The 57,138-nt window shown below is 61.0% G+C and carries 55 protein-coding genes (1 of these 55 only partly in view); 24 read left to right on the forward strand and 31 right to left on the reverse strand.

The genetic code is table 11. The features are described from left to right. Positions 1-563, reverse strand: a 563-nt coding sequence (locus GQ59_RS26485) for a flagellin N-terminal helical domain-containing protein (RefSeq protein ID WP_037087066.1), incomplete at its 3' end; no start/stop codon positions are given. A gap of 329 nt (positions 564-892) precedes the next feature. Between GQ59_RS26485 and GQ59_RS26490 the strand changes: the two genes are divergently transcribed. After that, positions 893-2,833 (forward strand): O-linked N-acetylglucosamine transferase, SPINDLY family protein, encoded by a 1,941-nt coding sequence (locus GQ59_RS26490; RefSeq protein ID WP_162183324.1) that lies wholly within the window; start codon positions 893-895, stop codon positions 2,831-2,833. A 60-nt stretch (positions 2,834-2,893) separates the two neighbouring features. Here GQ59_RS26490 and fliP read toward each other — a convergent pair whose 3' ends face one another. Beyond that, complete coding sequence (gene fliP / locus GQ59_RS26495) at positions 2,894-3,631, reverse strand: flagellar type III secretion system pore protein FliP (protein WP_037087067.1); 738 nt, start codon at positions 3,629-3,631, stop codon at positions 2,894-2,896. Between the two features lie 330 nt (positions 3,632-3,961). Between fliP and GQ59_RS26500 the strand changes: the two genes are divergently transcribed. The 8 genes from GQ59_RS26500 to GQ59_RS26535 all read left to right on the forward strand — a co-directional run bounded on the left by GQ59_RS26500 (position 3,962) and on the right by GQ59_RS26535 (position 11,584). Further along, on the forward strand, positions 3,962-5,209 hold the full coding sequence (locus GQ59_RS26500) for a glycosyltransferase family 2 protein (RefSeq protein ID WP_037087068.1): 1,248 nt from the start codon (positions 3,962-3,964) through the stop codon (positions 5,207-5,209). 101 nt (positions 5,210-5,310) lie between these two features. Then, entirely contained in the window at positions 5,311-6,084 is a 774-nt protein-coding gene (gene rfbF / locus GQ59_RS26505; RefSeq protein WP_037087070.1) for a glucose-1-phosphate cytidylyltransferase, read from the forward strand. After that, positions 6,066-7,148 carry a CDP-glucose 4,6-dehydratase gene (gene rfbG / locus GQ59_RS26510; protein ID WP_051904224.1) on the forward strand — a complete coding sequence of 361 codons (1,083 nt, stop codon included), beginning with the start codon at positions 6,066-6,068 and terminating at the stop codon, positions 7,146-7,148. Before rfbF ends, rfbG begins: the two co-directional genes overlap by 19 nt. After that, positions 7,145-7,705 (forward strand): dTDP-4-dehydrorhamnose 3,5-epimerase family protein, encoded by a 561-nt coding sequence (locus GQ59_RS26515; protein WP_037087072.1) that lies wholly within the window; start codon positions 7,145-7,147, stop codon positions 7,703-7,705. The genes rfbG and GQ59_RS26515 overlap by 4 nt, the downstream gene beginning before the upstream one ends. After that, a complete protein-coding gene (locus GQ59_RS26520; protein ID WP_152564468.1) occupies positions 7,702-8,925 on the forward strand; it encodes a class I SAM-dependent methyltransferase in 1,224 nt (407 codons plus the stop codon). The genes GQ59_RS26515 and GQ59_RS26520 overlap by 4 nt, the downstream gene beginning before the upstream one ends. Next, a complete protein-coding gene (locus tag GQ59_RS26525; RefSeq protein WP_037087073.1) occupies positions 8,922-9,755 on the forward strand; it encodes an NAD-dependent epimerase/dehydratase family protein in 834 nt (277 codons plus the stop codon). Before GQ59_RS26520 ends, GQ59_RS26525 begins: the two co-directional genes overlap by 4 nt. Positions 9,756-9,759: 4 nt before the next feature. Beyond that, on the forward strand, positions 9,760-10,821 hold the full coding sequence (locus GQ59_RS26530) for a class I SAM-dependent methyltransferase (RefSeq protein ID WP_037087075.1): 1,062 nt from the start codon (positions 9,760-9,762) through the stop codon (positions 10,819-10,821). After that, complete coding sequence (locus GQ59_RS26535; RefSeq protein ID WP_037087076.1) at positions 10,814-11,584, forward strand: cephalosporin hydroxylase family protein; 771 nt, start codon at positions 10,814-10,816, stop codon at positions 11,582-11,584. Before GQ59_RS26530 ends, GQ59_RS26535 begins: the two co-directional genes overlap by 8 nt. A 119-nt stretch (positions 11,585-11,703) precedes the next feature. On the opposite strand, the gene GQ59_RS26540 is transcribed toward GQ59_RS26535, so the two are convergent. From GQ59_RS26540 to GQ59_RS26600, 13 genes are read right to left on the reverse strand one after another with little or no spacing between them, the layout of a single operon-like run. After that, complete coding sequence (locus GQ59_RS26540) at positions 11,704-12,225, reverse strand: flagellar basal body-associated FliL family protein (RefSeq protein ID WP_037087077.1); 522 nt, start codon at positions 12,223-12,225, stop codon at positions 11,704-11,706. Between the two features lie 42 nt (positions 12,226-12,267). After that, a complete protein-coding gene (gene flgH, locus GQ59_RS26545; protein WP_037087079.1) occupies positions 12,268-12,987 on the reverse strand; it encodes a flagellar basal body L-ring protein FlgH in 720 nt (239 codons plus the stop codon). Continuing rightward, positions 12,984-13,544, reverse strand: coding sequence for a MotE family protein (locus tag GQ59_RS26550; protein ID WP_037087080.1), 561 nt, complete (start codon positions 13,542-13,544; stop codon positions 12,984-12,986). Before GQ59_RS26550 ends, flgH begins: the two co-directional genes overlap by 4 nt. Further along, entirely contained in the window at positions 13,541-14,671 is a 1,131-nt protein-coding gene (locus GQ59_RS26555) for a flagellar basal body P-ring protein FlgI (RefSeq protein WP_037087081.1), read from the reverse strand. Before GQ59_RS26555 ends, GQ59_RS26550 begins: the two co-directional genes overlap by 4 nt. Then, positions 14,668-15,150: a flagellar basal body P-ring formation chaperone FlgA gene (flgA, locus tag GQ59_RS26560; RefSeq protein WP_152564469.1), complete on the reverse strand. Its 483-nt coding sequence runs from the start codon at positions 15,148-15,150 to the stop codon at positions 14,668-14,670. Before flgA ends, GQ59_RS26555 begins: the two co-directional genes overlap by 4 nt. Before the next feature lie 20 nt (positions 15,151-15,170). Beyond that, the gene (gene flgG, locus GQ59_RS26565) at positions 15,171-15,959 is read right to left on the reverse strand and encodes a flagellar basal-body rod protein FlgG (protein WP_037087082.1); all 789 of its coding nucleotides are present in this window, start codon (positions 15,957-15,959) and stop codon (positions 15,171-15,173) included. Between the two features lie 17 nt (positions 15,960-15,976). Continuing rightward, positions 15,977-16,315: a flagellar hook-basal body complex protein FliE gene (fliE, locus tag GQ59_RS26570; protein ID WP_037087084.1), complete on the reverse strand. Its 339-nt coding sequence runs from the start codon at positions 16,313-16,315 to the stop codon at positions 15,977-15,979. Then, positions 16,312-16,731, reverse strand: coding sequence for a flagellar basal body rod protein FlgC (flgC, locus tag GQ59_RS26575; RefSeq protein ID WP_037087085.1), 420 nt, complete (start codon positions 16,729-16,731; stop codon positions 16,312-16,314). The genes fliE and flgC overlap by 4 nt, the downstream gene beginning before the upstream one ends. Before the next feature lie 4 nt (positions 16,732-16,735). Next, on the reverse strand, positions 16,736-17,122 hold the full coding sequence (flgB, locus tag GQ59_RS26580) for a flagellar basal body rod protein FlgB (RefSeq protein ID WP_037087087.1): 387 nt from the start codon (positions 17,120-17,122) through the stop codon (positions 16,736-16,738). Positions 17,123-17,175: 53 nt separating this feature from the next. Continuing rightward, positions 17,176-17,742 carry a hypothetical protein gene (locus tag GQ59_RS26585; RefSeq protein WP_037087088.1) on the reverse strand — a complete coding sequence of 189 codons (567 nt, stop codon included), beginning with the start codon at positions 17,740-17,742 and terminating at the stop codon, positions 17,176-17,178. A gap of 7 nt (positions 17,743-17,749) precedes the next feature. After that, positions 17,750-19,147, reverse strand: a complete 1,398-nt coding sequence (gene fliI, locus GQ59_RS26590) for a flagellar protein export ATPase FliI (protein WP_046628183.1) — start codon at positions 19,145-19,147, stop codon at positions 17,750-17,752. Positions 19,148-19,169: 22 nt separating this feature from the next. Then, entirely contained in the window at positions 19,170-19,907 is a 738-nt protein-coding gene (flgF, locus tag GQ59_RS26595; protein WP_037087090.1) for a flagellar basal-body rod protein FlgF, read from the reverse strand. Between the two features lies 1 nt (position 19,908). Next, positions 19,909-20,688, reverse strand: coding sequence for a DUF1217 domain-containing protein (locus GQ59_RS26600; protein WP_037087091.1), 780 nt, complete (start codon positions 20,686-20,688; stop codon positions 19,909-19,911). A 200-nt stretch (positions 20,689-20,888) separates the two neighbouring features. Between GQ59_RS26600 and motA the strand changes: the two genes are divergently transcribed. From motA to GQ59_RS26630, 6 genes are all read left to right on the forward strand, one after another. After that, the gene (gene motA, locus GQ59_RS26605) at positions 20,889-21,758 is read left to right on the forward strand and encodes a flagellar motor stator protein MotA (protein ID WP_037087092.1); all 870 of its coding nucleotides are present in this window, start codon (positions 20,889-20,891) and stop codon (positions 21,756-21,758) included. Further along, on the forward strand, positions 21,758-22,711 hold the full coding sequence (locus tag GQ59_RS26610) for a FliM/FliN family flagellar motor switch protein (protein WP_037087181.1): 954 nt from the start codon (positions 21,758-21,760) through the stop codon (positions 22,709-22,711). The genes motA and GQ59_RS26610 overlap by 1 nt, the downstream gene beginning before the upstream one ends. A gap of 73 nt (positions 22,712-22,784) precedes the next feature. Beyond that, positions 22,785-23,381 carry a flagellar motor switch protein FliN gene (gene fliN / locus GQ59_RS26615; RefSeq protein ID WP_037087094.1) on the forward strand — a complete coding sequence of 199 codons (597 nt, stop codon included), beginning with the start codon at positions 22,785-22,787 and terminating at the stop codon, positions 23,379-23,381. Between the two features lie 28 nt (positions 23,382-23,409). Next, positions 23,410-24,462 carry a flagellar motor switch protein FliG gene (gene fliG / locus GQ59_RS26620; protein ID WP_037087096.1) on the forward strand — a complete coding sequence of 351 codons (1,053 nt, stop codon included), beginning with the start codon at positions 23,410-23,412 and terminating at the stop codon, positions 24,460-24,462. A 211-nt stretch (positions 24,463-24,673) separates the two neighbouring features. Beyond that, on the forward strand, positions 24,674-25,753 hold the full coding sequence (flhB, locus tag GQ59_RS26625; RefSeq protein ID WP_037087098.1) for a flagellar biosynthesis protein FlhB: 1,080 nt from the start codon (positions 24,674-24,676) through the stop codon (positions 25,751-25,753). Positions 25,754-25,758: 5 nt separating this feature from the next. Then, the gene (locus tag GQ59_RS26630; RefSeq protein ID WP_037087099.1) at positions 25,759-26,193 is read left to right on the forward strand and encodes a BspJ family T4SS effector nucleomodulin; all 435 of its coding nucleotides are present in this window, start codon (positions 25,759-25,761) and stop codon (positions 26,191-26,193) included. Between the two features lie 53 nt (positions 26,194-26,246). On the opposite strand, the gene visR is transcribed toward GQ59_RS26630, so the two are convergent. The 14 genes from visR to GQ59_RS26700 all read right to left on the reverse strand — a co-directional run bounded on the left by visR (position 26,247) and on the right by GQ59_RS26700 (position 40,977). Next, a complete protein-coding gene (visR, locus tag GQ59_RS26635) occupies positions 26,247-26,993 on the reverse strand; it encodes a transcriptional regulator VisR (RefSeq protein ID WP_037087100.1) in 747 nt (248 codons plus the stop codon). A gap of 13 nt (positions 26,994-27,006) precedes the next feature. Beyond that, positions 27,007-27,723: a transcriptional regulator VisN gene (visN, locus tag GQ59_RS26640; RefSeq protein ID WP_244448078.1), complete on the reverse strand. Its 717-nt coding sequence runs from the start codon at positions 27,721-27,723 to the stop codon at positions 27,007-27,009. A gap of 410 nt (positions 27,724-28,133) precedes the next feature. Then, complete coding sequence (gene fliF, locus GQ59_RS26645) at positions 28,134-29,804, reverse strand: flagellar basal-body MS-ring/collar protein FliF (RefSeq protein WP_037087104.1); 1,671 nt, start codon at positions 29,802-29,804, stop codon at positions 28,134-28,136. Positions 29,805-29,976: 172 nt separating this feature from the next. Further along, positions 29,977-30,366 (reverse strand): chemotaxis protein CheT, encoded by a 390-nt coding sequence (gene cheT / locus GQ59_RS26650; protein ID WP_037087105.1) that lies wholly within the window; start codon positions 30,364-30,366, stop codon positions 29,977-29,979. Between the two features lie 29 nt (positions 30,367-30,395). Then, positions 30,396-30,953, reverse strand: a complete 558-nt coding sequence (gene cheD, locus GQ59_RS26655; protein WP_037087107.1) for a chemoreceptor glutamine deamidase CheD — start codon at positions 30,951-30,953, stop codon at positions 30,396-30,398. Next, a complete protein-coding gene (locus GQ59_RS26660; RefSeq protein ID WP_037087108.1) occupies positions 30,950-31,339 on the reverse strand; it encodes a response regulator in 390 nt (129 codons plus the stop codon). Before GQ59_RS26660 ends, cheD begins: the two co-directional genes overlap by 4 nt. Then, positions 31,340-32,380: a protein-glutamate O-methylesterase CheB gene (gene cheB / locus GQ59_RS26665; protein WP_037087109.1), complete on the reverse strand. Its 1,041-nt coding sequence runs from the start codon at positions 32,378-32,380 to the stop codon at positions 31,340-31,342. Then, positions 32,377-33,285, reverse strand: coding sequence for a protein-glutamate O-methyltransferase CheR (cheR, locus tag GQ59_RS26670; protein ID WP_037087110.1), 909 nt, complete (start codon positions 33,283-33,285; stop codon positions 32,377-32,379). The genes cheB and cheR overlap by 4 nt, the downstream gene beginning before the upstream one ends. Further along, positions 33,282-33,749, reverse strand: coding sequence for a chemotaxis protein CheW (locus GQ59_RS26675; RefSeq protein WP_037087112.1), 468 nt, complete (start codon positions 33,747-33,749; stop codon positions 33,282-33,284). The genes cheR and GQ59_RS26675 overlap by 4 nt, the downstream gene beginning before the upstream one ends. A gap of 6 nt (positions 33,750-33,755) precedes the next feature. Then, positions 33,756-36,023, reverse strand: coding sequence for a chemotaxis protein CheA (locus GQ59_RS26680; RefSeq protein WP_037087113.1), 2,268 nt, complete (start codon positions 36,021-36,023; stop codon positions 33,756-33,758). A gap of 16 nt (positions 36,024-36,039) precedes the next feature. Next, positions 36,040-36,405, reverse strand: a complete 366-nt coding sequence (gene cheY1 / locus GQ59_RS26685; RefSeq protein ID WP_037087114.1) for a chemotaxis response regulator CheY1 — start codon at positions 36,403-36,405, stop codon at positions 36,040-36,042. A gap of 2 nt (positions 36,406-36,407) precedes the next feature. Then, complete coding sequence (locus GQ59_RS26690; RefSeq protein ID WP_037087115.1) at positions 36,408-36,701, reverse strand: STAS domain-containing protein; 294 nt, start codon at positions 36,699-36,701, stop codon at positions 36,408-36,410. Continuing rightward, positions 36,701-38,308, reverse strand: a complete 1,608-nt coding sequence (locus GQ59_RS26695) for a globin-coupled sensor protein (protein WP_152564471.1) — start codon at positions 38,306-38,308, stop codon at positions 36,701-36,703. Before GQ59_RS26695 ends, GQ59_RS26690 begins: the two co-directional genes overlap by 1 nt. 380 nt (positions 38,309-38,688) lie before the next feature. Further along, positions 38,689-40,977 (reverse strand): hypothetical protein, encoded by a 2,289-nt coding sequence (locus tag GQ59_RS26700; RefSeq protein WP_037087117.1) that lies wholly within the window; start codon positions 40,975-40,977, stop codon positions 38,689-38,691. A 235-nt stretch (positions 40,978-41,212) separates the two neighbouring features. Here GQ59_RS26700 and bcsN point away from each other — a divergent pair, with 235 nt between their 5' ends. Genes bcsN through GQ59_RS26715 form a run of 3 tightly spaced genes read left to right on the forward strand, consistent with a single transcriptional unit; the run spans position 41,213 to position 46,994 of the window. Beyond that, positions 41,213-42,274, forward strand: a complete 1,062-nt coding sequence (gene bcsN, locus GQ59_RS26705; protein WP_051904225.1) for a cellulose biosynthesis protein BcsN — start codon at positions 41,213-41,215, stop codon at positions 42,272-42,274. 58 nt (positions 42,275-42,332) lie between these two features. After that, positions 42,333-44,507 (forward strand): UDP-forming cellulose synthase catalytic subunit, encoded by a 2,175-nt coding sequence (gene bcsA, locus GQ59_RS26710; protein ID WP_037087118.1) that lies wholly within the window; start codon positions 42,333-42,335, stop codon positions 44,505-44,507. Positions 44,508-44,516: 9 nt separating this feature from the next. After that, entirely contained in the window at positions 44,517-46,994 is a 2,478-nt protein-coding gene (locus GQ59_RS26715) for a cellulose biosynthesis cyclic di-GMP-binding regulatory protein BcsB (protein WP_037087119.1), read from the forward strand. Between the two features lie 9 nt (positions 46,995-47,003). Here GQ59_RS26715 and GQ59_RS26720 read toward each other — a convergent pair whose 3' ends face one another. Beyond that, complete coding sequence (locus GQ59_RS26720; RefSeq protein WP_152564472.1) at positions 47,004-47,570, reverse strand: DNA-3-methyladenine glycosylase; 567 nt, start codon at positions 47,568-47,570, stop codon at positions 47,004-47,006. Between the two features lie 307 nt (positions 47,571-47,877). On the opposite strand from GQ59_RS26720, the gene GQ59_RS26725 reads away from it, so the two are divergent. The 6 genes from GQ59_RS26725 to GQ59_RS30755 all read left to right on the forward strand — a co-directional run bounded on the left by GQ59_RS26725 (position 47,878) and on the right by GQ59_RS30755 (position 56,384). Next, entirely contained in the window at positions 47,878-49,821 is a 1,944-nt protein-coding gene (locus tag GQ59_RS26725) for a PrkA family serine protein kinase (protein ID WP_037087120.1), read from the forward strand. Between the two features lie 186 nt (positions 49,822-50,007). Then, a complete protein-coding gene (locus tag GQ59_RS26730; RefSeq protein ID WP_037087121.1) occupies positions 50,008-51,285 on the forward strand; it encodes a YeaH/YhbH family protein in 1,278 nt (425 codons plus the stop codon). Continuing rightward, the gene (locus tag GQ59_RS26735) at positions 51,282-52,850 is read left to right on the forward strand and encodes a SpoVR family protein (protein ID WP_037087123.1); all 1,569 of its coding nucleotides are present in this window, start codon (positions 51,282-51,284) and stop codon (positions 52,848-52,850) included. Before GQ59_RS26730 ends, GQ59_RS26735 begins: the two co-directional genes overlap by 4 nt. A 203-nt stretch (positions 52,851-53,053) precedes the next feature. Beyond that, entirely contained in the window at positions 53,054-53,491 is a 438-nt protein-coding gene (locus GQ59_RS26740; RefSeq protein ID WP_037087125.1) for a hypothetical protein, read from the forward strand. A gap of 353 nt (positions 53,492-53,844) precedes the next feature. Then, positions 53,845-54,534 (forward strand): hypothetical protein, encoded by a 690-nt coding sequence (locus GQ59_RS26745; RefSeq protein WP_244448074.1) that lies wholly within the window; start codon positions 53,845-53,847, stop codon positions 54,532-54,534. Between the two features lie 227 nt (positions 54,535-54,761). Next, the gene (locus GQ59_RS30755) at positions 54,762-56,384 is read left to right on the forward strand and encodes a sensor histidine kinase (protein WP_051904226.1); all 1,623 of its coding nucleotides are present in this window, start codon (positions 54,762-54,764) and stop codon (positions 56,382-56,384) included. Between the two features lie 24 nt (positions 56,385-56,408). On the opposite strand, the gene GQ59_RS26755 is transcribed toward GQ59_RS30755, so the two are convergent. Then, positions 56,409-57,138, reverse strand: partial view of a putative bifunctional diguanylate cyclase/phosphodiesterase gene (locus tag GQ59_RS26755; protein ID WP_244448075.1) — the final stretch only. Its footprint extends 1,064 nt past the window's final position; only the last 730 of its 1,794 coding nucleotides appear in the window; its start codon lies off the right edge, out of view; the stop codon is at positions 56,409-56,411.

The following is a 57,138-nucleotide window of genomic DNA, read 5'->3' on the forward strand; positions in this document are numbered from 1 at the left end:
TCGAACAGGACGTTGGTTTCGTCCAGAACGACGTTGACGGACTTGACCGAGACGTTGCCGTCGCTGTCACGAACAAACGAGCCGATGAGCTGCTTGGTGATCTCGGTGCCGGCCTGCATGATGCCGGTGGTGGCGTTCTGAGTACCGCCGATTTCGGCCTGGAGCCAGTTTTCGCCGGAGAACGAAGCGGAAGAAGCGATGCTCTTCAGCTGGCTCTGCAGCTGGGTGATTTCTTCCTGGACCTTGGACTTGTCGACGCCCGGTTCGGAAGCGGCAACCAGCTTGTTCTTGATTTCGGTGACGACGTCGATAGCCGATTCCATGGCGGAATAGGCGGTGTCGACCTTGGCGGCGCCGAGGCCGAGAGCGTCCTGAACCGTCGAGAGCGAACCCTTGTCGGAACGCATGGTGGTCGCGATCGACCAATAGGCAGCGTTGTCGGAAGCAGAGCCGACGCGCAGACCGGAAGAAACGCGGCTCTGCGTGGATTCCATGTCGTTGCTGATGCCGCGCAGCGTCTGGAGCGCGGCCATCGCCGACACGTTGGTGAGAATGCTAGCCATAGTTGATTGTCCCTTTGAACGAAATACATGGAGGGGGACATACCGGACTGTATATATTACCGGCACTTCGGTCCGGCATCATGCCAACTCGGTCTCTTCAATCTGAAGGAACACCAAACCCGTCGTGTGAGCCAAATCTCGCAGCAAATCCTTGCTAAGTTCTTTAAACAGCATGGCGACCTGAAAACCCTTCCGCCAGCATCATTAACGAAAGGTGTACGAAGCGCCCGACCTGCGGGAGGTCGGCTTCATGCAAGCTTGGCTTGCCACGATGCGCAGTGAAGCCGATTTGCCGGGACGCCGGCACAACTTTACTGGAGCGGGAAGCCTTGAAACCCCTGAAGATACAACGGCAATACGTCGCAGCACAAAATCACTTCGACAAAAAAGAATATCACGATGTATTGGGCATCCTGAACAAGCTGCTGGATGTGCACAAGGATCCGAGGCACTACGCACTCCTGGGCGCCACCCTGTTGAAGCTCAAGATGAAGACCGAGGCCGCCCAGGCTTTCCAAATTGCCGGCGAGATGGAATCTCCGCATAAGCTCAAGTACACGCGCGAAGCCATGCGCCTTCATTTCTCCAATAACGACGACATCAACGTCCTGCGCCTCGGCGCGCGCAACCTCAAAGAGGCGATTGCCGACCCGGACATGGCCGTCCTGATGTCCGGCGCTCTGATGCGCCAGGAACTGGAAGGCGCCGAAGCTTTCCGCAATACGCTGGCAAGAAGCGACGAGCCGACACACCGCCAGCTCGCTGCCCGCTCGATCCGGCTCCAGGATCGCAGCGATGAAGAAAACAAGTGCATCCTGGAGATCTTCGAGAAAGATCCCGAGGATCGGATCGTGCGCAATTTCTATCTCTCAGCCATGAGAGACGCCCTCGATTACGATATCATCCGCAAATACGAGCCTATCCAGTTCGAGGAAATCGCCAGGGGCGAATTCGAAGCGATCGCCGACGAGGTGTCGCTCTTCAATCTACGCTGGTGCGACGACGAAAAGACGAACGCCATCGCCGGCTCCAGAATGGGCGAGAGAAAGCCCAAAAATGCCGCCTCGAAAAGGCATAACATGCCGCATCGCTGGGGTCATAAATTGCGCGTCGGCTATCTCTCAGCCGACCTTTGGACGGAACACGCCGTCATGAAGGCGCTTCGCGGCATATTGGAATCGCACGACAAGAGCCGTTTCGACATCACCCTCTTCTGCAACGCTCCTGCCGAACGGCTGCGCAACGACAACAACGCCATACGCGAGGAATGGGGCAGGGTAGTCCGGATCCGGGGCATGACGGATGACGAGGCGGCCGAAGCCATCAAGGCCGAGAATATCGACATCCTCGTCGACCTGCAGGGGCATACTGCGGAAAACCGGGTATTCGTGATGAACCGGCAGACCGCGCCCGTGCACGTGACCTGGCTCGGCTATCCGGGCACCGTGGTCAACGTCGATATCGACTACCTCATCGCCGACAGCACGGTGGTTCCGGAAAGCTCCTTCCCGCATTATTACGAGAAGATCTGCTGGATGCCCGAGACGTTCTTCCCGAACGAAGCGGTCCACCGCCCGATGCCGCAGCCGATCGATCGGGCGCTCTGCGACATGCCTCAGGACGCCTTCATCTTCTCGTGCTTCCACAGCCACTGGAAATTCACGCCTGCAACCATCGACCTCTGGGTTCGCGTCCTCAAGGAAACGCCGGAGAGCTATCTGTTCCTGATCTGCCGCGAACGGTTCGGTGCTCGAAAGAACCTGATCAAGGCCTTTGCGGAAGCGGGAATCCCCGAGAGCCGTCTGATGTTCGGCGATCGCGTCAACAACTACGCGGCCTATATCAACCGTATCGGCCTGACCGATCTCGGTCTCGATACCTATCCTTACAACGGCCATACCACGACCTCGGAAAAGCTCTGGGCCGGGCTTCCGATGCTGACGCACAAGGGCAAGAATTTTGCATCGCGCGTCAGCGAAAGCCTGCTGAATGCGCTGGGCCTTCCGGAAATGGTTGCGGAGGACAAGGATGACTTCGTTCGCCGCGCGGTCCACTACTATAACAACCGCGAGGAGCTCAAAGAGGTCCGGAAGCGGCTCGAGGCAAACCGCTTCACGCATCCGCTGTTCGACGCCGAACGGTATTGCAGGCATCTTGAAACCGCCTACACGATGATGGCCGACAAGGCCAAGGCCAAGATCAAGCCCGACCACTTCAGCGTTCCGGCCCTCCCGCCGCGGGAAGGCCCCTTCAGCTTACGCAATAGCTGATATGCGAATGGAAACGGCGGGTATCCCCCGCCGTTTCCATTTCAGCAGCTCTGCTGCCAGTTAATTGAAGGAACGAACCAGGCTTCCGACCAGCAGATTCCAGCCGTCGATCAGGACAAAGAAAAGGATCTTGAAGGGCAGCGAGATCGATGTCGGCGGCAGCATCATCATACCCATTGCCATGGTGATTGCAGCGACGATCATGTCGATGACCAGGAACGGCAGGATGATCAGGAAGCCGATTTCGAAACCGCGCCGTATTTCCGAAAGCATGAAGGCGGGGATCAGGACGCGATAGTCGACAGCCTGCGGCGTACCGACGGACTGGTTTCGCTCCCGGGCGATTTCGACGAAGAGTTCAAGATCCTTGTCGCGCGTATTGGCTGACATGAACACCCTGAATGGTTCCGCGATCCGTTGAACCGCCTCCGCCTCGGTGACCCGGTTCTGAAGAAGCGGTTGGACGCCCTCGGTCCACGCCCTGTCGAAGGTGGGTGACATGACATAGAACGTCATGAACAGCGCCATCGAGACCAATATCATGTTCGACGGCGCGGTCGAGAGGCCCATGCCCGAGCGCAGGATCGAGAAGGCGATCACGATCCTTGGAAAGCTCGTGACCATGATCAGGATGCCGGGAGCGACGGAGAGAACCGTCAACAGCCCGAAAGTCCGGATGATCCACGCGGCTGCGGAACCATCGACCGGCAGATTGAGAAGATCCGCTGGCGATTGCTGGGCGAGCGCGAGCCCGGGTGCCGCCATCAGAGCGACGAACAGGTAGATCAGCCGAATCATGCGATCACGAAGGTCCTTTGCGTCATCTTCGATAGTCACCCTGGCCAAGGCAGGTCAACACCTGTGGGGCGCGTGCGGGGACTCGTACACAGAAAGACGCCGCCGTCGCCGAACCACAATGCCTGGGCTGCCGACGCAATCTTCATTCAGCCTGGCGCAAGTCTGGTCGAATAGCCTCAATCCAGGAATAGCTAATGGACGTACAGAGCCTGGAAAAGCCCCATGCTGGCTCTCGCGTCGATCGGAAGTGCCTCGGAACTCTACCGCTGAGCGTCCCTCGCTTGCGGCGAACCCGCTGCGCTTTCGAACAAATCAGATCGAGGAAATTCGGTGTCTTCCATCAAACTCAGCATATGCATCCCGACTTACAACCGTGAGAAACACCTGCACGATTGCCTGGAACGGTGCCATCGCGATTTCCGCTTCGATTTCCCCTATGAAATCGTCATTTCCGACAACGCCTCGACGGACAATACCGGCGCGGTCGCCAAGGAATTCATCGAGCGGGGAATGCCGATCCGGTACGTCAGGGGCGCGGAGAATGTAGGGATGATCCCCAACATGAGCAGCTCCCTGCGGCTGGGACGCGGCGAATACCTCCTCTACCTCGCCGACGACGATCGCCTGATCCCGCAGGAAGTCGCCAATATCGTTGCTTACCTCGATGAGAATCCGAACATCACGGTCTGCCATGCGCCGTGGGCGATGTATGACGGCATCAACGAAGTCGAGGGCGGACTGTTCTACACGGTCAACGAAGACAAGGTTTTTCCGCAGAAAAGCTTCGCCGAAGTTTTCAACTATATGTTCCGCGGCCACATCTTCCCTGAGATCGGTATCTACCGCGCCAGCGCTTTCCGGTCCTCATGGGTTCCCAGGGATATCTGCTTCTACCCCTTCCCCATGCTTGCCCACTTCCTGGACCAGGGCGACATCGCCTTCCGCAAGACGCCTTTCTATCGTCAGGTCATCGCATCCGGCGTCGAACGCGATCGCGTTCAGGGGGGTGCTCAGATCGCGGCAACCGGATGGGACCAGTACCGCGGCGGCCTGGAATACTTCCTCTACTTCGCATCCAAACGCGGCAAGGTGGGTACCTCGCCCGACGAACGCGCGACCCAGGAGCATCTCTGCAGAAACTTCACGCTGCAGCGGATGGCCGTCTCGATGCGACTGCTCGTCGGCATGCGCGAATACGTGAAGGCGTACGAGGTCTATACCAGAATGGTCTTCGGGGGCTTCGACGAGCATCCGGAAGTGATGTCCTTCAAGGAAGGCGGACTGCTCGCAACGGCGCTGCAGACCCTTTCCTGGCAGCTGGGGGTAACTGCAGGTATCGAGAACCTCGTCATCTCCGGATACCCGGACATCGTAACCCTCAAGGAACGGCTCCAAAGGGTAAGGTTGCCTTCGCGACTGGAGATCATCGACGAGCCGGCGGAACCTACGCCCGCACAACTCGAGAACACGGCGATCCTGGTGCACCAGCCGGAAGAGCGGGCCCGTTTCGTCGAGATGGGTTATCTGCCCAACCTCGTGTTCGCCCAGGATGATCTGATCAGGACCATTTTGCTTTAGCCCACGAAGGCGTTTAGCCCGATCGCCGGAGAAGCCCCATTCGCATGGTCTGCTGACGGTCGTCGTTCAATGGATAGGCCGTCAGTTACGGAGAGACGGAATTGAAAGCTGTAATTCTCGCCGGTGGGTTGGGAACCCGCATCTCTGAGGAGACGCATCTCAAGCCCAAGCCGATGATCGAAATCGGCGGACGGCCGATCCTCTGGCACATCATGAAGCTCTACTCCGCCCATGGGGTGAACGAGTTCATCATCTGCTGCGGATACAAAGGCTACGTCATCAAGGAGTATTTCGCGAACTACTTCCTGCACATGTCGGACGTCACCTTCGACATGGCCTATAACGAGAAGCAGGTCCATCGCCGCAGCGCCGAGCCTTGGAAAGTCACGCTGATCGATACCGGCGAAGCGACGATGACCGGCGGCCGCCTGAAGCGGGTTTCCGAATATCTGCGCAACGAGGAAAGCTTCTGCTTCACCTATGGCGACGGCTTGAGCGACGTGAACATCACCGAGCTCGTCAAGTTCCATCGGTCGCATGGCAGGAATGCGACGGTTACCGCGGTGCATCCACCCGGTCGCTATGGCGCGCTCGAACGTTCCGGCAACCAGGTCACCGGCTTCGTGGAAAAGCCGCGCGGCGACGGCGGCATGATCAATGGCGGTTTCTTCGTGCTTTCGCCGAAATGCATCGACCTCATCGAGGGCGACAACATTCCGTGGGAGTCTGCGCCGATGGCGAACCTTGCCACGATGGGCGAGCTGATGGCCTACGAGCATGAAGGTTTCTGGCAGCCGATGGACACGCTGCGGGAAAAGAACCTCCTCGAAGACCTCTGGGCCTCCGGAAAAGCGCCATGGAAAATCTGGCCGTGACCGGCGGGGCTCGTCCGGACCGCAGTTTCTGGGCGGGTAAACGTGTTGTTCTGACAGGGCATACCGGCTTCAAGGGAGCGTGGCTTTCCATCTGGCTCCGACGTCTCGGCGCCGAGGTCACCGGCATCGCCCTCCCCCCCGAAACGCAGCCTAGTCTCTTTACACTTGCACGGCCTGATCTTAAGGAAAGTCATTTCCAGGATATCCGCGACGCCGCCAAGCTTGCCGAACTGGTACGTTCCGCCTCGCCCGACATCGTGATGCATCTCGGCGCCCAGGCCCTGGTGCGCCCGAGCTACCAGGATCCGCTCGGCACCTTTGCGACCAATGTGCTCGGAACGGCCAATCTGCTCGAGGCGGTCCGTTCAGTTCCGACGGCGCGCGTGATCGTCGCGATCACCACGGACAAGGTCTACCGCAACCTCGAACATGCCTTCCCCTACCGGGAGACGGACCATCTCGGCGGACATGATCCCTACAGCGCCAGCAAGGCGGCGTCCGAGATCGTCATTGCGAGTTATCGCGATTCGTTTCTGCGCGAAAAAGGTGTCGCGGTCGCCAGCGCCCGGGCCGGCAACGTGATCGGCGGTGGCGACTGGTCGGCCGACCGTCTTCTGCCGGACGCGGTCCGCGCCTGGCAGTCGGGCAATACGCTCAGCGTCCGGCGGCCGGAGGCGAAGCGCCCCTGGCAGCACGTGCTCGAACCGCTCTCTGCCTATCTCGTGCTTGCCGAACGGCTGTGGAGCGATCCCGCGATTGGGGATGCCTTCAATTTCGGCCCGATCAGCCACGAGGCAGCGCCGGTGCGCCAGGTGATCGAGATCGCCCGCACATCCTTCGGCCGAGGCGAGGTGCAATATGGCGACGGCACCGAAGGACCGCACGAAGCCGGCTGGCTTGCCTTGGAAACCGCCAAAGCGCGGCATATGCTGGGCATCGAACCGCGCTGGTCGCTGGCGGAGGCTGTCGACCGGACGATGAAATGGTACCGTGCGCAGAACGACGGCACCGACGCACGCGCCCTTTGCGAAGCCGAGATCGCCGAATATGAGGCACGCCGTTGAGCCGCTTCACCGTCACCGATCTGCCGCTTGCCGGCCTGAAACTTATCGAACGCCAGAACCTCGGTGATTCGCGGGGCTTCCTGTCGCGCATGTTCTGCGCCGACGAGTTGGCGTCCGCGGGCTGGGCAAAGCCGGTTGCCCAGATCAACCTGACGATGACGGCGCGGCAAGGCACCGTGCGCGGCATGCATTTCCAGCATCCGCCGCATGCGGAGATGAAACTGGTCAACTGCCTGCGCGGCGCGGTCTTCGACGTCGCGGTGGATCTGAGACGAGATTCCCCCACCTTCCTGAAATGGCATGCCCAGGAGCTTTCCGCCGAAAACCGCCGCTCGCTGCTGATCCCGGAAGGGTTCGCGCATGGCTTCCAGGCGCTGACAGACGACTGCGAACTCCTCTATTTCCATTCGATGCCCTATGCATCCGGTTCGGAAGGTGCGCTGAACGCGCAGGATCCGGTTCTCAACATACGCTGGCCGCTGGAGATCACCGAAATGTCGGATCGGGATCGCGGTCATTCCTTCCTGCCATCACAATTCACGGGACTGACGCCATGAACTGCCGCCACTGCGGTACCACACTCCGCTGCGATTTCCTGGACCTCGGCTTCGCGCCGCCGTCCAATGCGTATCTGACCGCCGAGGACCTGTCCAAGCCGGAAGTCTATTTTCCCTTGAGGCTGCAGGTCTGCGAGGAATGCTGGCTGGTTCAGACCGAGGACTATGCCTCGGCCGAATCGCTCTTCAGTGCCGAATATGCGTATTTCTCCAGCGCATCGACGAGCTGGCTCGCCCATGCAGCCCGCTATGTCGAAATGATCAGCTCTCGGCTCGGTCTCGGCCGGGACAGCATGGTCATCGAGGTCGCATCGAACGACGGTTATCTCCTGAAGAATTTCGTCAAGGCCGGCATACCCTGTCTCGGCGTCGAGCCGACGGCGAGCACCGCCGAAGCCGCCGAGGCGCTCGGCATTCCGGTCCGCCGGGAGTTCTTTGGAGAGGCGCTCGGCAAGCAATTGGCCGGCGAAGGCAAGGGTGCCGATCTCATCCTCGGCAACAATGTCTATGCCCATGTGCCCGATATCAACGATTTCACGCGCGGCCTGAAGGCGGCGCTGAAGGCCGGCGGTACCGTCACGCTCGAATTTCCGCATGTGATGCGGCTCATCGAACACAACCAGTTCGATACGGTCTATCACGAGCACTTCTCCTATCTTTCCCTCTTCACGGTCGGAAAGATCTTCGAAGCGGCGGGCCTGCGCATCTTCGACGTCGAGGAATTGCCGACCCATGGCGGCAGTCTTCGCGTCTATGGCTGCCATGCAGGTGATTCGCGCCAGACAACCGAAGCCGTTACCGCGCTGCTCGGCGAAGAACAGCGCCGCGGCCTTCAGGCGCCGGCGATCTATGCCGACTTCCAGGCCAAGGCCGAAAAGGTCAAGAACGATGCCCTGGCCTTCCTGCTGGACGCCAAGCGCGAAGGCAAGACGGTCGCAGCCTATGGCGCCGCTGCCAAGGGTAACACGCTTCTGAATTTTGCCGGCGTCAAGCCGGACCTGCTGCCCTATGTCTGCGATGCCGCCAGGGCCAAACAGAACAAGTTCATGCCCGGCAGCCACATTCCGATCCTGCATCCGGACGAGATCGTCGCGCGACGGCCGGACTATGTGATGATCCTGCCCTGGAACATCGCGACCGAAGTCCGTCAGCAGCTTGCTTCGCTTGCCGATCAGGGCACCAGGTTTGTAACGGCCGTGCCGGAATTGAAGATCATATGACGCCACTCGTCCTGCTCACCGGGGGAACAGGTTTTGTCGGCCGGCAGGTGCTGCGGGCGCTGACGGAATCCGGTGCGCGCGTGCGGGTGATCCTACGTGAAGGATCGGCGGAAAGCCGGCTTGGCGATCTCTCCGCTGTCGAGAGCATCGTGCGGACGCCGGACCTGTTCCGCGAGCCGGTCGAATGGTGGGCGAAGGCCCTCGACGGCGTCGATACGGTCGCGCATGTCGCCTGGTATGCGGAGCCCGGCAAATATCTGCAGTCAGCGGAAAATATCGTTTGCCTCGAAGGTACGTTGCGCATGGCGCAGGGCGCTGCTCTTGCGGGCGTCAAGCGTTTCGTCGGCGTGGGAACGTGTTTCGAATACGACGTCTCGGCCGGCATGCTCGCCACCGATACGCCGCTGCGTCCGATCAGTCCCTATGCCGGCGCGAAGGCCGCTGCATTCCTGGCCCTGTCGCAATGGCTGCCGCTGCACCGGATCAGCTTTGCCTGGTGCAGGCTCTTCTATCTGTTCGGCGAGGGCGAGGACGAGCGACGGCTGTTTCCCTATCTTCGGACGCAACTTGCCGCCGGCAGACCGGTGGATTTGACCAGCGGCAACCAGATCCGCGACTTCCTGGACGTTCGGGAAGCAGGAAGGCAGATCGCCGATATCGGACTTGGCGACAAAACGGGAGCAGCCAACATCTGTTCCGGAATTCCGGTCACCGTGCGGCAGATAGCCGAGCGGTTGGCCGACGAGTATGGTCGACGCGATCTCCTGCGATTCGGCGCCCGTCCCGACAATCTGGTGGATCCTCCCTGCGTTGTAGGATTAACGAGGTGATGACATGACGACGAAAGATACCCTGCTGCTTTACGAACAGCCGCAGTTGCCGACCTTCCAGAACCGCGTTTATCCCACGGCGGCGGAAGCTAGAAGCTGCGCCAAGGGCGACATACGCCTGGTACAGGACATGAAGACGGGCCTCATCTACAATGATGCGTTCGACCCGAAGCTGATGGACTACGACGGCAATTACAACAACGAACAGGGTGTCAGCCGGCACTTCCACCAGCATCTGGAAATGGTGGCCGGCATCGTCGAGCGGACTATGGGCCGTGAGAACCTGGTCGAGGTCGGCTGCGGCAAGGGCCTCTTCCTTGAGATGCTGCTCGAAAAGGGTTTCGACCTCACCGGTTTCGACCCCACCTATGAGGGCAGCAATCCGCGCGTGAAACGGCATTATTTCGAGGCCGGCGTCGACGTCCAGGGCGAAGGGCTGATCCTTCGCCACGTGCTGGAGCATATCCAAGACCCGTATGATTTCCTCGTCGAACTCTGCAAGGCGAACGGCGGCAAGGGCCGCATCTATATCGAAGTGCCCTGCTTCGACTGGATCATGGAACACCGCGCCTGGTTCGACGTGTTCTACGAGCACGTCAATTATTTCCGCCTGTCCGACTTTCACCGGATCTTCGGCAATGTCATCGAAAGCGGTCGCGTTTTCGGCGGGCAGTACCTCTATGTGGTGGCCGAACTGGACTCGCTGCGACCGCCGGTGCGCGAAGAAGCCGATCGCGTCGCGTTTCCCGCCGACTTCACCCGCACGCTGGGCGACCGAATCGCCGACGGCGACAGCTCGGCGATCTGGGGCGGCGCGTCGAAGGGAGTGACCTTCTCGCTGCTGAAGTCCCGCCAGGGGCAGCCGGTCGACATGGTGATCGACATCAATCCTGCCAAGCAAGGCAAATTCCTGCCGGCAACAGGCCTGATGGTGCAATCGCCGGAACACGCACTGGCGAAACTTCCCCACGGCTCGACCATCTACGTCATGAACTCCAATTATCTCGAGGAAATTCGAATGCTGTCTCACAACGCCTATACCTATGTGGGGATCGACAATGAGTGATTTCACCAAGGAAGTTGAAGCCCGCGTCGCGGCCGTCCCTGGAAACAAGGAGCTGAACGACAGCGCCGCGCAGTTCATGCGCACGTCGATCGCCTCGCAATATTCCTACAACTACTTCTGGCTCGGGCGGCCGATCATCCAGTATCCGCAGGACATGGTCGCCATGCAGGAGCTGATCTGGACGGTAAAACCCGACCTGATCATCGAGACCGGCATCGCCCATGGCGGGTCCCTCATCCTCAGCGCCTCGATGCTGGCGCTGCTGGAACTGTCCGAAGCCGCGGAAAAGGGCGAGGTCGTCGATCCGGCGAAGCCAAAGCGCAAGGTTCTCGGCATCGACATCGACATCCGCCCCCACAACAAGGCTGCGATCGAGGCCCACCCGATGGCATCCCGGATCGAAATGATCCAGGGCTCCAGCATCGCGCCCGAGATCATGGACCAGGTCCGCAAGGTCGCTGCCGGCTATTCGCGCATCCTGATCAGCCTCGACAGCAACCATACGCACGAACACGTTCTCGAGGAACTCAAGCTTTATGCCCCGCTTACCAGCGTCGGCAGCTATTGCGTCGTCTTCGACACCGTTGTCGAGGATCTGCCGAAGGAATTGGCCGGCGATCGCCCCTGGGGGCCGGGCGATAATCCGAAAACGGCCGTCTTCGAATATCTGAAGACCCATCCGGAATTCGAGATCGACAAGTCGATCGAGAACAAGCTGCTGATCACCGTCGCCCCGGACGGCTTCCTGAAGCGCCTGCGCTGAACGAACGGGCCCTCTTCCCGGAGAACCGGAAGAGGGTCCCCACCGGACAGAGACCCGAGCAAACAAAAAAGCGGCCGTTTGGGCCGCTTTTTTTCGTGCGTTGTCTTTGAAATCCGCCTCTATTCGATCACGAAGGAGCGGAACATCACCTTGGCGACCTTGCCCTGCGAGCGAAGATCGACACGTTCCTTGATGTCGTCCTTGAGATACTGGAAGCCCCGCGGACCCTCGATCTGCTGCAGCGAAACGGTGCGCATGTAAGCGAGGATATCCTGGTGGATATTTTCCGCGAGGGCCAGTTCCGGCGGCCCCTTGAACGCGAGCGCGACTTCGAGCCGGATCCAGTTTTCGGACGGATAGGCGAGATTGGTGGTGATCGGCTCGAGGAGAACGACGCCGTTGGCCTCGGTGGAAATATGGGGAAGCCCCTCTTCCTTCTTGCCGGCCTCGCCGTGTTCGCCGCCGGCTGCCGCCGTCTCGTGCTTCTGCGCCGCGTCCGGATCCTTCGGCGCGATCATGCCACCGACGACCCAGCCGCCACCGGCGCCGATCACGGTCAGGATCGCGACGCCCGCGATGACCATGATGGTGCCACTCTTCTTGTTCTTAGCGGCGTCGGCCGCCTGTGCTTCATCCGCCATGGTCTTCAAACCTTCACATCAAGAGACCTTCGCCCAGGTCCGTCAGAAGGGCGAGAACATATCGACGACCTGCTGACCGACCGGCGGCTGCTGGACTTCCGTCAGGCGACCACGGCCGCCGTAGGAGATGCGGGCTTCGGCGATCTTGTCATAGGAGATCATATTGGTGGAATCGACATCCTGCGGCCGGACGATACCGGCAACGTTCAGAATGCGGATTTCGTGGTTGACGCGGACTTCCTGTGAGCCGCTGATCAGGAGATTGCCGTTTTCGAGAATGCCGGTCACGACGGCAGCCACCAGCAGCTTCAGGCTTTCGGCACGCTTGGTCGTTCCCTTGCCCTGCGAATCCGTGCTCGAATCCGTACCGAGATCGCCGGTCGTGCCCGCCTTCGGAGTCCAGCCGAACAGGTTGCTGAGGTTGGCACCCCAGGTCAGGCTGGTCGAGTTCGTGCGGTTGCGTTCCGTCTCGTTGTCGAACGACGCCTTGTCGTTGATCTTGATATCGACCGTCAGGATGTCGCCAACGTTCAAAGCACGCGAATCCTTGAAAAGCGCAGCCTGATTGTCGCTCCAGAGCGAATAGCCGCTGGCCATCTGCCGCGGCTGTTTCGGATAGGACGACATCTGCGGCGCCTGCGCATATTGCAGGCCGCTGCCGATCGGGCTCATCGCCGGCGCATTGCCGATCTCCTTGATCGTCTGGCTAGAACAACCAGCCAGGAACAGAACGGCCATGATGGCGGGAATGCGTTTCGTCATGAGGGCACTTTCGGAACATTGGGAGCGCGTGCTTTCGACGTGTTGGGGTCGGAAGCGCTTGAGATGATCGTGGAGATCATGCCGGCCTTCTGCGGGTCCATTTCCGCGAGGAAAAGGGCCGACTGGCGGGCCGGAAGCTGCATGATGATCGCGGCTGCGACCTCCATGTTCATTTCTCCGAGCTGCGGTGCTGCCGCATCCGGTTTCATCGTCTTGAAGATGTCGACCAGGCCGGCCTGAGCCCGCGCCAGGAAGTCGTTGCGGCGTTTCAGCCAGTCCTGGTACTCGGCGGTACGATCCTGGAGGGCCTTGATGCGGTCGTCGACATCGGCCTGCAGCTTTTCAAGCTCCTGCTTCTGCAGGAGATAACGCTGATCGCGCGCGGCGTCGGCGATATTGGTGCAGAATTTCTGGATCTCGTCGCTGGTCGACGCTTCGGTGACCGGCGGCGGCTGCTGTGCTCCGACCTGCGAAACCAGCGTCAGGACAGCGGCAGCGGCAAGGACGCGGCGCGCCAGCGTCTTGGATACGGAAATGGTGAATAGCGTCTCGGTCATTGCAGGACGAGCTCCGCTTGAAGGGCGCCGGCGGACTTGATGCCTTGCAGGATGGCGATGATGCCGTCCGGCTTGACGCCGATGCTGTTGAGACCGGCGACCAAGGTCCTGAGATCCGGACCGTTGAGGAGCGCGACCTGGCCGCCGTCCTTCATCGCCATGATATCCGTCTGCGGCTGAACCGCCGTCTCGCCACGCGAGAAAGGTTCAGGCTGGATCACCTGAGGTGTCTCCGTGACCTGTACCGTCAGCGTGCCGTAGCTCACGGCAACGCGCGAGATCTTCACATCCGCGCCGATGACGATCGTGCCGGTCCGCTCATTGACCACGACCTTGGCCGGCGTATCGGTTTCGACCACGAGATTCTCGATCTCGGCCATCAGCCGCGTCAGATCGGCGGACTTCGGCTTTTGAACGATCACTTCCTGGCTGTCGCGGGGTTCTGCGATGGGACCGCCGTACCGGCGGGCGGCGAAGCTGTTGACGATATCGGAGACACGTACCGCGGTCGAGAAGTCCGGATTGCGGAGCTGCAGGACGAGGTTTACCGAGTCCTTGAACTTCGACGGCAATTCACGCTCGACGATCGCGCCGTTGGGAACGCGGGCCGCGGTCGTCACACCTTCGGTCAACGTGGCCGCCTGGCCCTGGGCCGAAAAGCCGGACACGACCAGCGCGCCTTGGGCGACGGCGTAGATCTGGCCGTCGGCGCCGGAAAGCGAGGTCATGACCAGCGTACCGCCGCGCAGAGAGGTCGCGTCGCCGAGCGAACTGACCGTGACGTCGATGCGGCTGCCGGGGCTGGCAAAGGGAGGCAGGTTGGCCGTGACCATGACGGCCGCGACGTTCTTGGCGTTGGACTGGCTGCCCTGGGTCGAAATGCCGAGGTTCTGCAGCATCGCCTTCATCGACTGGTCGGTGAAAGGAGACGAGCGCAGGCTGTCGCCCGAGCCCTGAAGACCGACGACAAGGCCGTAGCCGATCAGCTGGTTGTCGCGGCCGGCCTGCAGGGACGCGATGTCCTTGATGCGGGCGGTGACGACATAGGGACCGTCGGCGAACGCCGGCGCGCCACCGAGGAGGGAGCCGATCACGGCAAGCGTCGCAAGGAAGAGACGGGTTCTCATTTCGCCATCACCTGGATCGTCCCATCAGCCATGACGGTACCGCTCACCGTGACGCCCGAATCAATGTTGCGCACACGAATGACATCTCCGACAGCCGCGTTCTCAAGCGGTGCGCCGGAGGCCGAAATCGTCATGGCGCCGATGGTGAAAGTCAGGCGAACCGACTTGCCGCGAGTGACCGCGAAGGCTTCGCGAAGCGCCGAAACCGGGACGGTGCGGCCGGGCAGCAGCGTGCGCTTTGCCACCATGCCCACAACTTCCTCGGTCCTGCGGGCATAGTCGCCGCCGATATTCGGATTGGTGACCTGCACCTCCTCGACCCTGCCCTCGGTGATCTCTTCGCCGGGATAAATGGTCTGGACCGGCACAACGGCCGTCCCCATACCGGCGAGGACCGGCGAGCCAGTCGCGGCAAGAAGAGCTGTCAGGAGCCGCAAGGCCAGCCTGGCGCCAATCGCATTTTTCCGGCGAAACTTCATGTCTGCCCGTCTCCTGTTTATTATTTCAGGTTCTTGCTGACGATCGTAGCCATCTCATCGGCGGTGGTGATGACCTTGGAATTCATTTCGTAGGCGCGCTGCGCGGAGATCAGGTCGGTGATCTCCCGGACGGCGTCGACGTTCGAACTCTCCAGATAGCCCTGCTTCAGATAACCGAAGCCTGGATCCTCGGGGGCTGCCACGATCGGTTCGCCGGATGCGGCGGTCTGTGCAAACAGGTTGTCGCCGAGCGGCTGAAGGCCGGCCTCGTTGACGAAATTGGCGGTGGTGAGCTGGCCGATCTCGGTGAAATCCGGGGAATTGCCGATGCGGACCATGACCTGGCCGGTGCGGGTGATCTTGGTTTCGCTGACGTCTGCCGGGAAAGTGATATTCGGCACGACCGCATAACCGTCGATCGTGACCAGCTGGCCGTCGGCGTTCTTGTTGAAGGCACCGGCGCGGCTGTAGAGCGTCTGGCCATCCGGGGTCTGGATCTGATACCAGCCTCGGCCGACGATCGCCACGTCGAGATCGTTCTCGGTGTGGGTCAGTTCACCCTGGGTGTGGATGTTGCGGACAGCCGAGGTCTGCACGCCGAGACCGATGTTCGCGCCTTCCGGCACGATCGCCTGGTTGGCGCGGTTCGGCACGCCCTGGGCACGCTCGCTTTGATAGAGAAGATCGGAAAACTCGGCGCGGGCGCGCTTGTAACCGGTCGTGTTGATGTTCGCGATATTGTTCGCGATGACTTCGAGATTGGTCTGTTGGGCATCCATGCCCGTTGCTGCGACGGAAAGCGCTCTCATGTCTTCGTCCTCAAACTCTAGATCTGCATTTTCGTGACTTCGAGATAGGCGGAGACGATCTTGTCGCGCAGCGCCATGGCGGTCTGGAGCGACTGCTGCGCTTCAAGAACCGCATCGACGACTTCACGGGTATTCGCCTTGCCCTGGATGGCCTTGAACGACATCGATTCCGCGCCCTTCAGGCTGTTCATCGTGTCCGTCGCCATGTTGGCCATGATGCTGCCGAAATCCATGCCGGTATTCTGGCCGGGCGTCGTCGCGATGCCGCCGGCGAGCGTGGAACTGCTTGCGGAACCGACCTCGTCGAGGCCGTTGGTCAGCGAGAGAGAGCTAAGGTTTTGAATCTTGTCGATCATTGTCCGGCCTTCAGAAGGTCAATCGTCGCTGCGATCAGTTCGCGCGTCTGCTTGATGGTCTGGATGTTTGCGTCATAGGAACGATTGGCTTCGCGCATGTCGCCCATCTCGATCAGCATGTTGACGTTGGGCATCTTGACCATGCCCTTGGCATCGGCGGCCGGGTGGTCCGGATCATATTCCTCGATGAACTTGGAGCTGTCGTTGCCGAGCTTCTTGACCTCGACCACGTCCACGCCGCTTGCCTTGTCCAACTCGGAGCCGAAGGTGATCGTCTTGCGGCGGTAGGGGTCGGCACCGGGCGTGTCGCCGGTGGAGCGGGCGTTGGCGATGTTTTCGGAAACGATGCGCAGACGTGTCGACTGCGCCTCCATTCCCGATCCAGCGATCTTCAAGGAGGCTGAAAGCGGATCCATTTGCTTACCTCTTAACTAACGTCAGCATCATGCTGTGAAACGATTTCACTAGTCCTGTGCTCAATTCGTATTGGCGTTTGATTTCACCCGTCTTCGTCAGCTCATCGGCCAGCGAGACGGTATTTCCGGATTCCTGGACGCCGATTTCCTCGTTCAGCTCCGACGCCTTGATGTCGATCTCATCGCTGAGGTCGTTGCTGGCAAAATGGGCCGGATTGGTGCGGGCCATCGGAACATGCGTGCGGTCCAGCACCGAATCGAAAGGCGTGATGTCCTTCGCCTTGAACTTCGGCGTGTTGGCATTCGCGATGTTGCCCGCAACAACTTCCTGGCGCACCGAAAGCCATTCGGCCTGACGGGATGCCATTTCGAACAATTGAATCGGTTGCATAGGCTTGTCTCCATCTTCTGTCCGGAAACTATGCCAGTAACCTTGCGTCGGACTTACGGGCGAGCACTCCCGCCCGTATCCTGATAAACTTCTCCGCTGGAAGTAATGATCACCCACTTGCCGCCACGTTGTTCGAGCGTGGCGAGCTTGCTATTGTCCGGCAAAACCGAGCCGACGCGGACCATGTACATGCCGGATCCGTCCTCGATGAGCGCGCGGCCGTTGGCGACGTGAAGCAGCCGGAAATTGCCCCGGCCCGGAAAGGGCTGTTCTTCCTGCAGATTGGCGTCCTTGCGCGTTTCGCCGAGGGACGAGGTGGTGGCCGTGGTCAGCGCGTCCATCGGCTCGACAGGCTTCGGCCAATCGTCCTTGGAACTGTCGGTCATGGCGAGAGGCGATACGGTGACGACCGAGCGCGCGGCGCCCGGGGGCAGATCGCGCGTGCGGCCAAGCGCTTCCGTCCGGATGCCGAACTTGTCGGCGTTCAGGAAGACGTACCATGGAAAAAAGGCGGAGGCTGCGGCCAGAGTGATGCCCGTCGCGACCAGGATCTTGTCGCCCAATCGCGACCGAGCCTCTTCCGATTGAGCTGCCGCTTCCTGGTTGTTCTTTTCGCTCATCGAATAATCACCTTCTGGCTATGGCCGACTGCGGATTGCCCTGCCCTGCCGCCGCCCGCAGCGCATTGGCCAGGTCCGCGTAAGCGTCGAGCGTCGGCTTTTCTCCCGGCGTCTGCTTCAAGACTTCATAGATGACCGGCACCTGCTTGATCGCCATGTCGAGATCCGGATCGCTGCCGGCGCGATAACCGCCGATCAGACGCAGGTCGCGGGTCTCCTCGTAGCGGTGCACCAGCGATTTCAGGCGCGACACCAGCTTTTCCTGATCCTCGGTCCAGGCCTTGCGGGCAAGACGCGAAATCGAGGAGAGCGGGTTGATCGGCGGGTAGCGGCCTTCCTCGGCAAGCGAACGCTCGAGAACGATGTGACCGTCGAGAATGCCGCGGGTCGAGTCGGCGATCGGGTCGTTGTGGTTGTCGCCATCGACGAGGATCGAGATAATCGCTGTGATCGTACCCGTTCCTTCGACGCCCGGGCCGGCGCGTTCAAGCAGGCGCGGCAGCTCGGTGAAGACCGACGCCGGGTAGCCGCGGGCGATGGGCGGTTCGCCGGCTGCAACGGCGACCTCGCGAATCGCATGGGCAAAACGGGTGACGCTGTCGGCAATGAACAGGACGTTGTCGCCCTGGTCGCGGAAATGTTCGGCGATGGTGATCGCCACCAGCGGGGCCATCTTGCGCAGCATCGGGCTTTCGTCGCTGGTCGCGACGACGGCGATCGATTTCGACATGTGCTCGCCGAGTGTATCCTCGATGAATTCGCGCACTTCGCGGCCGCGCTCGCCGACCAGCGCGATCACCACCTTGTCGAAGGAGTCGGCTCTGGCGAGCATCGAGAGAAGCGTCGACTTGCCGACGCCCGAGCCGGCGAAAATACCGAGGCGCTGGCCGAGGCAGAGCGGCGAGAAGATGTCGATCGCCCGGACCCCGGTCCTGAAACCCTTTTCGACGCGGCTGCGTGTCATCGAAGGCGGAGCGGTATTGGCGATCGAACGCGGATGAAGGCCGCGCCCGACCGGGCCCTTGCCGTCGATCGGCTCTCCGAGCGAATTGATCGTACGTCCACACCAGCTATTGTCCGGCGCGACACGGAAGGCGCCCTTGCGGATCACCGTATCGCCGATACCGATCGGCTCGCCGGGTTCGATGGGGCAGACGTAGATGATGTCCGGCTCGACGCGGACCACTTCGCCGAGATGGATGCCGGTCGCGCTGCGATGGGCGACGAATTCGCCAAGCCGCACGTGTTTCGACAAGCCCGCGACGGTGTAATGGCCTGCAGCGATGGTCCTGACATGACCACCGTGGGCGACCGAGAAGGCCGGATCGGAATAACGGGCCGAAAGGCCGGCAAGCTGAGCCAGCTTGCCGCCGTTGACTGCATCGAGGATAGCCGCTTCCATCATGGTGGGCCCTCTTTCCTATCGTTTAGGCGTTGGAGCCGCCGAGTGTCTTGATCGCATCGTCCAGCGAGGTCTCGCTATCGCGCATCAGCGACGAGATGCTTTCGAAAGCGCGATTGACCTGGATCAGCTGGGTCATCTCGCGGATGCCGTTGACGTTCGCCCCTTCGAGGTAACCCTGAACAACGGAGTTCTCGATGCCCTCGAGCACCGGCTGCGGGGTATCGACGGTGATGACGCCGGAGTTGTCGTGGCGGACGAAGCCCTTTGTGACGTCAGCCGTGAACAGACCGAGGCTGGCGACCGGCTGTTCGTTCTGCCGGATGATGCCGTCGGAGCCGACAGTCGGAGGGCCGCCGTCGCGGTTGAGCTGGATCGGAGCACCACCGGCATCGAGAACCGCATAACCGCGGATCGAACGGAGCTGGCCGAGTTCATCCATCGTGAAACGGCCGTCGCGGGTCAGCACCTGGCCGGCCGGCGTATCGATCGCGAACCAGGCATTGCCCTTGATTGCGAAGTCCAGCGGGTTGCCCGTGCGCTGCATTTCACCGGTACGGGTCGACAGATAGTCGTTGCCCTGGGTGACGAACGCGACCTTCGCACCGATATCGTTCTGGGTCTTGCTCAAGACCTCGTCGAACTTGACCTCCGTGGAACGAAAGCCGACGGTGTTCATGTTGGCCATATTGTCGGCGATCGTGTTCAAGCGGCGCTCGAGCGCGATCTGGGAAGAGATGCCGACGTAAAGTCCGGATTGCATATCATTTGCCTCCGAGTTTCAGGTTATTGATCGAGATCAGAAGATCCGGGGAAATGCCGCTCGACGATGGGGAGTTGAAGACGGCGAGCGGATCGTAGCTGTCGGTGGGGTTGCTGATCTCCCACATCGCCGTAAACCGCTCGAGAAACTTGTTGACCTTGGCCGGGTCCTGGAAATCCGCGATCTTGACCGTGTCTTCGATGTATTGGGCCTGGCGGTCGAGGTCGGCGCCGATCATCTCGGCCGACATGCCAAGCGCGGTACGCATGACTTCCGAAAGTGCGTCGTCGGCAAGAACTTCCATGCCGGATTTGATCGTGGGGGCGGTGCGTTCGAAATAGAGCGCCAGCCGGACGCCCATGTTGTCGACGCCCGCATCCTCTTCCAGGGTCTGGCGCTGGAACTTGTCGACGACGCCCTTCTGGGCCCTGTCGAAGGAGGTAGCGGTGGTGCCGAAGGCGGCAAAATTCAGGGATTCGGCGAGCTGCGAATAGCGACTGTCGGAGAGCTGGTTGGCGAAATCCGCCTTGTTGTCGGTACCCTCCGTCAGGACCTTGCGGATGAATGCCTTGGCATAAGCCATGTCCTCGAGACCGTGGGCCTTCAGCGCGTAATTATAGATGCGCGTATCGGCCATGAAGTCGTCGATGGTTTTGATACTGCCGATCTTGGAGAGATAATATTCGCTCTCGCGCGCAACTTCCGGCTTTTCGGCGACGCGTTCCAGCGACTTCGACATGTCGCGGCTAATCATTGCGTAGCTGGCATAGGTCGTGATCACGATAGCTCTACCTAAGTCCGCGGAAGCGGCGGACGTCGCTGCGGAGCGGGCAATCCGGTCCGATCGTGGGCAGAACTAGGCTCGAAGACTTGTGCGAAGCTGTTCCGGAACTGCTTTCATTAGCGTCTCCACAGCCAGCCTCACGCAAGCCAGACGCCTTATCCCCAAGACAAACGAAAACGATCGGGCACAGGTACGCGATGAATATTATTATCGGCTTTGTCATCACCGTTGGCTGTATTCTCGGTGGCTTCATGGCCATGGGTGGCCACATCGACGTCCTCATCCAGCCCTATGAGCTTCTGATCATCGGCGGCGCCGGTCTCGGCGGCTTCATCATGGCCAACCCGATGAAAGTCGTGAAGGACAGCGGCAAGGCACTCGGAGAGGCCTTCAAGAACGCCGTGCCGAAAGAGCGCAACTATCTCGACGTTCTCGGTGTGCTTTATTCGCTGATGCGCGACCTTAGAACCAAGTCGCGCAACGAAATCGAGGCGCATATCGACAATCCGGAGGAATCGCCGATCTTCCAGACCGCTCCGACGGTGCTGAAAAACAAGGAATTGACCGCCTTCATCTGCGACTACGTGCGCCTCATCATCATCGGCAATGCCCGCTCCCACGAGATCGAGGCGCTGATGGATGAAGAAATCAACACCATGTTCTCCGACAAGATGAAGCCCTATCACGCGATCACCGCGATGGGAGATTCCTTTCCGGCCATCGGTATCGTCGCCGCCGTTCTCGGGGTTATCAAGGCGATGGGCAAGATCAACGAATCGCCGGAAGTTCTCGGCGGCCTCATCGGTGCGGCTCTCGTCGGCACCATGCTCGGCATCTTCCTGTCCTATTCGGTCTGCAACCCGCTGACCTCGCAGATCAAGATCGTCCGCACCAAGCAGCATCGCCTGTACATCATCGTCAAGCAGACCCTGCTTGCCTACATGAACGGCTCCGTGCCGCAGGTCGCGCTCGAATACGGACGCAAGACGATTTCCAACAAAGAACGGCCCTCGATCGACTCGGTCGAGCAGGAAATGATGAATCCTGGTGGAGAAAAGGCGGCATGATGACGTCGAACCAAACAAACCAATCACCGGCGCCGGGCATGGACCTGGCGCTCCTGGCAAAACTGACCGGAGGTCTCGGCGACAAGAAGACCGTCGAGAAGATCAGCAGCGAATTCGCGCAGCTCTATGCGGAATTCCTGCCGGACGTCTTTCACAGCGAAACCGGCATCCGGATCGGCGTCTCCTACGTGAGCTGCACATCCGGCCTGATGACCGATCTCATCACCGATCTCGGCGATGGGTTTGCCCTTTGCGACGGATCCCTGCGCAACTGGTCCCCGAACTTCGTGCTCGGTTGCGGCAACAGTTTCGTAATTGCACTCATGGAACTGATGCTGGGCTCCGCCCCCAACACGATCGAACAGCCGATCGAACGTCCGCTTTCGGATATCGAACTCGACCTCGCCGTGATGGTTTTCGAGCGGATCGCCGATGTGCTGCGCTCAGGAGTCAACGCGCAGGGGAGCTTCGAAGCAAGCCTTGAACGGCCTCATAACGCCGAAGACCGCCCAAAGCCGGACGATCTGGCGCGCCCGGAATTCGGCGTCTCCATCCGCATGGCGTTCGAGCTCGGTACGGTGACCTCCGAATTCGCTCTCGTCATCCCTCAACGTGCCTTCCTGAAGACCACGGTCACCGCGCCGAAGTCGAAAGCTCAGGCTTCCAAGGCCAAGCAGGAATGGACGGACCGCCTGAACGACCAGGTCCGCCGCTCGCATGTCACCCTGGAAGCCCGTATCCGCCTGCAGAAGCTGACGCTCGGTACGATCTCGCGGCTCGCAGCCGGCGACGTGATCGCTTTCCAGGACAAGCGCGATGTCCAGGTTCAGGTCAGTGCAAACGGCCGGGATATGTATTCGTGCGAATTCGGACGGTCCGGCGAGCGGTATACAGTCCGCGTAAAGGATAACATCAGCACGGACGACGAGATTCTCCAACACCTGATAGGCTAGACCCGCGGCCAGCCCGTTGCCGGCTTTTTCGCCAAGGCAGGCTGACGCAAGTTTCAACAGGAATAATCACCGCATGGCTACGAAGAAGACACCTCTCACCGACGACGACTCGCTGATGCCGATCGGCAATGATGCCGATCTGGATCAGGCCATCGACGATTTGCGCGGCGTCTTGAAGACGGATGCCGACGGCGGCGCGCCTGATTTCGATGCCGATTTCGGCTCGTCCGCAACCTCGGATTTTTCGGCCGACGCTCCGTCCTTCGGCGGCGGCTTCGAAGCACCGGCCGATACATTCGGCAGCAGCTTCGGTGGCGGTGCCTCGGGTCTCGGCGGCGCAAAGAGCTTCGGCGGCAACGATTTCGGCAGCTCGACATCCAGCAGCACCACCTACCAGGAACCGGGCAGCGCGCTCAACGCCAATCTCGACCTGATCATGGATATCCCGATCGACGTCGAGATCGTGCTCGGTACGAGCCGCATGCAGGTCTCGGGCCTGATGACCCTCGAGGAGGGTGCGACGATCGCACTCGACAAGAGGATCGGCGAGCCGGTTGAGATCGTGGTGAACGGACGCCGCATCGGCAAGGGTGAAATCACCGTGCTGGAAAATGACGACACGCGTTTCGGTGTGCGACTGACGGAAGTACTGAGCACGAGAAGAACCTGATCCCTGTTTGGGACAGAGAAGGAAGACCATGATGGACTTTGAGGATTTCGGTGGTAGCGCCCTCTCGACGAAACCGTTGTCCAAGGCCGAAAAGGCCGCGGCAGTGCTCTTGGCTATGGGCAAGGGCGTCGCTGGCAAGCTTCTCAAGTATTTCACCCAGGCCGAGCTGCAGAACATCATCGCCTGTGCCCAGAGCCTGCGCGCCATCCCCCCGGACGAACTCCTCGAACTCGTCAACGAGTTTGAGGACCTGTTCACCGAGGGCACCGGTCTCATGGACAATGCCGCGGCGATCGAGGGCATTCTCGAAGCGGGCCTGACGCCGGAAGAAGTCGACGGGCTGCTCGGCCGCCGCGCCGCTTTCGACGACTACCAGGCCAATATCTGGGACCGCCTGCAGGATGCCGATCCGGCATTCGTGGGCAAATTCCTGTCGCGCGAACATCCTCAGACGGTCGCCTACATTCTTTCGCAGATGCCGTCGATCTTTGGCGCCAAGGTCCTTCTCCAGCTTCCCGACAGCCGCCGCGCCGATATCATGAACCGCGCCGTCAACATGAAGGAAGTCAGCCCCAAGGCCGCGCAGATCATCGAGAACCGGGTGATGGAACTGATCGCGGCAATCGAAGCCGAACGCAACTCGAACGGCTCGAACAAGGTTGCCGAGCTGATGAACGAGCTCGAAAAGAGCCAGGTCGATACCCTGCTCAATTCGCTCGAGACGATCAGCAAGGACTCCGTCAACAAGGTCCGCCCGAAGATCTTCCTCTTCGAAGACCTGCTCTACATGCCGCAGCGCAGCCGCGTCATGCTGCTCAACGACGTCGCAGGGGACATTCTCACGATGGCGCTGCGCGGTGCGACCAACGAGATCAAGGAATGTGTTCTCGCGGCGATCAGCCCGCGCCAGCGCCGCATGATCGAAAGCGATCTGGCGGTTCAGAACATGAACCTCAATCCGCGCGAAGTGGCGATTGCCCGTCGCGCGATCGCACAGGAAGCGATCCGGCTCGCCAATTCGGGCCAGATCATGCTCAAGGAAGAAAAGAAGGAAGGCGACAAGCCGGCCGAGGCCGCCTGACCTGCCGATTGAGGCGCACGAAGGAAGCGGAGCGGGAAATTCCCGCTCCGTTTTCGTTTCGGCCAGCCTTTCGCCGATATTTTCGGGCCACCCACAGTCTTTTTCTTGACTCGATTAGCGGCTAGCAGGCGATGCGGTAACATCGCGGGCGGCGGCGGCCGATTCGTTTGAGCCACGTCCTCGCAACCGGAAGACCGATTGGTTCAAAGCCGTGTCCGACGACGATAAAGACAGCAAAACAGAAAACCCGACCGCCAAACGGATGTCGGAAGCGGCGGACAAGGGTAACGTCCCGGTCTCCCGGGAGGTACCGCTTTTCGCCTCTATGCTGGCGTTCTATGTCTTTCTCGTCTTCTTCCTGCCCTCGAACATCGCAAAAATGGCCGAGACACTGAAGGACCTTTTCGAACAGCCGGATCAGTGGCGGCTCGAAAATTCGACGGACGTCGTTTCGCTGAGCGTCCATCTCGGCTGGGCGATCGCGGCGTTTCTCGTTCCGGTGATGCTGCTCTTTATCATTTTCGGGCTTGGCTCGTCGTTCGCGCAGAACATGCCGTCAATGGTTCTCGAGCGCGTGCGGCCCCAGATTTCCCGTGTTTCGCCCACCAAGGGTTTCGGGCGGATTTACAGCGTTCCGGGTTTCGTCGAGTTCGGAAAGTCGATCTTCAAGATCCTGATCGTGGCAGTGATCATGTATTTCGCATTGCGCGGCGAATATCTGTCCTCGCTGGATGCGATGTTCTCGGATCCGCAGGTCATCCTCGTAAAACTGGATGCAATTATCCGCCAGATGGTGGTGGTTGTTGTCCTGTCGGCGGGGATACTTGCCGTCGTCGACGTCCTGTGGACGCGCTACCACTGGTACAACGAACTCAAGATGACCAAGCAGGAGGTCAAGGACGAATACAAGCAGGCGCAGGGCGACCCGATCGTCAAGCAGCGCCAGAAATCGGTTGCGCGCGATCGTGCCCGCCGGCGGATGATCAACAACGTGCCGCGCGCCACCCTGGTGATCGCCAACCCGACTCACTTTGCGGTAGCGCTGCGTTACGTGCGCGAGGAGAACGACGCGCCGGTCGTCGTCGCCAAGGGCCAGGATCTGATTGCCCTCAAGATTCGCGAAATCGCCGAGCAAAACGACATCCCCATTTTCGAGGATCCGCCCCTGGCGCGCTCCATGTTTGCGCAAGTCTCGGCGGATAGTGTCATTCCGCCAGTCTTCTACAAGGCTGTGGCAGAACTCGTGCACCGGGTCTACGCTTCCCGGTCGCAAAAAAAACGGACACGCTGAGCGTCATGAAGAAATGCACCTACTCCACCGAACGGGAAGAAATCGTTGCACAAGCAATCAGCCCGGTGGCTTCGGAACTTCGCCTGCTCGATGCCGGCGATCTCATCTCACTTCTACGTCTAGAGTGCCACGGCAGCCTTGCCGATCTCGTGTCCTCAGCAGCCGAGCTCTATTTCCATCCGGGGACCGTCAGTTTCGGCGCCGGCGGCGACTACAAGCTCGAATGGAACGGCAAGCCGGAAGTCGTTCTGGACCTCGAAATCAAGCCGCGCGGTGTTTCGGTTTATGCGCGTCTGACGCTGGCTGACCAGCTGGCAGCCCTCGAGATCGACCACATTGCGTTCCAAGCCCCCTTCGAGGATCCCCACGACAACACAGCTTTCCTGGCAAAGAGCCTCCAGGAAGCCAAGTTCGTGAAGACCAGCAACTCGCAGATGTGAGCCGGGGCGCCCCACCCCGGAGGGCGAAAAAGACGGGTTCTTCTCAGAACGGTTCAGTGGATATAACCGAGCCTTATCGCCTTGGCGATCGCCTGGATGCGGTTGACCGAATCGAGCTTGATGGTGGCCGAGCCGAGATAGGCGTTGACAGTGTGGACGGAGAGGCCAAGCTTTTCGGCAATCTCTTCGCTGATGCGACCGTCGCCGGCCAGCTGAAGGCAGGCAATCTCGCGTTCGCTCAGCGATTCCGCCGGAACGCTGCGGCGCTCGTCAAGTGCCAGGAGGTCCATGACCACCTGGCAGCTCTTGACATGCTGGTCGATGATGACATCGCTCACCAAATCCATCGATGCCCCGAAGAAAGCGACGTAGCCGTTGCCGAGGGCGCCCAGGCGGACAGGAAAGGCGATACCCGAAAAGGGAACGACGCCGGGATCCAGGCGATGCGTCAATGGCGAAAATTCGCCAGCATCGGCAAAACTGGTATTCTCCGATCCGTTCCAGATCAGCGGCAGGAGCGACGTTTCGATATGCTCCAGCAGCGCCTCGCCATATACACCGATGAGCTGGTTGCTGCTCTCGAGCGCGCCGGCTCCCCAGTTTTCGAGCTCGCATACAAGCTTACGCTTGTTGGGCAGCCCGGCGCCGGCAATCCGGAAAACCGCAAAATTCCGCGCCTTCAGGTTTTTCTGCATGGCGACGAGCTTCGGAAAGATGTCTGACCGGCTCGATGCGCGCTGGAGGCGCAGATACTGGATGCTTCCAGGTCCGTCTGCCGTGCCGCTGCGCGAATAACCCATTGAAATTATTTTCCTAAACTAAGTTGTTGCGAACCGCGTAGGCAATCGCCTCGGAGCGGGTCTTGGTTGCCGTCTTGCGCATCACGCTGGTGATGTAATTGTTGATCGTATTGCGGGATATGCCGAGGATCACGGCGATCTCGTCACTGGTCTTGCCCTCCGCAATCCAGAAGAGACATTCCAGCTCGCGTTCCGTCAGTTCGAAATCACGCTCCGTCCTGGCATCGGCATTCTCTCCAAAACTGGCGCCATAGGCAGCGAACAAGCCCACCTCCCTCAGTCGTTCCTGCGACAGGATGATGCCGTCCAGGAACAGCAGCATCAGGGAGAAACGCGTCCTGCCGACGCAAAAGGTCAGCGCGCAGTACTGCCGGCTGATGTCGTCAGGCGGCACGATGTCCTCAGGCAACAAGGCAAAGCTGGGTGTCAGAAGCGAGAGGCATTTTTCCAGTTCGGTGGAACGCGCGTAACCGCTTGCGAGCTCCGAGCCCAGGCGCCGTACGAGATCAAAGGGCCAGTTGGAGGTAACTATGAAATCGAGGCCCTGTTCCTGGATTAGGTCGTAGCGGGCCAGCAGAAAATGAGAAGCGCCGACGTAATCCGCGAGCAGGCGCATGACCGCCTGAATGTTGTTGGAGCCGGCCAAAACCGAAAGACGGCGAACCAATTGTTCACGCGAGAGTCCTCTGGAGCCGGCAGACTCCGCATAGGAGCGCCCCTCCGTCATCATTTCTACCCCCGACAACTCCATTCGGTACCTGCTCCCCACCACGTGGCGCATTCATCATGAATACCCGCATCGCGGCATGTTGTGATTCCCATACAACCCCTCCAGCGCCGAAACGATCCCGGATTAAGCAAATACATCAAGAATAATGGCGGTAGCCGCTTGCCCTCGTCGTAGACCCCGTGAGTTTCAGCAGTTCCACCCCTTTGGACCTCTGGAAGTGATTGTACGAATCAAGGCCATTGTAGGAGACGCGTTACGAATTACCATCGCCCCGACATCGGATTTCCCCAGTTGCGCCATATTCATGCTGATTCGCTGTATATATAAATTAGCCAAGTGTGCGGCGGGGCTGAAAAGAAATGGGCCGGACAATGTCCGGCCCATAGCGATCATATTTTCGTGATACCCGATCAGGCTGCCTTTTCGAGCGCCCACTTGCGAAGAATCTTGGCGGCGCGCTCTTCGGAGATTTCGACCATGCGGGCCAGGCGCTTTTCGGGACCTTCCTTGACGCGGCGGTTGAAGCCCTCGTCGTCGCCACCGCCCAGCATGTCGTTCGAGCTGTCGAAACCGAAGTCGGAGCCGAACCCGTCCATGAGAGCCGGGCTGCCGGTCGTCGGCGAGAAATCCGGAAGTTCGAGACCTGCACCGTCCGACGCTTCGCCGGCGACGCTGTTGCCGCTGACGGTGCGGATGAGCGGGCGAAGACCGAGCCAGACCACCAGGAAAGCAACCAGCACGAAGGCCAGCGAGTTGATGATGCCCGCGACGTTCCGGCTCAGCATGTCCATCAGGCCCGGGCCGCTGGAGGCTTCGCTGAGCAGCTGGTTCTCCAGGAAGTCCATAGCCGTCAACGTGACTATGTCGCCGCGGTTGGCATTGATGCCGGCTGCGGATGCCACGATCTTCTGCATCTCAGCGAGATAGGCATCGACCTTGGCCTGGTCGGCCGGCTCGCCGACCATTTTCGCGATACGACCCTTGTTGACGACGACTGCGACCGAAACCTTCTCGATCTGATAGCTGTTGCGCGTCGTGGCGACGGTCTTCTGGTTGATTTCGTAGTTGGTCTGCTCTTCCTTTTTGTCGGACTGATCAGACGATTTCGGACCGTTCGCCCCACCCGGAGGCGGAGCGGCCTGCGGCACGTTCTGCTCCACGGTCGTGGCGTTGTCGTCCTGGGTCTGCTGCGATTTCGACGCTTCCTTGGTGGTGCGGACCGAGCGTTCGACGCGGGAGTTCGGATCGAACACCGTCTCGTTGATCTGCTGGCTGTCCGTGTTAAGGGCCGCCGTGACGCTGGAACGGAAATTGTCCATGCCGAGGAAAGGCGCCAGCGCCTTGTCGATATTGTTTTCGATTTCCTGCTGAACGTTCTGGACGATGCTCAGCGACTTGTTCATTTCGCTGCCGCCGTATTCGTCGCCTGATGCGAGCAGCTGACCGGCGGAATCGAGAATGGTCACGTCGTCCACGTCGAGGCCGGGGACCGCGGAGGCGACAAGGTGGCGAATGGACGAAGCAGCCTTGCGCCCCGTTGTCGAACTGGCCCGGATCATTACCGATGCCGTCGGTTTCTGCTCACCCCTGCGGAAGTTGCCGACATCCGGCATGACGATGTGAACGCGGGCAGCGTTGACGCCGTTGATCTGCTGGATCGAGCGGCCGATCTCCCCTTCGAGGGCGCGAACGCGGGTGACTTCCTGCATGAAGGAGGTCAGCCCGAGCGAACCGACATTGTCGAAGAGTTCATAACCGGCATTGGTGCTGTTCGGTAGGCCCCGCTCGGCCAGCAGAAGCCGCGCCTTGCTTGTCGAGCCCGCAGGAACCTGAAGGCTCGAACCGTCCGTACCGACCTGGAAGGACATGTTGGCCTCGGCCAGCGCGATGCTTACCTGGTTGAGGTCGGCCGTATCAAGACCGACATAGAGCGTCTCGTAAGCCGGCTTGTTAACGAAGAGGGCCGCAGCAATGACGATCGCAATTGAAACGACGCCGACAGCGCCTAAAGCAATAAGTCGCGTCTGGCCTAAACCGGCCAGATTTTTAAAGACTTGTGAAAATTGAGCCAACAGATTCATTCTGTTCCCACATCGCCAACTAGGTATTCGAGCCTATGCTCAATCGCACCTTAGGAAGCGAAGCTTGTGCGAGCGTTTCGCGGGCACATGGTTTTGGCGATTGTGGATGGGATCGTGAGACTGGCGAGTGTCCCGGCCGTCATGGCCGAAGCATGCCTGTCGGGGCTGGCGATCAGAAGAAATCGAAATCGCCGGCTGCCTTGCTCAAAGGCTGGGAATGGCCGTGGCGCATGCCGTTGGTGAGCGCCTTCTGCATGTCGGCGAGCTTGACGAGATTGAGGGCGGTCGAGACATCGACCATCCATTCGCTGGGAATGCCGCCGGTGATCGTATCGACGAATTCCGCAAGGCCGCGCGTCTTCTGGACGGCAAGGTCGATGCCCTGCAGGACTTTCAAGCTGTCCGGCGACTGAAGGATCGTTTCGCCGCCGAGCTCCAGAAGCTGCGGCTCGACCCGTTCGATCAGGTATGCGACGTCATGAAGCTCCGAGACCAGGCGCATCAGGACTTCTGGAAGAGATTCCTCAAAGGGAGCGATTGGCGTCTTGACGGTGTCGTTCATGGCTTCTTTCGCCCCGAGAATTGACTTCTTTAAAAGAACTCGATTGAGCTCTCGACCGGCTTCGACGGCGTGCGTACCGGACGCTCCTCCATAGCCACCGTTCGTTGAGTTTCGGCACCGGTCAGCGGATACTGACGAGCCCGGCCGCTCACCGGCCAGAACTCGAGCTTGCGCCCGTGTTCCCCGCCCGTTGAGGAACCGACCACCGGAATGCCTTCGTCCTTTAGAAACTGCATTGCGAATGCGGCATTCTGTTCGCCGACATTCGAAAAGCTGGCAATCGTCTTGGCGCCGCCGAAAATCTTCGCTTCCAACCGGTCTCGCCGGGCACCCTGCTTCAAAAGTCCGTTGATCAGCAACTCCATCAGATGCACGCCATAACGCGTTGCATCGCCGCCCGAGGTCATGGAGCCGCCGGATCCCGGAAGCAGGAAGTGGTTCATGCCGCCGATACCGGCGACAGGGTCGCGAAGACAAGCAGCCACGCATGAACCCAAAATCGTCGAGAGGACGGCATTCGGGTCGTTCAGGACCTTAAATTCCCCCTGGATGATATGGACACGCCTGACTGCAGCGGCGTCATTCATTTCAATGCTCCAAACACCGCTTCGATAGCGGCCTTCATCTTTTCGATCGTAAACGGCTTGGCGAGAACGTTGTTGGCGCCGAGCTGGGCCGCTTTCTGAACCAGGGCGCGGTCACCCTGAGCGGTCAGGATAATGAACGCGGCCTTCTTGGTGTTCGGATTCGCGCGGACGGCCTGGAGAAAACCGATCCCGTCCATCTTCGGCATGTTGAAGTCCGAAATAACGAGATGGTGGGGCTGTTCCGCCATGATCTTCATGCCCTGCTCGCCATCGCCGGCCGCAGTGATCTGTTTGAAGCCGAGCTGTGTCAGGGCGTCGCTGAGCAGCAGGCGGCTGGTGACCTGATCATCAACGATCAGAACTTTGATTTTTTCAGCGATAGACATTTATTCGGTACCTTCTTTTCGGGCGGCAGTTAACTTCAACACTTCTTCTCCTATGGAGCCTAGCGGCAGTTGCTGCTCGACGGCCCCCATTTCATGGGCAACCCTCGGCATGCCGTAGACCACACACGTCTTTTCGTTTTGCCCGATCGTGCGTGCGCCCGCGCTACGCATTCTGAGCAAACCTGCAGCTCCGTCGCGGCCCATGCCCGTCAGGATAACCCCGACTGCATTGCGACCCGCCAGATCGGCGACCGAGTCGAAAAGGACGTCCACCGAGGGCCTGTGGCCGTTTACCGGCTCCTTTTCGATCAGCCGGCAACATGGCGCCGACGGATTGACCACCTGCAAGTGCCGTTCGCCACCAGGCGCGAGGTAGATCTTGCCGATCTCCAGCCGCGCGCCATCGGTGGCTTCCTGCACCACAGGAGCGCAGATACGATTAAGCCGTTCAGCAAAACTTTTGGTAAACGTGGAGGGCATATGTTGAGTAATTACGGTCGGTGGGCAGTTTTGCGGGAACTTTTGCAGCACCGCGATGAGGGCTTCAACGCCTCCGGTTGAGGACCCTATGGCCACAACCTTCCGGCCGACACGGTATTCCGCGGCGGGTGCCGCTGCGATGACCGGCGCAGGCCCGTTCCGGCGTGGACCTGACCGGGCTGCAGCCTTGACCTTTTCGGCAAGATCCATGAAAGGGCGAACGTCGCCGGGAGCCGGCTTGCCGACACAGTCAAAGGCGCCGATCTCGAGAGCGGCCAGCGTCGCATTGGCACCCTGGTGCGTCATGGCGGAAACCATGATGACCGGCATCGGGCGCAGGCGCATGATCTTTTCGAGGAATTCCAGCCCGTTCATATTTGGCATCTCGATATCGAGGGTAACGACATCGGGATTGAGCTGCTTGATTGCGACGCGCGCTTCCAGCGCGTCGCCGGCCTGGCCGACGACGTTCACCTCCGGATCGGAATTCAGGATGGCCGTGATCAGGCCGCGCATGGTCGGGGAATCGTCGACGACCAGGACCCGTGCCGGAGCGCTCATGCCTTCCTCCCTGCATTCTTACCGGTATAACGATAGGTCGTGATGCCGATGTTATCGAACAGGTTCTTCGCGTCGCCGGAGACACGTTCGGAGTGGCCGATATAAAGATGTCCGCCTTCAGGCAGCAGCGAGGCAAAGCGGGACCAGATTTTCATCTGCGTCGGCTCGTCGAAATAGATGACGACGTTGCGGCAGAAGATGACATCGAAATTGCCCTTGAAGGGCCATTGCGCCATCAGGTTCAGCTCGTTGAAGGTGATCAGCTTCTTGACGCGCTCGTCGATCTGGAACCTGCGGCGTCCGCCGGCATCGACCTCCCGGAACCACTGCTTACGCATGGCGGGCGTCATGGTCTCGAGCGCGTTGTCGTCGTAGACGCCGGCGCGGGCCGCGGCCAGGATCTTCGGATCGATATCGGTCGCCAGGATGCGGAAGTCGAGATCGGCCGCATTGGGAAGCAGCGACAGTGCGGTCAGCGCAATCGAATACGGCTCCTGCCCGTCCGAACATGCGGCCGACCAGATGCGCACGCGACCGCCGCTCTTGGCGCGGTTGATCAGACCCGGCAGAACCTCATCGCGCAGGTGCTCGAAGTGATGGTTCTCGCGGAAGAAACGGGTGAAGTTGGTCGTCAGATGCGACAGCATCTCGCGGCGGGCGGCAGCACCTTCGGGCGACGCGACCAGAACGCAATAGTCCTTGAACCCGCGCAGCCCCAAAGCCCGGATATGCTTGGAAAGGCGGGAATAGACGAGCGAGGCCTTGGAATCGTTGAGATAGATCCCGGCATCGGCGTAGATCATCGCCGAAATATCGGTGAGGTCACGACGCGTCAGCGGATATTCGCCGCTTGCGAGGACTTCATCCGGTGACTGTCGGCTTTCGATGGCGCCCAGGGGCTTCATGCAACTTCGCTTTCCGTGTCGGGGAAGAGGGCATCCAGCTCGATCATGCAGATCATCCGCTTATCGATGGCGAGAATCCCCCGGGCATATTGTCTCTCCAGGTCGGAAGATACTTCCGGTACTGGCTGGATATTCTCGTCGGTAATCGTAAGGATATCGGAAACGGCTTCGACGAGGAGACCGACAACTTTGGTCTTCATCTGCGCCACGATGATCACATGGCGCGCCGTCGGCTCCGCATCCTTCATGCCAAGCCGGGCCGAAAGGTCGACGATCGGCAGAACCGCGCCGCGCAGATTGATGACACCCAGGACATAGGCCGGCGCATGCGGCAGCGGCGTTGCCTGCGTCCATCCGCGAATTTCGCGGACGGACATGATGTTCACGCAAAATTCCTGATCGCTGATGCGAAAAGCGATCAGCTCCTTGCTTCCCTGGATCAGATTCTTCACGGCATACGACATATCAACTCAACCCGTGGCGGCTAACGACATTTCAGGTTTCATGGACTGGCCTCGCGACGCTGCGACGACCGCATCGACATCGAGGATGAGCGCGACGCGGCCGTCACCGAGAATGGTGGCTGCGGCGATGCCCGGGACATGGGTGTAGTTCGCTTCGAGCGACTTGATGACGACCTGGCGCTGGCCTTGGATGGCGTCGACCATCAGTGCGCGCTGTCCGCCGCCTTCCGATTCCACCAGCAGCGCGACGCCTTCGACCGGATTGGCCTGGGTGGTGCGGTAGTTGAGGACGCGACCCACGTCGACCAGCGGGCAGAACGAGTTGCGGATCGAGATCAGCCGCTGATTGGCGCCGAAGGAATGGATGGCAGAAGCTTCCGGCTGCAGCGTTTCGACGATCGCGGTGAGCGGCACGACCAGCGTCTGGCCGGCAACCGTGACCACCATGCCGTCGAGTACGGCGAGCGTCAGCGGCAGGCTCATGGTGAAGGTCGAGCCATAACCCGGCCGCGACGAGATCGAGATACGGCCGCCGAGTGCCTGGATCGACCGCTTGACCACGTCCATGCCGACGCCGCGACCGGAAATGTCGGAGATCTTGTCGGCGGTGGAGAAGCCGGCCATGAAGATCAGGTTGTCGATCTCGTCGTCCGACAGGTTGGCGTCGGCAGCGATGATGTCGTTGTCGATTGCCTTCTGGCGAACGCGCTCGCGGTTGATGCCGGCGCCGTCGTCGGCAAGCTCGATCAGGATGCGGCCCGAACGATGTTTCGCGGTCAGCTTGATCGTGCCTTCCGGGTCCTTGCCGGCGGCTTCGCGCTTTTCGGGCGATTCGATGCCGTGGTCGACGGCATTGCGGATCATGTGGGTCAGCGGTTCGGCGATCTTGTCGATGACCGTCTTGTCGACTTCGGTGTTTTCACCTTCGGTGACCAGGCGGATCGACTTGCCGACCATGTCGGCCACTTCGCGAACGATACGCGACATGCGCTGGAAGACCGGCTTCACCGGCTGCGCGCGGATCGCCATGACCGAGTCCTGGATCTCGCGGGTGAGCTGCTGCAGCTCTTCGAGGCCCATGTTGACGGCCGAAGTACCGGTCGCGTCGTTCTCGACGACGCTCTGGGAGAGCATCGCCTGGTTGATGACAAGTTCGCCGACGAGGTTGATGAGACGGTCGACGCGGTCGAGGTCGACGCGGATCGTCTGGCCCGCGCCGGCAGCGGCGGCTGCCGCATTGTTCTGGGCAGCGGCACTGGCGGCGGCCGACTCCTTCTTCTCGGCGACGCGCGCGGCCCTGGAGACGTTGCTTGCGGTCTCGGCGGCGGACAAGGCCGCGGCGACGGCTTCTTCCGAAGCGCCCCGTTCGCTGGCCGTTTCTTCTTCTCCGGCCGAGGAATCATCCAGGATCGAAAGATCGAAGGGAACCGGAACCATCGGCAGTTCCTCGTTGGAAGATGCCTCTTCGGCAAACTTCACTTCGAGGTCGCAATCCCATTCCGCGAATTCGAAGACGGCGCGGATGTCGTCTTCGCTCCGGGTGGTCCGGATCGAGATCTTCCAGCTGAAGTAGGACGCTTCCGGATCCATCCTGTCCAGCGCAGGCAAAGCATCCGTATCGCAATTGATGCTCATCTCTCCCAGACGGGACAGGTCGCGCAGCAGAAGCGCCGCCTCGTTGCCCTTGGAATAGAGCTCGCGGCGCGGCTTGAAGATGACCTCGTAGAGCGAACCTTCGACTGCCGGCTCATCGTCCTCGCCGAAACCGTCGAACGAGAAGGGGATCGGCTGGAAACCGCTGTCGTCGCTCGGCTTGGGAAGCTCCACTTTCGCGGCGGGAGCAGCCTTTGCGGCCGGTTTCGGGGCGTCATGGCCGGAGGAAGACGGTAGCTCGCCATGGGCAAGCGCCTCGAGTTCCTTGACGAGGCTGCGGCTTCTCGACTCATCGACGCCGCCGCCGTCACGCGAAGCAGTGACGAGGTCGGCGAGCACGTCGGCCGATTTCAGCATGACCTTCAAGACGTCCTGCGTCGGCTCCAGCTTGTTGGAGCGCACGCAATCGAGAGTCGTCTCGAAGACGTGGGCGAAGGAGACCAGATCGTCCAGACCGAAGGCACCGGCGCCCCCCTTGATGGAATGAACGGCACGGAAAACGGCGTTCACCGTTTCGGGGTCGCGATCCCCGTCGTTCAGCTTGAGAAGACCCGACTCCAGTTCAGCGAGCTGCTCTTCGCATTCCTGAAAGAAGATCTCTTTGATTTCGTTCATATCCATCGGGGGAATTCCTGGCTCAGGCGGTTACACGCTCGATCGCATCAATCAGTTTGGCAGGATCGAAAGGCTTGACGATCCAGCCCGTCGCGCCGGCCTGCCGGGCCCGGTTCTTCTTCTCGGCATCGCTTTCCGTCGTCAGGACGAGGATCGGGACAGCGCGAAATTTTTCGTTACGGCGAACGCCTTCGATGAAACCGAAGCCATCGAGGCGCGGCATGTTGATATCCGTGACGATGACGTCCGGATTGCAGCCCTCGAGGACTTCGAGGCCTTCAACGCCGTCTTCCGCCTGAATTGTTTCAAAACCTGCGTTATTCAGGGTCACCAGAAGCATGTTCCGGATCGTCCGTGAGTCATCCACGGTCAGTACTTTTTTCTTCATTGCTAGATCTCCTTAGCAACCAAATTCTGGTTATTGATGCCGATAAGTTGCATCGTCTTCTGAAATGCATCCGAAGCCTTCTCCACGAGGAGGGACTTCTTGTCTTCTTCCCAAGCCTTGACGCCGGCGAGCAGAACCTGGGCGCACTGGACACCAACGCGCTCGACGCCCGACGCATCGATCCTGAGATCGCTGCCGCGCATGGAGACCAGCTTGCCATGCAGGTTCGAGGCCTCGTTGAGGTCCAGCACCGCGGCCAGCTTCAAACTTGCAGGTCCAGCCTTCTTTGCTGCCATCAGCTTATTCCTTGTCGTTTCTGAAAGATGTATTCGCCTTCATCCGCACGATCGGAAGCCATCGGCGCGATCGGGACGAGAGTCGGCTGGGGTCTTGGCGCTGCCGGACGGCGCGCATCCGCATAACGGTTCTGTCGTTCGATCCGGAACTCGCGGACCGTCCGTCCGAGTTCCAGGATGACGGTATGGAGTTCGTCGGCGCCTTCGCCGGCGCGGGACGCGAGCCCCGCATTCGAGGCGACATGTTCGCTGACCGAACCGATCTCGAGGGTCAACCGGTCAAGACCGACGGCCTGCTCGCCGGTGTCGCGGGCAATGCCGGCGATCGCGTCATTGATATCGGAAACCTGGCGGACGATGCCGCCGATCGCTTCCTGGGTGCGGTGAACCATCTCGACACCCGCATCCACCTGGGACTTGGTGCCGTTGACGAGCGTCTTGATCTCGCGGGCCGCATCGGCGGAGCGCTGGGCAAGCGCGCGCACTTCCTGGGCGACGACCGCAAACCCGCGGCCCGTCTCGCCCGCGCGGGCCGCCTCGATGCCGGCGTTCAGCGCCAGCAGATTCGTCTGAAACGCGATGTCGTCGATGACGCCGATGATCTCGCCGATCTTTTCGGCCGAGGATTCGATATCCGCCATGGCGTTGATCGCCCGGCCAACGACCTCACCGCTTGCCTCGACCGAACGGCGGGTCTCGGCGGCGGCTTTTTCGGCAGCGGCCGTCTCGGCGGCACTTCCCTTGACCCTGGCCGTGACGTCGAGCAGCACGCGTGCCGCCTCCCTGAGGCGGGCCGACTGTTCTTCGGAAGCGGAGGCGAACGAGCGTGCACCTTCGGCGAGCGATTGAGTGAGCGCACCAGCCTTCTGGCCGTGTCCATCGGCGGTCTCGACCGAGGAGCGCATGCCGGCGACCGCCTGGTTGAGAAGATCGGCGAGCTCGCGATAGACATCCGGCACATCGGCCGGCAGAGAGGCCGTCAGATCGCGGTCGGCAAGTGCTGCGATGACGTCGGTAAAGGTTTCGATCGCCTGCGCATGATCTGCTTCGCGCTGTTCGGCGAGCGCGCGCTGGTGCTTCTGGCGCTGTTCGTTGAAACGGAGCGAAACGGCAATCTCGACATCCACCATCACCAGGCGGGTAATCGCGCCAACGAGGTCGAGCAGTTCCTGCTCGCGCTTGCGGCCGCCCGGCAGCAGCGATTTCGGAGCGAGATCGACGATCGCGCCGGCGATCAGATGTTCGAGCATTACGGCGTGACCAGCGACGTGCCAGCGCGGATCGAGGCCCATGCGGCTCTCGGCGTCCGAGAGAACCTTCACCCGCTCGGCGTAAAGCGCATCGAAGCGGGCATCGGTCAACACGCCCCAATGGGAAGCCTGCAGGTCGTGCAGCCGTTCGATCTGCTGCTCGCTTTCGAAATTGCGAGCGGCTTCCGGAAAGGATTGAAAGCGGTGAAAAAGGTCGCGAAGGCCGGTCTTCAGATGCCGGTCGAGCTGCGGGCGGCAGCGGCGCAGCAGATCGCGCAGTTCGCCGTCGAGGCCGGCAAATGCCAGTCTCTCGCCCAGGCTACCTGCCTGGCCACGTCGCGCCTGATCCGATGGCATTTCCTGCACCAAAGCCGTCCCCAAATTAATCAAGCCAATCCCCGGAGAGGATCGGCGGCATGCGAGCTGCTGTCGCCAGCGCCTGGATGAACGGGGATGCTCGCCAGACCGGATCAATATCCGTCGGGCATGGGCAACGCGGTCACCACGGCTTTGCTGGATTTTCATGAGCGGATACCGGATTGGACCGGTACGGCTTTGCGGCTTCATGCCTGGTGGGAGACCGCAGTCGTCCCATTTCGCCGTGGTCTCTAATATGTATGGTTAATTCCTTGCCTGAAGGTTAATGGAAGGTGCAAGGATGCCTGTTTTGCTTCAACCGGGTGCATATTACCCGCTATAGGCGCATTTGTTTCGGCACTACGCGGAGCTGCGTTTTCTCAGTTCATCGCCTGAACGTCGGCGAGCCCGCGCAAGCCCGCCTTGTCGCCCATATCGGCGAGCGCCTGGAAGATGCGAGTGGCATCGGCAAGCCGGCCGAGGTTGAGGTGCGCATAACCGCGCAACGACATGAGATCGGACTGTTCGGGCGCGATCTGCGCCCGCTGGTCGAGCGCCAGCAACGTTTCGCGATAGCGTCCGGCCTTGAAGGCGTTAACCGCGCGGTCGGAGAGAATCGCGGTCTGCAGCTCGACCGCACGCTGGTTGGTCTGGGCCGAGTCGGCCGCAGCGACAGATGCCTTGTCCGTCAAACCCGCGCGCAGATAGGCGAGGCTCTTGCCGTAAGCCGCATCGGAGCGAGCAGTAGCCGAGCTGCTCGCATAGGCGGCATCGAATGACTGTGCTGCCTCCAGGGGGCGGTTGAGATCCATCAGGCACCAGCCTCTGGCCAGCGCTGCTTCCGGCGGAATCCGGCGAGGATCGAGCGTAGTCGAGCATTGCCCGCGTCGGACAGCGGCTTGGCCGGGGACCCTCACGGTCCTGTGGATCGGCTGGGGCGCAGCCCGCGTCACGCCGGTCCGGGCGACCGGCCTAGCCTCATCCGCAGACGGTCCGGCGGCAGGCGCATTCGCTCTCGAGCCATCGCCGTTCGGCCTCGATGCGACCGCGGGCTGCCGGCGCGGCGCTTCCCGCTCGATCACCGGTTCACCCAGTCGTGTGATGCGTTCGGACCGGTCATTCCAGGCTCTCTGGATCTGGGCGACGCCCGCCTTGTCGCCGAGGTCGTTGCGCGTCAGGGCGAGGCCATAGGCGGACGATTCGTCGTCCGGCTTCCAGGCGAGCGCCGCCTGGAACCATTCGGCCGCCGTTTGCGGCTGTTGCATGGCGCGGGCGTACCAGCCGAATTGCTGGGCCGCATCCGCATTGCGGGCGGTTATCACCATCGGTGCCATGCGGCGCAGGACATCGTCCTGCAGCACCGGCGGGGGATCGAGCGCCAGCAGGTTGGCGACGGCGGCGAGATAGGCTTCCCTGGCGCCGTCGGAGGTTTCGCGCCAACGATAGAGCACGGTTTCCGCTTCCACCGGCGATTTCTGCGCGACCAGCGTCAGTGCCAGCCCTTCGGCGGCCGATGCGGTCTCCTCCTTGTTGAAGGCGCGGCGGAACCAGCGCTCGGCCCCGCCGAGATTGTCACGGCGATAGAAATACCAGCCGAGCATCAGCGCATCAGAACCCTTGCCGTCCGCTTCGGCGAGCCGCTCCAACCGGGTCAGGTATTTTTCAGGCACCACGAGCTTCGCATCGGTATTGCCAGCTGCCACCAGCCGTCGCGCAATATCGTCGCGCAGCGGCTCGAATTCCGGTTGGCCGCCCGCCGGCGTCCGCTCCTTGGCAAGCAGGTCCTCCAGCATATCGGGCGGCAACACCCCGCTCGCCTTCTGTGCGGTCGCGAAACGCTCCGAGGAATCGTCGCAGTTGTCGAGGATATATGTGTAGGCGTCGCGGGCGCGACCCTGCCTGCCGGTCACGGCGAAGGCTTCGGCCACCCGCCACAGGATATCGACTTCGCTGCAGGTGAGCAGGCCGGGATTGTCGGCCGCCACACGGATCACTGCGTCATGGTTTTCGGCGTCGGAAGCCGTGACCAGACCCACGCGCGCCTCGGCAAGCTTCAGACGGTCGAGAAGATCCGCCGGCGGCTGCCAGCCGGGTTCCGTCGCCTGGCGGTCGGCGATCGCCTTGCGGACATCCGCATAACGGGATTGGGCATAGAGTGCCCACATGTTTTCGAGCTGGCGGTCGGTGTTGATCTGGACCGCCAAAGGATCGGCCGGCGGGGTCCAGTTCGGGTAGAGCGCCCTGAGACGGGAAATCTCCGCCTGCAGGCGGGCGGTATCGCCCCTCGCCGCGAAATAGCGCAAGGCGCTTTCGTCGACCGTCGGCTGCTGGCCCGGCGGCACGGCGGCGGCTGAAATGACCTGCTGCGGGTTGGCAGGCGGGACCGGTGGGGCGGGCTGGGCTGCTGCCGGCGCCTGGGCGATGACCAGCGACGAAGAGCCGGGTCTGGCAGGCCTCGCCGTATTCTGGTTGGGATAGAGGAGTTGGGCGACGACGCGCTCGGTCTTTTCAACGGGCGGTGCCGGTGGACGTGGTCCCTTGGGCGGAGAAGGAAGCGAATTGACGGAGCTTGTCAGCAGGCCAGGATCCACCGCCGGCTGACGGCTCAAACCATACAACCCCACGGCGCCAATGCCCAAAATCGTCAATGAGATCAGCGAAAACCGCATACTCACTCCGCTATCGTCCTTACTCCCCGTCTACGCCTCATGCTGCGGGCTTCGGCTCGTCGCGCCATCTGTTTCCAAGCAATGAACCGATATGGTTAACGAACAATTTAGACTTACCTAATCAAATGGCTGAGTCGGTCCAGGCAATCGGTTCTGCTGCAGCTCGCTGCAACGAACGGTCGCCGGGGACCTCCCACGGACAATGAATGTCCGCGACTTATCGGTATTGTTTGGCATGGCGGAAAAGCATCTGGTTCGTAAACAGGAAATGAGCGACCTCGGCCATCTGGGTGCAGCGGTTCTGTTTTGCGGGCTGCCGCTTCTGGCTACCGGCTGCGCCGGCCAACCCGTCCAGATGGGTACGTTTGCCAGGAACCTGCCGGCCGAACAGGCCATGGTCCTGCCGCCGCCCGCCGGCCCCGGGATCGTCAGTGTCATCGAACGGCGCTACGACAACGCCGTCGATCAGGACATCTTTCTCTATACCTCAGCCCTGACCCCTGGGCAGAACCTGCTAAAGGCCCAGTTCTTCGGGACCGTCAGCCCTTTCAGGCTCAGCGACAACAAGCTCACCTCGACACCGGTCACGGAAGCCGGGATTGCCTCTGAGATGCGGCGAACGCTGCCCGGCGTCCGGATGGTGCGTTCGTCCTTCTTCGTCCAGAACAATTACGGCCCGTTCGGCTACGCCTTCGGGCGAGGCGCCGGCAACGACCTCTGCATGTATGGCTGGCAGCAGGTCCGTAGCCCGTCCGGGACGATCTCGCCGCTCGCGAACCACGGCTCGATCCAGATCCGCGCAAGAATCTGCGAGGCGAACGCCACGGAACAGAAGCTTCTGGCCTTCATGTACAATTACACGATCACCGGTGCGGTGGATAACGGCAGCTGGAACCCCTATGGGGAACCGCAGCCGGTCTCCCCGAGCCTCGGCGGGGTCGGTGCACCGATCTATCCGCGGCCGACTTCAGCCGAGCCGATCGTTCCGGTATTGCCGCAACGGACCAGTGCGGTCCCTACCCGTTCCGGGCCGACCCCTGCCACCCAGTCGACGCCGCCGGCTGCGGCGGCTGCGGCCGCAAGCGTGTCCTCGGCGGCGGTGCCCGTGGTTTCGGTGCCGAGGCCTGTCATGACACAGACCGCAACGGTCAGGTCGCAGATCACGGCAGAACCGTCCGTCTCGCGCGCACCGCTCGTCCCATCGCCGTCGGGCGTTGCGCAGCAAACCGGGCGGGTGAGTGTTCCATCGCCTTCCTGCACGGACGTGACCAGCGGGGCCGCCAATGCGTGCCGATAAGCCGAACAATTCCGATCGATCGATGCCCGGATCTTCCGGCTGCTGGAGATAGCCCAGGATGCGGACATTCCTTGCTGCGGTCATCTGGGCACTCGCGAGCGCATTGATCATCGCGCTCGTGACGCTGCCGATCAATACGCGCACCCAGCTCATCGCCAGCATTCTCGTGGTCAGCGTGATGGGCGTGATCCGGCTGCTCAAGGCAGGGGGAAAATGGCGTCTCGTGGCGCTCGCCTTCGGCACCGCCATGGTGATGCGCTACGTCTACTGGCGCACGACAAGCACATTGCCGCCGGTCAACCAGCTCGAGAACTTCATTCCGGGGCTGCTGGTCTATCTCGCGGAAATGTACAGCGTGCTGATGTTGGCGCTTAGCCTGTTCGTGGTTTCCATGCCCCTGCCGTCGCGCGCTCCCTATGGACGACGCGACCGGGAGCTGCCGACCGTCGACGTCTTCGTGCCGAGCTACAACGAGGACGAGGTGCTGCTTGCCAATACACTCGCCGCCGCCCGCAACATGGATTACCCGCCGGAAAAGCTGACCGTCTGGCTGCTCGACGACGGCAGCACGCTTCAGAAGCGCAAATCCGCCAATGTCGCCGATGCCCGCGCCGCAGAAAGCCGGCACAAATTGCTGCAGCAGCTTTGCGACGATCTTGGCGTGCGTTACCTCACTCGCGAGCGCAACGAGCATGCCAAGGCCGGCAACCTCAACAACGGGCTCAAGCATTCGACAGGATCGCTGATCGCGGTCTTCGACGCGGACCATGCGCCGGCCCGGGACTTCCTGCTGGAGACGGTCGGTTATTTCGACGAGGACCCGAAACTCTTTCTCGTCCAGACGCCGCATTTCTTCCTGAACCCGGACCCGGTCGAGCGTAACTTGCGCACCTTCGAAAAGATGCCGAGCGAGAACGAGATGTTCTACGGCATCATCCAGCGCGGCCTCGACAAATGGGACGCGGCCTTCTTCTGCGGATCGGCGGCAGTTCTGAACCGCAAGGCGCTCGAAGTGTCGAACGGCTTTTCGGGCGTCAGCATCACCGAGGACTGCGAGACCGCGCTCGACCTGCACAGCCGCGGCTGGCACAGCCTCTATCTCGACCGGCCCCTGATCGCCGGCCTGCAGCCTGCCACCTTCGCAAGCTTCATCGGCCAGCGCAGCCGCTGGGCCCAGGGCATGATGCAGATCCTGCGCTTCCGCTTTCCGCCGCTCAAGCGAGGCCTCTCCCTGCCGCAGCGGTTCTGCTACATGTCGTCGACGCTGTTCTGGCTGTTTCCCTTCCCGCGCACGATCTTTCTCTTCGCGCCGCTCTTCTACCTGTTCTTCGATCTGGAGATTTTCACCTCGTCCGGCGGCGAGTTCATGGTCTATTCCTTGACCTATATGGTCGTGAACCTGATGATGCAGAACTATCTCTACGGGGCGTTCCGTTGGCCGTGGATTTCCGAACTCTACGAATATGTGCAGACGGTTCACCTCCTGCCCGCCGTCGTCTCGGTCATGCTCAACCCGCGCAAGCCGACCTTCAAGGTGACCGCCAAGGACGAGTCCGTCTCCGTCAGCCGACTTTCGGAAATCAGCCGGCCATTCTTCGTGATCTTCTTCGTGCTGCTCGTCGCATTTGCGATCAGCGTCTACCGGGTCTATGCCGAGCCCTACAAGGCCGACGTGACCCTGGTGGTCGGCGGCTGGAACCTGCTCAACATCATCCTGGCCGGTTGCGCGCTTGGGGTCGTGTCTGAACGGGGCGAACGGCAAGCTTCGCGGCGCGTCAAGGTCAGCCGCCGCTGCGAGTTCGGCGTCGGCGACCGCTGGTTGACCGCCACGATCGAGGACGTCTCCGTGCATGGCGCCGGCGTGCAGGTCTATACGGAAGGGTTCAAGGATATCGCGGCCGGAAAGAGATGCATTCTCCGATTCCAGCCCTATAGCGACCTGCCCATCAGCGACCTGCCGATCGAGGTGCGCAACGTCGAGACGATCGGCGACGTCTCCACGATCGGCTGCCGCTACCTGCCGGAGCGGGCGACCGACCACCGGCTGATCGCCGACCTGATCTTTGCCAATTCCGCTCAATGGACCCAGTTCCAGGTCTCGCGCCGGCACAATCCCGGCCTGGTTGCCGGTACATTGTGGTTTCTCGGCCTCGCGATCTACCAGACGGCCCGCGGGCTTTCCTATCTCGTCCGCAACACCGGACGGGATAACGCTGCCGGCGGACAGAAATAGGAGGGCATGATGAAAAAGGCTCTCGCAATCGCAGTTCTTCTTTTCTCCGCAGGCATCGCGCCGGCCCAGACGCCCGCGCCGTTCAACATGGGCCCGGAGCGGCCCCAGGCCAGGCCGCCCGCGGCTCCTCCGGGCCAGCAGACGCCCGCATCCCGGCCGGCATCGCCGGCTCCCGGACCGGTGCAGACGCAGATCCCGCTGCCGCCGCCTCGCGCTCCCGGCCAGGCCCCGCCGACCCCTGCCCCGCCACCGGCAACGGCACCTTCTCCGGCGACGCCCGCACCAGCCGCACAGCCGGCAACGCCGGCGCGGCAGCCCGCAGCCCTTCCCGCGGAGCTTGCCGGGCGGCATTATCTGGTGCCCGAGAAGAGCCTGCGGCTGAACGGCGAGGCCGATCAGCGTTCATGGTCGATTTACCTGACACCCGAACAGGCCGCAGCTCCGGCAAAGCTCAACCTCGGCTACCAGAATTCCATCGTTGTCGCGCCGGAGGTCTCCGGACTGGCGGTCACCATCAACGACGTGCCGGTCTATGCCAATCCGATCGCCTCGCCCGATCAGATCAGCGACCGCGTCCTCGATATTCCGGCGGGCGTGCTGAAAGCCGGCATCAATCTCGTCCGCTTTCGCGCCGACCAGCGGCACCGCACCGACTGCACGATCGAATCGACCTTCGAACTATGGACGGATATCGACCCGCAGCGGACGTTCCTGACGTTCGGCGCGAGCGGAACGAACCGGCTTTCGCGGCTCGACGACATCCGCGCCGTCGGCGTAGATGGAAAAGGAGGCACGCGCTTCCGGCTGATCGTGCCGGCCCTCGACCAACTCGGCGCAACCGACATGCTGATGCGGCTGACCCAGGGGTTGGCGCTGATGGGCGGCATGCCCAACCAGTCATTTGCGTTCGAGAAGACGCCCAGCGCATTGCCGAAGCCCGGGGAGCTTGCGATCTTCGTCGGTACCCGCGACGAACTGCGGCCACTGCTGCCGGCTCTGCCGCCCGCCGCCGCCAATGCCGCCCTGGCGAGTTTTCTCGACTATCCCGGCGTCCACGGCGCCTCGGCCCTTGTCCTATCCGGTCCAAGCTGGCCGGCGTTGGAAGGCCTCATCGAAAGCTTCGTCGCTGCCACCGACGGTTCGGCCACGCAGCGGCGCGAGACGCTGTCTACTCAAGCCTGGCACGGCCTCGATACGCCGTTCCTGTTTTCGAACGCGGCAATCGATTTCGCGCAGCTCGGGATCGAAAGCCAGGAATTCGCCGGCCGGCTGTTCCGCACCCACTTCACGATCGGCGTACCGGCCGACTTTTATGCCAATGCCTACGGGGAGGCGCGCATCCTGCTCGATGCCGCCTACACGGCCGACGTTCAACCCGGCAGCCACATCGACATCTTCGTCAACGGCGATATAGCCTCGACCGTGCCGATCACCTCCTCAGGCGGCGCGATCCTGCGCCATCTGCCGATCAAGCTCACGCTGCAGCATTTCAAGCCGGGCGTGAACACGATCACCGTGGAAGCAGCGCTCCTGACACGCCAGGATATCGCCTGCGCTCCGGGCAGCACCGCCGACAGCAAGGCGAGGTTCGCGCTCTTCGGCAGCTCGCAGTTCCAGATGCCCGACTTTGCCCGGATTGCCCAGGTACCCAATCTTGCCGCCACTGCCGGAACCGGTTTTCCCTACCGGATTGGCACCGAACCCGTTTCACTGTTCCTCGGCCGGATCGACGAACAAACCCTGTCGGCGGCGGCGACCTTTCTCGGAAAGATGTCGATCGCCTCACACCACGTGATACCGGTCGACGTCACCCTATCGGCAGCGCGGGTCGCCGGAGCGAACGCGCTCTTCATCGGCTCCATCTCGGAATTCCCGGCCAATATCCTCACGCAGCTGAAGATCGACCAGGAGAGCCGCAACAGCTGGAACCCGGCGGGGGTCTCATCGAACACGTCGGCCAGAAGCTCGCTGACCCTGCAGGACTGGCAGCAGCGCGCCGGCAACAACTTCTTTTCGCAGCAGTTCAGGGCGCTCGGCGACTGGGCGAAGGACAATTTCGACCTCAGCATGGCGATGCTGCGGTTTGCCCCGGCCACCGACGAACTCTACAAGCCGTCGCAGACGGCGAAGCTGATCATCGCCCAGGAAAGCGACCCGACCGAACTCGGCACCTGGACCGCGATCATCTCCCCCGATTCCGCGTCGCTTGCAGAAGGCATGCAGGCTTTTTCGGCGCGGGAGGAATGGGACAGGCTGAAGGGCCGCATCATGATCTATGAAGGCGCTGACAAGGAACCGCACGACGTGCCGGTAAGCTGGTTCCGGTTCATGCCGACGCAGCCTTTCTCGCCGGGAAACGCGCGGCTGATCGCGGCGAACTGGCTGTCGGACAATATCATGTCCTATGCCCTGCTGCTGGCCGCCGGTGGCGTGCTGCTCGGACTTGCGACCGGCGGACTGCTGTCGCTGCTCGGCCGCAACAGATAATCCTTCGGCTCAGGGCGCCATGCCACCTTTGCCGGTGAATTTCCTGCTGACATGCAGCGAGCCGGAAAGACCGAACCGCCAGGGCAGATCGACGGCCTGGGAGATGCCTATCCGCCGACCGGTGACGATCAATGGCGGTGTTTGCGGCAAAGCGAGCTCGAACGGAGGCGCAGACAGCGACAGGCCGTTGTGCTCAATGGTGATGCCGAGCGCCTGACAGAGGCGGCCCGGACCGGAACACAGGAGCAGCGGATCGGCAAGGCGGCGCCTCTTCTCCATCTCCTCAAGACCTCTGACCGGCTGCAGCGCCCTGATCAGCACGGCGCTGCCGGGCCGGCAGACGAAATTCAGGCACCAGTGAATGCCGTAGGAACGATAGACATAGGCATGCCCGGGTGGGCCAAACATCATCGCGTTCCTCTGCGTGGGACCCCGAAAACTGTGGGATGCCGGCTCATCCCTCTCATATGCCTCCGTCTCCACGATCACGCCGCCCGCACCGGAGACATCGAGCTCGACGCCGATCAGGTCCCGCGCCACCTCCACGGCGCCTCTATCGAAAAACTGCTGGTCCATAAGAACGCCCGTCTCGCTGCCGGTTGCATCCATAGACGGCGAGGCATGGCTTGTCTTCCCCGCCGCCGGCTTGACTTCCTGCAAGGCCCGCAGCGGTGCGCAGATGTTGTTGCGGGGATGCAACAGGCCCTAACTTGCTGTTTGCCAAGTCAGCACGGATTTGTGGACGCACATTTTTGTGCATTGCCATGAAAACGCTCCGGGTGTCGTATTAGGTTTAGAAACATCTTGATTCTCAATAGATTGCCGCAGCGTTTTCAATCTTTGCGGCAGTCGAGCAGTAGCGCAACCCTGACTGGAGTAGCCTATGCCGCGTGAATCCTTGTTCGATGCCTTCACCAGGAACTACGAAGCCCGGCGCGAGACAGACATGTCTATCGCCGAGTATCTGGCGCTTTGTAAAAAAGATCCGATGGCCTATGCCAACGCGGCCGAGCGGCTGCTGGCGGCGATCGGCGAGCCGCAGATGGTCGATACGGCCAGGGACGCCAGGCTCGGCCGTATCTTCATGAACCGCACCATCCGGGCCTATCCGGCGTTTGCCGGGTTCTACGGCATGGAAGAGACGATCGAACGAATCGTTTCCTTCTTCCGGCATGCGGCGCAGGGTCTCGAAGAGCGAAAGCAGATTCTCTATCTGCTCGGCCCGGTCGGCGGCGGCAAGTCTTCGCTTGCCGAGCGGCTGAAGCTGCTGATGGAGGCCAACCCGATCTATGTGCTGAAAGCCGGCGACGACATCAGCCCGGTTTTCGAAAGCCCGCTCAACCTCTTTGATCCGGTCACCATGGGACCGATGCTGCTCGAACAGTACGGCGTTCCGACACGGCGTCTCAGCGGGCTGATGAGCCCGTGGTGCCTGAAGCGGCTCGATGAATTCGGTGGCGATATAACCCGCTTCCGGGTGGTGCGCCTGCAGCCCTCCCGACTGCGCCAGATCGGGATCGCCAAGACCGAACCGGGCGACGAGAACAATCAGGACGTCTCCTCGCTGGTCGGCAAGGTCGACATCCGCAAGCTCGAAAACTACTCCCAGAACGACTCGGATGCCTACAGCTATTCCGGCGGGCTGAACCGGGCCAACCAGGGCGTGCTCGAATTCGTCGAGATGTTCAAGGCGCCCATCAAGATGCTGCATCCGCTGCTGACCGCGACGCAGGAAGGCAACTACATGGGCACCGAGAATATCGGCGCCATTCCCTTCTCTGGCGTCATCCTTGCCCACTCGAACGAGGCCGAATGGCAGAGTTTCAAGGCGAACAAGAACAACGAGGCCTTCATCGACCGCATCTGCGTCATCAAGGTGCCCTATTGCCTGCGGGTGGACGAGGAGCAGAAGATCTATGAGAAGCTGATCGAGGGGTCGGAGCTGGCACACGCCTCCTGCGCGCCGGCGACGCTTGAAATGCTGGCCCGGTTTTCGGTGCTCTCGCGGCTGCGCAAGCACGAGAACTCGACATTCTTCTCCAAGATGAGGGCCTATAACGGCGAAAGCCTTAAGGAAACTGATCCTCGCGCCCGCAGTGTTCAGGAATATCGGGACGCGGCCGGCGTCGACGAAGGCATGGACGGAATATCGACACGTTTTGCCTTCAAGGTACTCGCCTCGACCTTCAACCACGACACGACGGATATCGGCGCCGATCCGGTTCACCTGATGTACGTGCTGGAGCAGGCCATCCGCCGCGAACAGTTTCAGGAGGAAACCGAAAAGCGGTATATCGAGTTCATCAAAGCAGACCTTGCCCCGCGTTATGCAGAGTTCATCGGCAACGAGATCCAGAAGGCCTATTTGGAATCCTATTCGGATTACGGACAGAACCTCTTCGATCGTTACGTCGACTATGCCGACGCCTGGATCGAGGACGTCGATTTCAAGGATCCGGACACCGGGCAGCTTCTCGATCGCGAACTCCTGAACCAGGAACTGACCAAGATCGAAAAGCCGGCGGGAATCGCCAATCCGAAAGATTTCCGCAACGAGATCGTCAAGTTCTGCCTGCGCTCGCGCGCCAATAACGGTGGCAAGAACCCGTCCTGGGCGAGCTATGAGAAGATCCGGGAAGTGATCGAGAAAAGAATGTTCTCCCAGGTGGAGGATCTTCTGCCGGTCATTTCCTTCGGATCGAAAAAGGACGGCGAAACAGAGAAGAAACACAGCGAGTTCGTGTCGCGCATGACGGCGCGCGGCTACACCGAAAGACAGGTTCGCCGTCTGGTGGAGTGGTACATGCGGGTCAAACAGGCAGGTTAGTGTCTGTACTCAATTAGGATTTGGAACGCAGCATGCAAGAAAACCGTTCAGTTCCTTAAATACACAAAGGTGGATTTGACCTCCATCATTGTGTGTGACGACAGGACGTAGGATTGTGGCATACTGGGTTGTGCGGCGTCCGAAACCTAGTTGAGTACCGACCCTAATGCTCATGCAGGAGCCAACATGCACATCATCGACCGGCGGCTGAACCCGCGCGGTAAAAGTTTGGAAAATCGGCAGCGGTTTCTGCGGCGCGCAAAAGACGCCGTGCAGCAAGCAGTCAGGCGATCCCTGCAAAGCCGCAGTATCCGCGATGTACTGGATGGCGGCGAAGTCAGCCTCCCGATCGGCGGCATGGGCGAGCCGAGCTTCCGCCGGGCCGAAGGCGGGATTACGGATCATGTCCTGCCCGGCAACCGGGCGTTCGTCGAAGGCGATATCATTCCACGTCCCCCCGGCCAAGGTGCCGGCAGGCCCAAGGAGGCCGGACAGGGCGATGGTGAAGACGGCTTCCGCTTCGTGCTGACGCGCGAGGAATTTCTCTCAGTGTTTCTGGATGACCTCGAACTGCCCGAACTCGCCAAGCGGCGGCTCAGCGAGACCGAGGAGATGAGCCCGGTTCGCGCCGGCTACTCCATTTCCGGCTCCCCTTCCAATCTCTCCATCGACCGGACGACGCGGCTCGCCATGATGCGACGCATCGCTCTCAAGCGCCCGAAACCTGAAGACATCGAGGCGCTGCAACGCCAGATCGACGAATCTGAGAACGAGGAGACGCGCCTGTTGCTGCAGGCGGAACTCAAGTCGCTGACGGACAGGATCCGACGCATCCCCTACGTCGATCCGCTCGACGTGCGCTACCGCCGCTTCGACAACGAACCGAAGCCGGTGGCGAAGGCCGTGATGTTCTGCCTGATGGACGTGTCCGGATCGATGTCCGAGCACATGAAGGATCTGGCCAAGCGCTTCTACCTGCTGCTCTATCTGTTCCTCTCGCAGCGCTACGAGAAGGTGGAGCTCGTCTTCATCCGCCACACGGAAAAGGCCGAGGAGGTCGATGAGGAGACCTTCTTCTACGGCCAGGCGACCGGCGGCACGCTGGTCTCGAGCGCACTTGCGGCCATGCGCGCCATCATCGCCGCACGCTTCGACCCGACGGAATGGAACATCTACGCCGCACAGGCGTCGGATGGCGACAATTCCTACCGGGACGAGGGTCCGGCCGGCCATCTGCTGAAACACGAGATCCTGCCGCTCTGCCAGTACTTCGCCTATATCGAGGTCGATGAGGAGGGTGGCGATTCCTCGATCTCCAACTCGCCTCTCTGGCGCCTCTATGAAGGCATCCGGTCCGGCTCGGCCACCCTTGCGATGCGCAAGGTCTGCCGCAAGAACGAGATTTTTCCGGTCTTCCACGATCTCTTTCAGAAGCGTTCGACACAGACGAAGGCGGTGCCATGACCCAGGCGGCTATGCAGAAGGATCGACTGCTCTTCGAGGGCGCCGACTGGGATTTTTCGACCCTTCAGCGCATCCACGACGCGTGCGAGGAGATCGCGATCGGCGAGCTGGGGCTCGACGTCTACCCGAACCAGATCGAGGTGATCACTGCCGAACAGATGCTCGACGCCTATTCGTCGACGGGCATGCCGCTGTTTTACCGCCACTGGTCCTTCGGCAAACATTTCGCCCATCACGAAGCCTTCTATCGTCGCGGCATGCGGGATCTCGCCTACGAGATCGTCATCAACAGTTCGCCCTGCATCTCCTATCTGATGGAGGAGAACACCGCGACGATGCAGACCCTGGTGATCGCCCATGCGGCCTTCGGCCATAACCATTTCTTCAAGAACAACTACCTGTTCAAGCTGTGGACCGATGCCGAGGGCATTCTCGACTATCTCGATTTCGCCAAGGGCTATATTGCCCGCTGCGAGGAGCGTTACGGCGAAACGGCGGTGGAGCGCACCCTCGATGCCGCCCATGCACTGATGTCGCACGGCGTGCATCGTTATGCCGGCAAGACGCGGCTCGACCTGCGCCAGGAAGAAAAACGCCTGCAGGAACGGCGCGCCCACGAAGAACAGATGTTCAACGATCTCTGGCGCACGGTACCGGCGGGACGTAAGCGCGATGCTGCCGATGTCGATCTCGAGAGGCGGCGCGCAGCACTGGGCCTGCCGCAGGACAACCTGCTCTATTTCCTCGAAAAGTCGTCGCCCCGGCTGCAGCCGTGGCAACGGGAAATCCTGCGCATCGTTCGCCACGTGGCTCAATATTTCCATCCGCAGCGCCAGACCAAGGTGATGAACGAGGGGACCGCGACCTATGTCCATTACCAGATCATGGAAAGGCTGCACGACCGGGGGCAGATCAGCGACGGGAACTATTTCGAGTTCCTGAAATCCCATACCAATGTCGTGTTCCAGCCGACCTTCGACGACCGGCGCTTCTCCGGCTTCAATCCCTATGCACTCGGCTTTGCGATGATGCAGGATATCGAGCGGATCGTGACCGAGCCAACCGACGAGGATCGCGAATGGTTTCCGGATATTGCCGGCCGCGGAGACCCGATGCAGGTTCTGCGCGGCATCTGGGCCGACTACCGCGACGAGAGCTTCATCAGCCAGTTCCTGAGCCCACACCTGATCCGCAAGTGGCGCCTTTTCCAGCTCTACGACGACCCGCAGGTGAGCGAAGGGATATTGGTTTCCGCGATCCACGACGAGCGGGGCTACAAGCGCGTACGCCGCCAGCTGGCGCGCGAATACGACATCGGCTGGACCGATCCGAGGATCGACATCGTCGATGTCGATCTTGCCGGGGACCGTCGCCTTCTCCTGCAGCACCGGGCGCCGAACGACTGGGTTCTCGAGGACAGCGAGACCAGGCAGGTCCTCCAGCATCTGGCGGATCTCTGGGGCTACGACGTCATGTTGCAGGAAATCGACGGCGCCGAGAAAGTAGTGAAGGAACATGCGGCGCATCCCCGCGAGATCCTGCAAAAGGGTGACCTTTTCTCCTGACGACGGCGCATGAGCAGGTCTCCATCGATCATGCGGCCCTGGCCCGGCGACGCGCTATCGGCGTCGCTAGCGCCTATCGATTTTGATTGAGGGAAAGGCCGGACCTCCTGCCGATGGGCAATCGTGATTGGACATCAAAAGCGGTCTGGATCAAATTACCGATTGGGCGACGGGCATCTATTTTGTTCAAATAGGAGGCCGCAATGGAGCAACGTGCAGTCGATCAGCTGAGGACTATCGCCAGGATAAACCGCAGCTATCCCGACTTCCAGATGTCCAGCAGTGAACGGCTCGAACGGTGGGCCGAAATTCTTGAGCTCAACCCCGACCGATCCCTTTCGACCTTTCGGGAAACCGAATACCAGCCGGATGAAATAAGGGCCGCAATGCGCGGCGACGGGACGGCGATTGCCGTCGCCTTCGGCGATCCGGTCCTGCGCGCAGCGGGGATGCGGGACGACACCTATGGGGAAGCCAGACGGTTTTTTGAATTGTCCGACCGACAGCTCCACAAACTTGTCTGTTTCTGCCACTTCGGGGCCCATGTGAGCGCAGGTACGGTCGCCCATCAGGTGCGTTCGATAGCCACCCGCAGATCCAGTGGCACCCTTGCATACCTGGTTTCTTTCTTCAGAAGGTAGCCCGTATCGGTCGGTGGAACGCAATCGGCGTTTCCCTGCCGGAGCAGTTGCCCGATGTCTCGGCGTTGCCGCTTGCCATTGCGGGAGGCGGCCGTGAATTGAGCCGCGTTAAGGTTGAAGCGGAGCCACGCCCCTCCTTCGGCGGAGCGTGCGCGCCGTGGATTTCGGATGGCTCCGATCAAGCGTCTTTTGCACGGTCACGAGACAGCATGTCTCAAGGCCGGTGGTGACCTTGCGGGCCCTATGGTATCTCGACAAAAGGATCTCTATACGGAGTTCCGGATTTTCCGGAGATATGCCGCGTGGCGAATTTTAATATGGACTTGTGTATAGTTGCCGGCAGAAGGCCGGGCTTGCTCGAGCAGACTTTGGAGAGTTTTTCAAAGCGCTGCTTTGCTCATTTTTCCTTCTCGAACGTTCTCGTCAACATAGATCCGATCTTCGGCACGGAAGAGGATGAAGCCGAGTGCCTGCGCGTGGTCGGCAGCTATCTGCCGTCAGCCTCCTTCTTCAGACCGAGCGAGCCGGGTTTTGGCGCCGCGGTCAAGCGTCTCTGGGCCAACACGCGTTCCGACTATGTGTTCCATATCGAGGATGACTGGGTCGCGCTGACCGACCTCGGCGAGGAGATTTTCGGCCCGTTTTCAGATCCGAGCGTGATGCAGGTTTCCTTTCATACGGCCGATCAGAACTGGAATATCGCAAAGGACGGCCATCTTCACGAGAGGAACGAATATGCGCGGTTCCTGGGCATAAAAATCCCGCTGTTCAAGACTTTTCCGAAATTCACCACCTCCCCTTCCATTCTGCGCGGTTCCTTCGCCCGACAGGCTGCAAGCCTGATGGACTCTTCTCGGGATCCGGAAAAACAATTCTATTCCGGCGTCAACGCAGAGCTTGAACGATTGGCGGCGCCGAACAAGAACTACATTTTCTCTCCCCAGCAGATACCCGTCATCCGTGATACCGGACGAGAATGGAGAGACAATCGCAAAATCAAGAAAGTCATCGAGAATACGACCTCCTATTGGGTCGAGGAATAGTTCCCCGGCATGTCCGCGCTGGTCACCGGGCCGCCTTGAAAAACGGCCGCATACCGTGATGCGGCTACGAAATTTCCGTCAGGAGCGTTGAAGAAAAAACGCTCGCTGGCCTGCGGATAAAAGCGCCGTGCCGCATCAGGCGGCACCGTCCGGTTTCAGCATTCGGTAACGCTCTGAATGTATATTAGGCATCGATCAATTTGCGCGAGCACACTGGACGCCTGCCAATGAACCACTGCTCCGCCATCGGACCTGATCTGCAAACACCTCACCGCGAACTTTTGGAAGACCTGTTCGAGGGCGCGCCAAGACCCACAATCATAAAGGACGAAGAGTCACGCTTCCTGTTCCTCAACAGCAAGGCGTGCGAGATGTTCGGCATTAGCCTTGATGACGTGCTTGGCCGCACCGACCGCGATCTGCTGCCTGCGGACGAAGCCGATCGAATCCAGAAGATGGACGCGGGGGTGCTGGCGACCGGCGAGGAACGGCTTTTCGAGGAGGCGGTCACGGGCCCGGATGGTTCGATCCGGACGCTTCTCACGCACAAGCGGCGGTCGTTCCTGTCAGGACCTGCAGGGAAAAGGCCGATCCTGATTGTCGTCATTTCAGACATAACCAAGCTCCGTCACGCCGAACAGGTCCTGCGGGCAAGCGAGGAACACTATCGCTCTCTTATTGAACTGCACCCCCAAACGCCGTGGCTAGCCGACGCGCAAGGGAATGTCATCGAAGTCGGCCCAGGATGGCAGAACGCTTCCGGACGGGAGGTCGGCGAAGCGCTGGGACGCGGGTGGGAGAAGACCCTGCACCCCGCGGACCTGCCTGACGTGATTGCCAAATGGGAGGCCGCAGTCAACACCGGCCTACCGTTCGACATGATCTACAGGATCGGGACCGCGAAAGGGCGGTATCGGTGGTATCGGAACCGCGCGGCTCCCCGGCTCGATGACGACGGCAGAGTCGTCCGCTGGTACGGCCTCCTCGAGGACGTGCACGACCGCCAGCTTGCCCTCAAAGCCCTCCAGTCCAGCGAGCGCAGGCTGCGCCAGCATCGGGACGAGCTCGAAAAGATCGTTCTGGCGAGGACCGCGGAAGTGCAGGAGAAGAACGTCGAGCTGGATCGCCTTCTTCAGCATGAACGAGGCATCAATGCGCAGCAGCGCCGCTTCGTCGGGATGATCTCGCACGAGTTCAGGACGCCTCTGGCCGTGATCGACGGAGCGGCTCAGCGGCTCACGCGCACGAAGACGGCTGCAACCCCGCAGTTCCTGGAGGGCAAGGCTCTGCAGATCAAGGGCGCCGTCGCCCGCATGGTCGAGCTGATGGAAAGCATCCTCGCCGCCGGACGGCTGGAGACAGGGACTATTGCAATCAACAAGGAAGCCGGTTCACTCAGTGCTGTTCTTCGCCAATGCATCGCAAACCGGGCGGAGATCAGCAAGAGCCACACGATCAGCCATGATCTCGAAGCGCTTCCAGCGCTGCAGATGATCGACGGAGCCGCAATAGAGCGGGTCTTTTCCAATCTGCTGTCAAACGCAGTGAAATATTCGCCCGCCGGTTCCAGGATCCGTGTCAGCGGATGGAAGGACGGTCGACGGGTTCTGGTCAGCGTCAGCGATTCCGGCATCGGCATGGATGCCGACGACCTGCCGAAGCTGTTCGAGCCCTACTTTCGCGCCCGCAGCGCCACCGGCATCGCCGGAACGGGGATCGGTCTCAATATCGTCAAGGAAATTGTGGAGTTGCATGGCGGCTCGATCTCGGTCCAGAGCCTTCTGGGCCAGGGCACGACCTTCACCGTGGAGCTGCCGTTCGACGAGGTCAGACAACAGCATTCAGCTTAGGCCGGCGCCGCAAGAAGAAGAACCTCACGCGGCGATCGATGAAGCTAGCCAGGACGCAAGCTCGTCTCGCCCCATGGGTCTGCCCACCAGAAAGCCCTGCAGCTGATCGCAACCGGCAATTCGGAGGACGTCCGCTTGATCGGCGGACTCAATGCCTTCGGCCGTGACCGGGATCCCGAGGGCCTGAGCCAACGAGATCGTGGCCGTCAGGATGTTCCGGCCGGTGCTGCCGTCATCTATGGCTTGAACCAGGGAGCGATCGATCTTCATCCGGTCGAAACCGAACTCACGAAGCGTGCCGATACTGGCATAACCGGCGCCAAAATCGTCAAGAGCAAAACGGATGCCTGCCAATTTCAGGGCGGTGATCGAGCGTCTTGCCTGTTCAGGGTTCGACATCAGCACCGCTTCGGTGATCTCCAGCGTCAGTCGCGAAGGATCAAACCCTTCCTCTTTCAAGACAGCGAGCACATCCCCGGCGAAATTCGGGTTGCATAGCTGGATCGGAGAAACATTGACCGACAGGGAGAGCGGAGACCATGCCCGGGACGCCACGATGGACTTCCGAAGCATCTGGAGGCCCAGAATATCGATCAATCCGCATTTCTCCGCCAGAGGTATGAACGCGTCCGGGCCGATTGCTCCTTCGGCGCGTCTCCACCTCGCCAGCGCCTCAACGCCGGTGATGTCGCCCGAGACCGCGGACGCCAGCGGTTGGAAGACCGGCTGGATCTCGTCATTCTGGAGGGCGCGC

Source organism: Neorhizobium vignae (genome assembly GCF_000732195.1).
In the GTDB taxonomy this organism is placed as follows: Bacteria; Pseudomonadota; Alphaproteobacteria; order Rhizobiales; family Rhizobiaceae; genus Neorhizobium; species Neorhizobium vignae.

What these genes read in the sequence shown, in the direction of transcription:
- GQ59_RS26585 (WP_037087088.1), bottom strand. Translation starts at nt 17,742, where the DNA reads ATGAGCGAAAAGAACAACCAGGAAGCGGCAGCTCAATCGGAAGAGGCT.
- GQ59_RS26550 (WP_037087080.1), bottom strand. Translation starts at nt 13,544, where the DNA reads ATGACCGAGACGCTATTCACCATTTCCGTATCCAAGACGCTGGCGCGC.
- fliG (WP_037087096.1), top strand. Translation starts at nt 23,410, where the DNA reads ATGATGGACTTTGAGGATTTCGGTGGTAGCGCCCTCTCGACGAAACCG.
- GQ59_RS26535 (WP_037087076.1), top strand. Translation starts at nt 10,814, where the DNA reads ATGAGTGATTTCACCAAGGAAGTTGAAGCCCGCGTCGCGGCCGTCCCT.
- bcsN (WP_051904225.1), top strand. Translation starts at nt 41,213, where the DNA reads ATGGCGGAAAAGCATCTGGTTCGTAAACAGGAAATGAGCGACCTCGGC.
- GQ59_RS26520 (WP_152564468.1), top strand. Translation starts at nt 7,702, where the DNA reads ATGAACTGCCGCCACTGCGGTACCACACTCCGCTGCGATTTCCTGGAC.
- bcsA (WP_037087118.1), top strand. Translation starts at nt 42,333, where the DNA reads ATGCGGACATTCCTTGCTGCGGTCATCTGGGCACTCGCGAGCGCATTG.
- GQ59_RS26525 (WP_037087073.1), top strand. Translation starts at nt 8,922, where the DNA reads ATGACGCCACTCGTCCTGCTCACCGGGGGAACAGGTTTTGTCGGCCGG.
- cheB (WP_037087109.1), bottom strand. Translation starts at nt 32,380, where the DNA reads ATGAGCGCTCCGGCACGGGTCCTGGTCGTCGACGATTCCCCGACCATG.
- GQ59_RS26675 (WP_037087112.1), bottom strand. Translation starts at nt 33,749, where the DNA reads ATGTCGTATGCCGTGAAGAATCTGATCCAGGGAAGCAAGGAGCTGATC.
- cheR (WP_037087110.1), bottom strand. Translation starts at nt 33,285, where the DNA reads ATGAAGCCCCTGGGCGCCATCGAAAGCCGACAGTCACCGGATGAAGTC.
- GQ59_RS26690 (WP_037087115.1), bottom strand. Translation starts at nt 36,701, where the DNA reads ATGGCAGCAAAGAAGGCTGGACCTGCAAGTTTGAAGCTGGCCGCGGTG.
- GQ59_RS26735 (WP_037087123.1), top strand. Translation starts at nt 51,282, where the DNA reads ATGACCCAGGCGGCTATGCAGAAGGATCGACTGCTCTTCGAGGGCGCC.
- GQ59_RS26695 (WP_152564471.1), bottom strand. Translation starts at nt 38,308, where the DNA reads ATGCCATCGGATCAGGCGCGACGTGGCCAGGCAGGTAGCCTGGGCGAG.
- flgF (WP_037087090.1), bottom strand. Translation starts at nt 19,907, where the DNA reads ATGCAATCCGGACTTTACGTCGGCATCTCTTCCCAGATCGCGCTCGAG.
- GQ59_RS30755 (WP_051904226.1), top strand. Translation starts at nt 54,762, where the DNA reads ATGAACCACTGCTCCGCCATCGGACCTGATCTGCAAACACCTCACCGC.
- flgG (WP_037087082.1), bottom strand. Translation starts at nt 15,959, where the DNA reads ATGAGAGCGCTTTCCGTCGCAGCAACGGGCATGGATGCCCAACAGACC.
- GQ59_RS26610 (WP_037087181.1), top strand. Translation starts at nt 21,758, where the DNA reads ATGACGTCGAACCAAACAAACCAATCACCGGCGCCGGGCATGGACCTG.
- fliE (WP_037087084.1), bottom strand. Translation starts at nt 16,315, where the DNA reads ATGATCGACAAGATTCAAAACCTTAGCTCTCTCTCGCTGACCAACGGC.
- GQ59_RS26680 (WP_037087113.1), bottom strand. Translation starts at nt 36,023, where the DNA reads ATGGATATGAACGAAATCAAAGAGATCTTCTTTCAGGAATGCGAAGAG.
- flgA (WP_152564469.1), bottom strand. Translation starts at nt 15,150, where the DNA reads ATGAAGTTTCGCCGGAAAAATGCGATTGGCGCCAGGCTGGCCTTGCGG.
- fliF (WP_037087104.1), bottom strand. Translation starts at nt 29,804, where the DNA reads ATGAATCTGTTGGCTCAATTTTCACAAGTCTTTAAAAATCTGGCCGGT.
- GQ59_RS26630 (WP_037087099.1), top strand. Translation starts at nt 25,759, where the DNA reads ATGAAGAAATGCACCTACTCCACCGAACGGGAAGAAATCGTTGCACAA.
- GQ59_RS26540 (WP_037087077.1), bottom strand. Translation starts at nt 12,225, where the DNA reads ATGGCGGATGAAGCACAGGCGGCCGACGCCGCTAAGAACAAGAAGAGT.
- flgC (WP_037087085.1), bottom strand. Translation starts at nt 16,731, where the DNA reads ATGGATCCGCTTTCAGCCTCCTTGAAGATCGCTGGATCGGGAATGGAG.
- GQ59_RS26660 (WP_037087108.1), bottom strand. Translation starts at nt 31,339, where the DNA reads ATGTCTATCGCTGAAAAAATCAAAGTTCTGATCGTTGATGATCAGGTC.
- flgB (WP_037087087.1), bottom strand. Translation starts at nt 17,122, where the DNA reads ATGCAACCGATTCAATTGTTCGAAATGGCATCCCGTCAGGCCGAATGG.
- cheD (WP_037087107.1), bottom strand. Translation starts at nt 30,953, where the DNA reads ATGAATGACGCCGCTGCAGTCAGGCGTGTCCATATCATCCAGGGGGAA.
- fliI (WP_046628183.1), bottom strand. Translation starts at nt 19,147, where the DNA reads ATGATGGAAGCGGCTATCCTCGATGCAGTCAACGGCGGCAAGCTGGCT.
- GQ59_RS26730 (WP_037087121.1), top strand. Translation starts at nt 50,008, where the DNA reads ATGCACATCATCGACCGGCGGCTGAACCCGCGCGGTAAAAGTTTGGAA.
- GQ59_RS26530 (WP_037087075.1), top strand. Translation starts at nt 9,760, where the DNA reads ATGACGACGAAAGATACCCTGCTGCTTTACGAACAGCCGCAGTTGCCG.
- cheY1 (WP_037087114.1), bottom strand. Translation starts at nt 36,405, where the DNA reads ATGAAGAAAAAAGTACTGACCGTGGATGACTCACGGACGATCCGGAAC.
- GQ59_RS26725 (WP_037087120.1), top strand. Translation starts at nt 47,878, where the DNA reads ATGCCGCGTGAATCCTTGTTCGATGCCTTCACCAGGAACTACGAAGCC.
- cheT (WP_037087105.1), bottom strand. Translation starts at nt 30,366, where the DNA reads ATGAACGACACCGTCAAGACGCCAATCGCTCCCTTTGAGGAATCTCTT.
- fliN (WP_037087094.1), top strand. Translation starts at nt 22,785, where the DNA reads ATGGCTACGAAGAAGACACCTCTCACCGACGACGACTCGCTGATGCCG.
- visN (WP_244448078.1), bottom strand. Translation starts at nt 27,723, where the DNA reads ATGATGACGGAGGGGCGCTCCTATGCGGAGTCTGCCGGCTCCAGAGGA.
- visR (WP_037087100.1), bottom strand. Translation starts at nt 26,993, where the DNA reads ATGGGTTATTCGCGCAGCGGCACGGCAGACGGACCTGGAAGCATCCAG.
- GQ59_RS26700 (WP_037087117.1), bottom strand. Translation starts at nt 40,977, where the DNA reads ATGCGGTTTTCGCTGATCTCATTGACGATTTTGGGCATTGGCGCCGTG.
- flgH (WP_037087079.1), bottom strand. Translation starts at nt 12,987, where the DNA reads ATGACGAAACGCATTCCCGCCATCATGGCCGTTCTGTTCCTGGCTGGT.
- fliP (WP_037087067.1), bottom strand. Translation starts at nt 3,631, where the DNA reads ATGATTCGGCTGATCTACCTGTTCGTCGCTCTGATGGCGGCACCCGGG.
- GQ59_RS26740 (WP_037087125.1), top strand. Translation starts at nt 53,054, where the DNA reads ATGGAGCAACGTGCAGTCGATCAGCTGAGGACTATCGCCAGGATAAAC.
- GQ59_RS26720 (WP_152564472.1), bottom strand. Translation starts at nt 47,570, where the DNA reads ATGGACCAGCAGTTTTTCGATAGAGGCGCCGTGGAGGTGGCGCGGGAC.
- rfbG (WP_051904224.1), top strand. Translation starts at nt 6,066, where the DNA reads ATGGAAAATCTGGCCGTGACCGGCGGGGCTCGTCCGGACCGCAGTTTC.
- motA (WP_037087092.1), top strand. Translation starts at nt 20,889, where the DNA reads ATGAATATTATTATCGGCTTTGTCATCACCGTTGGCTGTATTCTCGGT.
- GQ59_RS26555 (WP_037087081.1), bottom strand. Translation starts at nt 14,671, where the DNA reads ATGAGAACCCGTCTCTTCCTTGCGACGCTTGCCGTGATCGGCTCCCTC.
- GQ59_RS26715 (WP_037087119.1), top strand. Translation starts at nt 44,517, where the DNA reads ATGAAAAAGGCTCTCGCAATCGCAGTTCTTCTTTTCTCCGCAGGCATC.